Source organism: Streptomyces hiroshimensis (assembly GCF_014650335.1).
GTDB lineage: Bacteria > Actinomycetota > Actinomycetes > Streptomycetales > Streptomycetaceae > Streptomyces > Streptomyces hiroshimensis.
In genome coordinates this window covers 1-57,671 of record NZ_BMUT01000013.1, presented here as the reverse complement: position 1 = coordinate 57,671, position 57,671 = coordinate 1, and the positions used below count along the sequence as shown (strand labels likewise).

At 71.7% G+C, this 57,671-nt stretch carries 46 protein-coding genes and 2 pseudogenes (1 of these 48 running past the window's edge); 26 read left to right on the top strand and 22 right to left on the bottom strand.

Going from position 1 to position 57,671, the window contains the following annotated elements:
* The 8 genes from IE241_RS26785 to IE241_RS26750 form a co-directional block, all read right to left on the bottom strand.
* Nucleotides 1-491 carry the 5' portion of a hypothetical protein gene (locus IE241_RS26785; protein ID WP_190024411.1) on the bottom strand. 184 nt of this gene lie to the left of the window's left edge, so 491 of the gene's 675 nt are visible here — the first part of the coding sequence; the start codon lies at nucleotides 489-491; the stop codon falls past the left edge of the window.
* A 116-nt stretch (nucleotides 492-607) separates the two neighbouring features.
* Nucleotides 608-1,678, bottom strand: coding sequence for a class I SAM-dependent methyltransferase (locus IE241_RS26780; RefSeq protein ID WP_190024410.1), 1,071 nt, complete (start codon nucleotides 1,676-1,678; stop codon nucleotides 608-610).
* Between the two features lie 56 nt (nucleotides 1,679-1,734).
* Nucleotides 1,735-2,979 (bottom strand): glycosyltransferase, encoded by a 1,245-nt coding sequence (locus IE241_RS26775; RefSeq protein ID WP_190024409.1) that lies wholly within the window; start codon nucleotides 2,977-2,979, stop codon nucleotides 1,735-1,737.
* Nucleotides 2,980-2,992: 13 nt separating this feature from the next.
* On the bottom strand, nucleotides 2,993-3,352 hold the full coding sequence (locus IE241_RS26770; protein ID WP_229899855.1) for an acyl carrier protein: 360 nt from the start codon (nucleotides 3,350-3,352) through the stop codon (nucleotides 2,993-2,995).
* 8 nt (nucleotides 3,353-3,360) lie between these two features.
* Nucleotides 3,361-8,025 carry a beta-ketoacyl synthase N-terminal-like domain-containing protein gene (locus IE241_RS26765; protein WP_373300770.1) on the bottom strand — a complete coding sequence of 1,555 codons (4,665 nt, stop codon included), beginning with the start codon at nucleotides 8,023-8,025 and terminating at the stop codon, nucleotides 3,361-3,363.
* Entirely contained in the window at nucleotides 8,022-14,939 is a 6,918-nt protein-coding gene (locus IE241_RS26760) for a type I polyketide synthase (protein ID WP_229899853.1), read from the bottom strand. Before IE241_RS26760 ends, IE241_RS26765 begins: the two co-directional genes overlap by 4 nt.
* Nucleotides 14,940-15,099: 160 nt before the next feature.
* Nucleotides 15,100-16,158: a DUF5005 domain-containing protein gene (locus IE241_RS26755; protein ID WP_190024407.1), complete on the bottom strand. Its 1,059-nt coding sequence runs from the start codon at nucleotides 16,156-16,158 to the stop codon at nucleotides 15,100-15,102.
* 143 nt (nucleotides 16,159-16,301) lie between these two features.
* Nucleotides 16,302-16,823 carry a VOC family protein gene (locus IE241_RS26750; RefSeq protein ID WP_190024406.1) on the bottom strand — a complete coding sequence of 174 codons (522 nt, stop codon included), beginning with the start codon at nucleotides 16,821-16,823 and terminating at the stop codon, nucleotides 16,302-16,304.
* A 155-nt stretch (nucleotides 16,824-16,978) separates the two neighbouring features.
* Here IE241_RS26750 and htpG point away from each other — a divergent pair, with 155 nt between their 5' ends.
* Complete coding sequence (gene htpG / locus IE241_RS26745; protein ID WP_190024405.1) at nucleotides 16,979-18,889, top strand: molecular chaperone HtpG; 1,911 nt, start codon at nucleotides 16,979-16,981, stop codon at nucleotides 18,887-18,889.
* 226 nt (nucleotides 18,890-19,115) lie between these two features.
* Nucleotides 19,116-20,429: a M20 metallopeptidase family protein gene (locus IE241_RS26740; RefSeq protein ID WP_190024404.1), complete on the top strand. Its 1,314-nt coding sequence runs from the start codon at nucleotides 19,116-19,118 to the stop codon at nucleotides 20,427-20,429.
* A 29-nt stretch (nucleotides 20,430-20,458) separates the two neighbouring features.
* Here the strand turns inward: IE241_RS26740 and IE241_RS26735 are convergent, their stop codons facing one another.
* Nucleotides 20,459-21,181 (bottom strand): DJ-1/PfpI family protein, encoded by a 723-nt coding sequence (locus tag IE241_RS26735; protein WP_190024403.1) that lies wholly within the window; start codon nucleotides 21,179-21,181, stop codon nucleotides 20,459-20,461.
* A 339-nt stretch (nucleotides 21,182-21,520) separates the two neighbouring features.
* On the opposite strand from IE241_RS26735, the gene IE241_RS26730 reads away from it, so the two are divergent.
* Entirely contained in the window at nucleotides 21,521-22,567 is a 1,047-nt protein-coding gene (locus IE241_RS26730; protein WP_190024402.1) for a GlxA family transcriptional regulator, read from the top strand.
* Here the strand turns inward: IE241_RS26730 and thpR are convergent, their stop codons facing one another.
* The gene (gene thpR, locus IE241_RS26725) at nucleotides 22,568-23,161 is read right to left on the bottom strand and encodes an RNA 2',3'-cyclic phosphodiesterase (protein ID WP_190024401.1); all 594 of its coding nucleotides are present in this window, start codon (nucleotides 23,159-23,161) and stop codon (nucleotides 22,568-22,570) included.
* A gap of 265 nt (nucleotides 23,162-23,426) precedes the next feature.
* On the opposite strand from thpR, the gene IE241_RS26720 reads away from it, so the two are divergent.
* Nucleotides 23,427-24,248 carry a lipase family protein gene (locus IE241_RS26720; protein ID WP_229899851.1) on the top strand — a complete coding sequence of 274 codons (822 nt, stop codon included), beginning with the start codon at nucleotides 23,427-23,429 and terminating at the stop codon, nucleotides 24,246-24,248.
* Between the two features lie 107 nt (nucleotides 24,249-24,355).
* Entirely contained in the window at nucleotides 24,356-24,964 is a 609-nt protein-coding gene (locus IE241_RS26715; protein ID WP_190024400.1) for a CAP domain-containing protein, read from the top strand.
* A 247-nt stretch (nucleotides 24,965-25,211) separates the two neighbouring features.
* Here IE241_RS26715 and IE241_RS26710 read toward each other — a convergent pair whose 3' ends face one another.
* Nucleotides 25,212-25,748 carry an RICIN domain-containing protein gene (locus IE241_RS26710; protein WP_190024399.1) on the bottom strand — a complete coding sequence of 179 codons (537 nt, stop codon included), beginning with the start codon at nucleotides 25,746-25,748 and terminating at the stop codon, nucleotides 25,212-25,214.
* Between the two features lie 212 nt (nucleotides 25,749-25,960).
* On the opposite strand from IE241_RS26710, the gene IE241_RS26705 reads away from it, so the two are divergent.
* Entirely contained in the window at nucleotides 25,961-26,470 is a 510-nt protein-coding gene (locus IE241_RS26705; protein ID WP_190024398.1) for a DinB family protein, read from the top strand.
* Between the two features lie 168 nt (nucleotides 26,471-26,638).
* On the opposite strand, the gene IE241_RS26700 is transcribed toward IE241_RS26705, so the two are convergent.
* The 3 genes and pseudogenes from IE241_RS26700 to IE241_RS34340 all read right to left on the bottom strand — a co-directional run.
* On the bottom strand, nucleotides 26,639-27,400 hold the full coding sequence (locus IE241_RS26700; protein WP_190024397.1) for a maleylpyruvate isomerase family mycothiol-dependent enzyme: 762 nt from the start codon (nucleotides 27,398-27,400) through the stop codon (nucleotides 26,639-26,641).
* Between the two features lie 72 nt (nucleotides 27,401-27,472).
* The gene (locus IE241_RS26695) at nucleotides 27,473-28,840 is read right to left on the bottom strand and encodes an aldehyde dehydrogenase family protein (protein ID WP_268254433.1); all 1,368 of its coding nucleotides are present in this window, start codon (nucleotides 28,838-28,840) and stop codon (nucleotides 27,473-27,475) included.
* Nucleotides 28,838-29,530: pseudogene (locus IE241_RS34340) on the bottom strand (type 1 glutamine amidotransferase domain-containing protein); the annotation flags it as partial. The pseudogene IE241_RS34340 and the gene IE241_RS26695, both read right to left, overlap by 3 nt.
* A 542-nt stretch (nucleotides 29,531-30,072) precedes the next feature.
* Here IE241_RS34340 and IE241_RS26690 point away from each other — a divergent pair.
* From IE241_RS26690 to IE241_RS26680, 3 genes are all read left to right on the top strand, one after another.
* Nucleotides 30,073-30,561 carry an NUDIX domain-containing protein gene (locus tag IE241_RS26690; RefSeq protein WP_190024396.1) on the top strand — a complete coding sequence of 163 codons (489 nt, stop codon included), beginning with the start codon at nucleotides 30,073-30,075 and terminating at the stop codon, nucleotides 30,559-30,561.
* A 102-nt stretch (nucleotides 30,562-30,663) separates the two neighbouring features.
* A complete protein-coding gene (locus IE241_RS26685; RefSeq protein WP_190024395.1) occupies nucleotides 30,664-32,640 on the top strand; it encodes an ABC transporter ATP-binding protein in 1,977 nt (658 codons plus the stop codon).
* A gap of 187 nt (nucleotides 32,641-32,827) precedes the next feature.
* A complete protein-coding gene (locus tag IE241_RS26680) occupies nucleotides 32,828-34,048 on the top strand; it encodes a GNAT family N-acetyltransferase (protein ID WP_190024394.1) in 1,221 nt (406 codons plus the stop codon).
* A 74-nt stretch (nucleotides 34,049-34,122) separates the two neighbouring features.
* On the opposite strand, the gene IE241_RS26675 is transcribed toward IE241_RS26680, so the two are convergent.
* Entirely contained in the window at nucleotides 34,123-34,386 is a 264-nt protein-coding gene (locus tag IE241_RS26675) for a lasso peptide biosynthesis PqqD family chaperone (protein WP_190024393.1), read from the bottom strand.
* A gap of 38 nt (nucleotides 34,387-34,424) precedes the next feature.
* Nucleotides 34,425-36,107 (bottom strand): asparagine synthase-related protein, encoded by a 1,683-nt coding sequence (locus IE241_RS26670; protein ID WP_190024392.1) that lies wholly within the window; start codon nucleotides 36,105-36,107, stop codon nucleotides 34,425-34,427.
* A gap of 370 nt (nucleotides 36,108-36,477) precedes the next feature.
* Between IE241_RS26670 and IE241_RS35025 the strand changes: the two genes are divergently transcribed.
* The 6 genes from IE241_RS35025 to IE241_RS26640 all read left to right on the top strand — a co-directional run bounded on the left by IE241_RS35025 (nucleotide 36,478) and on the right by IE241_RS26640 (nucleotide 42,235).
* Nucleotides 36,478-36,597: a keywimysin-related RiPP gene (locus IE241_RS35025; protein WP_190024391.1), complete on the top strand. Its 120-nt coding sequence runs from the start codon at nucleotides 36,478-36,480 to the stop codon at nucleotides 36,595-36,597.
* A 461-nt stretch (nucleotides 36,598-37,058) separates the two neighbouring features.
* Entirely contained in the window at nucleotides 37,059-38,615 is a 1,557-nt protein-coding gene (locus tag IE241_RS26660; RefSeq protein ID WP_190024390.1) for an asparagine synthase-related protein, read from the top strand.
* A gap of 42 nt (nucleotides 38,616-38,657) precedes the next feature.
* Entirely contained in the window at nucleotides 38,658-39,089 is a 432-nt protein-coding gene (locus tag IE241_RS26655) for a lasso peptide biosynthesis B2 protein (RefSeq protein WP_190024389.1), read from the top strand.
* Between the two features lie 73 nt (nucleotides 39,090-39,162).
* A complete protein-coding gene (locus IE241_RS26650) occupies nucleotides 39,163-40,905 on the top strand; it encodes an ABC transporter ATP-binding protein (protein ID WP_190024388.1) in 1,743 nt (580 codons plus the stop codon).
* A 57-nt stretch (nucleotides 40,906-40,962) separates the two neighbouring features.
* The gene (gene amcB, locus IE241_RS26645; RefSeq protein WP_190024387.1) at nucleotides 40,963-42,093 is read left to right on the top strand and encodes a cyclophane-forming radical SAM peptide maturase AmcB; all 1,131 of its coding nucleotides are present in this window, start codon (nucleotides 40,963-40,965) and stop codon (nucleotides 42,091-42,093) included.
* Nucleotides 42,071-42,235, top strand: coding sequence for a hypothetical protein (locus IE241_RS26640; RefSeq protein WP_190024386.1), 165 nt, complete (start codon nucleotides 42,071-42,073; stop codon nucleotides 42,233-42,235). The genes amcB and IE241_RS26640 overlap by 23 nt, the downstream gene beginning before the upstream one ends.
* A 151-nt stretch (nucleotides 42,236-42,386) precedes the next feature.
* Here the strand turns inward: IE241_RS26640 and IE241_RS34335 are convergent, their stop codons facing one another.
* Nucleotides 42,387-42,701, bottom strand: a complete 315-nt coding sequence (locus IE241_RS34335) for a cupin domain-containing protein (protein WP_268254432.1) — start codon at nucleotides 42,699-42,701, stop codon at nucleotides 42,387-42,389.
* Nucleotides 42,702-43,105: 404 nt separating this feature from the next.
* Between IE241_RS34335 and IE241_RS26630 the strand changes: the two genes are divergently transcribed.
* Complete coding sequence (locus IE241_RS26630) at nucleotides 43,106-43,567, top strand: DUF5709 domain-containing protein (RefSeq protein WP_190024384.1); 462 nt, start codon at nucleotides 43,106-43,108, stop codon at nucleotides 43,565-43,567.
* 196 nt (nucleotides 43,568-43,763) lie between these two features.
* A complete protein-coding gene (locus IE241_RS26625; RefSeq protein ID WP_229899847.1) occupies nucleotides 43,764-45,134 on the top strand; it encodes an eCIS core domain-containing protein in 1,371 nt (456 codons plus the stop codon).
* Between the two features lie 52 nt (nucleotides 45,135-45,186).
* On the opposite strand, the gene IE241_RS26620 is transcribed toward IE241_RS26625, so the two are convergent.
* A complete protein-coding gene (locus IE241_RS26620) occupies nucleotides 45,187-46,152 on the bottom strand; it encodes an isopenicillin N synthase family dioxygenase (protein WP_190024382.1) in 966 nt (321 codons plus the stop codon).
* 260 nt (nucleotides 46,153-46,412) lie between these two features.
* Between IE241_RS26620 and IE241_RS26615 the strand changes: the two genes are divergently transcribed.
* Nucleotides 46,413-47,396: an Lrp/AsnC family transcriptional regulator gene (locus IE241_RS26615; protein WP_229899845.1), complete on the top strand. Its 984-nt coding sequence runs from the start codon at nucleotides 46,413-46,415 to the stop codon at nucleotides 47,394-47,396.
* Here IE241_RS26615 and IE241_RS35140 read toward each other — a convergent pair.
* Complete coding sequence (locus tag IE241_RS35140; protein WP_506004938.1) at nucleotides 47,300-47,542, bottom strand: SDR family oxidoreductase; 243 nt, start codon at nucleotides 47,540-47,542, stop codon at nucleotides 47,300-47,302. The genes IE241_RS26615 and IE241_RS35140 overlap by 97 nt on opposite strands.
* A 74-nt stretch (nucleotides 47,543-47,616) precedes the next feature.
* Here IE241_RS35140 and IE241_RS34330 point away from each other — a divergent pair, with 74 nt between their 5' ends.
* The 3 genes from IE241_RS34330 to IE241_RS26600 all read left to right on the top strand — a co-directional run bounded on the left by IE241_RS34330 (nucleotide 47,617) and on the right by IE241_RS26600 (nucleotide 48,750).
* Complete coding sequence (locus IE241_RS34330; protein ID WP_308433748.1) at nucleotides 47,617-47,757, top strand: hypothetical protein; 141 nt, start codon at nucleotides 47,617-47,619, stop codon at nucleotides 47,755-47,757.
* A complete protein-coding gene (locus tag IE241_RS26605) occupies nucleotides 47,747-48,172 on the top strand; it encodes a DUF3592 domain-containing protein (protein ID WP_190024381.1) in 426 nt (141 codons plus the stop codon). The genes IE241_RS34330 and IE241_RS26605 overlap by 11 nt, the downstream gene beginning before the upstream one ends.
* 266 nt (nucleotides 48,173-48,438) lie before the next feature.
* Complete coding sequence (locus tag IE241_RS26600) at nucleotides 48,439-48,750, top strand: SH3 domain-containing protein (protein WP_190024380.1); 312 nt, start codon at nucleotides 48,439-48,441, stop codon at nucleotides 48,748-48,750.
* A gap of 111 nt (nucleotides 48,751-48,861) precedes the next feature.
* On the opposite strand, the gene IE241_RS26595 is transcribed toward IE241_RS26600, so the two are convergent.
* A complete protein-coding gene (locus tag IE241_RS26595) occupies nucleotides 48,862-49,356 on the bottom strand; it encodes a cupin domain-containing protein (RefSeq protein WP_190024379.1) in 495 nt (164 codons plus the stop codon).
* 80 nt (nucleotides 49,357-49,436) lie between these two features.
* Between IE241_RS26595 and IE241_RS26590 the strand changes: the two genes are divergently transcribed.
* Nucleotides 49,437-50,288, top strand: a complete 852-nt coding sequence (locus IE241_RS26590; RefSeq protein WP_190024378.1) for a LysR family transcriptional regulator — start codon at nucleotides 49,437-49,439, stop codon at nucleotides 50,286-50,288.
* Between the two features lie 161 nt (nucleotides 50,289-50,449).
* On the opposite strand, the gene IE241_RS26585 is transcribed toward IE241_RS26590, so the two are convergent.
* A complete protein-coding gene (locus IE241_RS26585) occupies nucleotides 50,450-50,977 on the bottom strand; it encodes a ferredoxin (protein ID WP_190024377.1) in 528 nt (175 codons plus the stop codon).
* 27 nt (nucleotides 50,978-51,004) lie between these two features.
* On the opposite strand from IE241_RS26585, the gene IE241_RS26580 reads away from it, so the two are divergent.
* The 3 genes and pseudogenes from IE241_RS26580 to IE241_RS26570 all read left to right on the top strand — a co-directional run bounded on the left by IE241_RS26580 (nucleotide 51,005) and on the right by IE241_RS26570 (nucleotide 53,296).
* Nucleotides 51,005-51,574, top strand: coding sequence for a hypothetical protein (locus tag IE241_RS26580; protein ID WP_190024376.1), 570 nt, complete (start codon nucleotides 51,005-51,007; stop codon nucleotides 51,572-51,574).
* Complete coding sequence (locus IE241_RS26575) at nucleotides 51,562-52,086, top strand: hypothetical protein (RefSeq protein WP_190024375.1); 525 nt, start codon at nucleotides 51,562-51,564, stop codon at nucleotides 52,084-52,086. Before IE241_RS26580 ends, IE241_RS26575 begins: the two co-directional genes overlap by 13 nt.
* Nucleotides 52,087-52,340: 254 nt before the next feature.
* Nucleotides 52,341-53,296, top strand: a pseudogene (locus tag IE241_RS26570) (immunity 49 family protein).
* Between the two features lie 163 nt (nucleotides 53,297-53,459).
* Here the strand turns inward: IE241_RS26570 and IE241_RS26565 are convergent.
* A complete protein-coding gene (locus tag IE241_RS26565) occupies nucleotides 53,460-56,768 on the bottom strand; it encodes a cytochrome P450 (RefSeq protein ID WP_190024374.1) in 3,309 nt (1,102 codons plus the stop codon).
* 240 nt (nucleotides 56,769-57,008) lie between these two features.
* Between IE241_RS26565 and IE241_RS26560 the strand changes: the two genes are divergently transcribed.
* A complete protein-coding gene (locus IE241_RS26560; RefSeq protein WP_190024373.1) occupies nucleotides 57,009-57,632 on the top strand; it encodes a PAS domain-containing protein in 624 nt (207 codons plus the stop codon).
* Nucleotides 57,633-57,671: the final 39 nt, after the last annotated feature.

Below are 57,671 nucleotides of genomic sequence, written 5' to 3'. Positions count from 1 at the left end.
ACCGTGCTGCGCACCACCGGGCCGCTCACGACCCGCTCCGGGTGGGCCTCGCCCAGTTCCTTGACGACCTCGCTGACCATCCGCGGCTGACCGTGCCGGGAGAGGACACCGAGAACCAGCTCACCCAGCGTGGGACCGTCGCCCCTCCTGGCACGCGTCCCCGGCGCCTGGCCCGTGCCCGCGCGCCCGGCCTGTGCCGTCTGCTTCCGGCGGCCCGGGGAAGCGGCCGGCTTCTTCCCTTGACGTGCCCGTGGAACGCCTCCCGCAGCCGCGGCGCCGCCGGGCCTGCCGGATGCCCCGGCCTCCTCTCCCGAGGCTCCCTGTTCCCCGGCCAGGCTGCCCCGCATGCCGGACAGCCAGGCGTGCTCCGTCTCCAGCGTCTTGAGGCGGGCGCGGAGAACCTCCTGCTCCTTCTCGTTTTTCTCCAGGTCAGCTGCGAACTGCGCTGCATACTGAGCCTGGATGCCGGCGCCGTCCATCCTGTCGGTCATGACCGCTCCCTCACCTGGACTGGTGTATTGCTGCGGGATGTTACCCATCCCGGCGTGGTGTCAGTACCACCTGCCCCACAAGTAGACCCACCAGTCCGGGTGACGGCCGCTGATTCTCACGCCGGGCTCAGGGGGTCCCGGCGTGCCAGGAGCCGGTACGCGTCGGTCACGCGCGCACCGGACGGCAGGAGCCCGGTGAGCCGGTCGGCGGCCTTCGCCGCGAGGAGCAGGGGGATCGCGCCGACGAACATCGCCGTGCGGACCGCCTTCCGCAGCCGTGTCGGTGCGGCGGGGAACCAGGGCGCGTCGGGGGCGGGAGCGGCGTTGTGCACGCGGAGGAAGGCGGAGTACAGGAGGTTGACGGGGCCGTTGAAAGTGCAGCGCTCCTGGGCGACCACCGTGAATCCCAGGTCCTCCAGACGGCGCCGGAGGTTCGCCATGGGCATCAAATGCAGATGCTGCGGCTGGAACCAGGGCATCCACCAGCGGCCCAGGATGCGGCCGAACCGGCATTCGGGGTCGGGCACTTCGATGAAGAGGTGACCGCCGGGACGGACGACCTGGGCCGCGGCCTGCAGCTCTCGCAGCGGATGGACCGTGTGCTCCAGGTAGTGCTGCATGCTGACCACGTCGTACGCGTCCGCCAGCGTGGGAGCCAGATCCGGGAACAGGCCGCGGTGGGCGCGGTCGATCCATCCCCGCCGGACGGCCGACTCGACGCCCTCGCCCCGGTCGAGGCCGTCGAAGACCGTGTCGGGGAACCGGTCCGCGGCGGCCGCGCAGAAGTGACCGTGCCCGGTGCCGACGTCCAGCCACGTCTTCGGCCGGACGTGAGGGGCCGCGAACGCGGCGCGCTGCTCGTACGCCCTCCGGAGGCTCGCCCAGGTCTCCCCGGCGCGCTCCTCCCAGAAGCCGTCGTAGAAGTCCCGGTAGTAGAAGTCCAGACCGTCCTCGTTCAGCTGCGGATTCTGGAAGACGTGACCGCAGTCCAGGCACTGGTCGAGGGTGAAGCTGCCCGGCTTGCGCTGCAGGAGGTCCGTGGTGTGCAGGCATCGCCGGAGGCGTCCGGCATCACACCAGGGGCAGGTGGTCCGGGGCGGGTGCAGGAACCGGTCCACGCCCTGGCCGAGGGCGTCACGGTAGGAGGCCCGCTGCTCGGGAGTGGGGGGCGGTGACGAATGACGCACGTGGGAACTCCTGGGGGAGGAGGGACGGTTCGTGGACGGGTCGGCCGAAGCCACGTTCACAGGGCTCGGGCTTGTGTCCGTATCGCCGCGGTGCGGGCGGCGAGATGTTCGAGGTGTGTCGCTGCGGCGGCCGCGCCTCCCGCCGCGCGGAAGGATTCCCCCACGCGCCGGGCCGCTGCCCGGAACCGCGACTCGCCGAGGACGGCGTCGAGAGCCGCGCCGATCCGGTCGGCGGTCGCGTGCCGGAACCGGACGCGCAGCCCGGCCCCCGCCCGGACGACCTGGGAGGCGATCACGGGCTGGTCGTACCGGATGGGTGCGACGACGAGGGGCAGCCCGTGCCACAGGGCCTCGCAGACGGTGTTGTGCCCGCCGTGGCAGAGCACGGCCGAGCACCGCTCCAGCAGGGCGAGCTGGGGCACGTGCGGCAGGACGATGATCCCGTCACCGGTGTCGCGCACGGTGCCGGACGGGTCGGCGATCACCGCTTGGACCGCCTCGGACCGCTCGCGCACCGCCGCGGCGCAGGCGGGGAGGAAGCGCGCACCGGCATCGCCGCTCACCGTGCCGAGCGTGATCAGCACGGTGGGGCGCGCGTCGTCCAGGCGGTGCCAGGGGAAGTCTCCGGGGGAGGGCCGAGGGGCGAGGGACGGTCCGACCAGCCGTACCTGCGGGCCGAAGCGCCCGGCCGGACCCGCCAGGGCTTCGGTGGTGAACATCAGGACGAGCTGGTCCGAGCGGCGCGGATCGGATCGGCTGTCCCGTACGCCTGTGCGTTTCCGCAGGTCCTGGATCCGCTCGTCGGCCCATGCCTGCAGTTGCGGCGTGCCGGTGAGCGCCGTGAACTCCGCCGACGTGGTCGCCGAGGTGGCCCAGGGGATCCCCAGATGGTCGGCGACCAGGCCTCCCGCGAGGGCCTGCTGGTCGGCGACGAGCACGTCCGGCCGGAATTCCCGTACGGCCGCCCGGACTCCGGGTGCCATGGCCTCGGCGAGCGGTTCCAGACAGTCCACCCAGAGGGATCGCAGTGCCGCCGCTCCCCGCTGCTCGCCGGGCGGAGACGACGCCCCTGGAGCCGGTCCTCCTGGATCCGGTCCTCCTGGATCCGGCCTTTCCGGATCCGGCGTCCCCGGGGCCGCGCAGGGGAACACGGTCGCCCGTGGCCCCACCAGCGGCCCCACGGCGTACGGCAGGCCCGCCCAGGCGACGCGGTGGCCGCGCCGGACCAGTTCCCCCGCGACCCCGACGGTGGGGTTGACGTGTCCCGTGAACGGCGGCACGACGAACAGGAAACCGCTCATGGCCGGCCGCTCCTCACGTCCGGTGCCCCGCTGCCCCGGCCGTGTCCCCGTGGAGGCACGAGACGACGTAGTCGACGATGTCGCCGACCGTGAGGTACATGATCTGGCTGAGGTCGAGCCCTGCGAAGTACTCGGCCAGGTTCACCCGCTCCCCGTACGCCGTGGCGAGCCGGCCGCCCAGGTCCGCGAAGTCGATGCTGACCATGTCCAGGTCCTCGTGGAGCCCGGTCTCCCTGGTGATCTCCCCGTCGTGGAAGTCGTCCACGGGCTCCCCGAGAACGGCGCCGATCATTTCGAGGACCTCCTCGAGCACCACGGTCCCGTCCGCGGGACCCGTCGGCGCCGGCGTCGGCCTTGTCCGTTCGTCGTTCATGTCGTCCCTCATTCCTGGGTCTGTTCCTCGATCGCTTCCTCGGCCACGTCCTTGGCTGCCTGCCCGAGCCCTTCGTCCGCCGCGCCGGTCGTCCACGCGACGACGTAGTCCCTCGCGGTCAGGCCGGGAGGGTTGCCGATGCGCCGGCACCGCACGGACCAGGCGCCTGTCCCGGCCGCCACCACGAGCCCGTCCGGGCGGGCGCTGAGCACAGTGAAGTCACGGGGGCTGCCCCGCAGACCGGTGCCCTCCGCCTTGGCCACCGCTTCCTTCGCCGCCCAGAACCGGGTGAACCACAGAGCCTCCGGTTCGCCCGTCCCCGCGCACGCGGAGGCGAGCAACCGGCGTTCAGCCGGCCCCAGGGCGAACTCGTGGAGGTGCGCAGGCCGTTCGGTGACCTCTTCGACGTCGATGCCCGCGCCGCCCGGCCCGCAGGGGTCGTGGTGCCGCACCAGGGCCACCCCGGTCTCGGCGCAGTGGGCGAGCGACACATCCAGTGGGGGCAGGGTCCGGCCGTGCACTCCGGTGACGTACGGTCTGCCCTGTTCGTCGTTGCCCACGTGGATCTCGGCGGGGAAGACCGGCCCTTCGCCCCGCTCCCACAGCCGCTGCCGTACCGCGTCCTTGACCGCGATCCGGCCGAGCAGCCACTGTCCCCGGCCGCGCGGCGGCTGCCGCTCGTAGGCGTGCCGTTCGGCGCGGCCCAGATGGTTGCGCATGACCAGGTCGCGGGAGGCGTTGTCGTGCCACCACGCGTGGAGCAGGCTCCATCCGCCGGATTGCGGGCGGGAGAGGGTGTGACGTCCGGGGAAGCGCTCCACCTTGCGGGTCTCGGGCAGGTTGTCGAAGCGCCGGTCCTGCCAGCCGGTGAGCTCGGCCCACACCCGGCCGCCCGTGACGAGCTGTGCGTCGGCTTCGAGCATGGTGTCCGTCAGCGAGACGATCCTGACGAGGCATTCCACCGGGGTGCCGGGTGCGGGCAGGGGGCCGGAGAAGCGGATGTGCCGGATGCCCACGGGGAGTACGGCGACCCGCTCGGCCCGGCTCGCCATGATCCAGTAGCCGATGAGCTGACCGACGTTGTCCAGCAGCGCGCCCGGCGTGGCAGAGGCGGATATCACCCCGCGCACGTGCTGTTCACCGATGGCTGTGATCTCGGTGAGGCCCTGGAACGACGGGCCGTGGAACATCCAGCGCTCGTCGTAGATCTGGGCCGCCGTGTGCTCGGGGGTGCGTTCGGCTGCCGGATCCGGGCGCGGTGCACCCTTGCCGGCCTGCGCGTACCGCGGCGCGAGCTCGACGGTCGCCCGTGCGCTCCGGCCGAAGGAGACGTCGAACCTGCCGGCGTCGTCCGGTGACGGGGTCCCCGTGATGCGTACGTCGACGGGCTCGGCGGCGGCCACCCACTGATCGAAGCGCACGTGGTGCACGGCGACCGCCCGCATGCCCGGGACGGCCCGTTCCGCCGCATGCATGAGGTGGTGGACGATGGTGGTGCCCGGGACGACGGGTCTCCTGTCGTCCAGATCGGGCCAGCCCGGCCGCTGGTGGATGAAGCAGTGGTCGAGCAGGTACGGCATCGCTTCTACGGAGACGGGCAGCACTGTCTGCCATCCGCGGCCTGGCGTGCCGGCGTCGCCTGGCGAGGCGGCATCGCCCGGTGTGGCGGCGCCGACGGATGCGGTGGCGTCGCCCGGCGAAGCGGCATCACCCGGTGCGGCGGCGTCGATCAGTGCCGCGGCGGTGGCAGCCGTCTCCCGGATGAGCGCCGCGAGCTCGGCGGCGGGAGGGAAGCGCCCGGCGGCCTCCTCCAGCGCGGTGACGCACCGGCCGACGGGATCGGCCCCGGGCCCACCGGAACTCGTTGCAGGGGTGCGGGCGAGCGCGAGGTCGCGGCGCAGCTCCGCCAGGTCCTGCCCGCTCAGCGAGACGAGCGTGCTGCCCAGGGCGAGCCGGGTCGGCGTCCGGGCGGTGACACCGGCCTGGCGCATTCCCGTGTGGACCGTGGCGGCACCGGGCGCGGGCGGCGGCAGGGTGGGGTCGATGCCGGCGCCGTGGGTCCACAGGGCCAGGGCCACGCGGCGGAGCTGGGCGAGTCCGTCCCTGCGGGGCGAGTCGGCGGCTACGGCGACGTGGTCCCTGCCCTCCAGCGTGGCGGAGACGAGCGAGGTGAGCTGTCCGGTGCCGACCTGGACGAACGCGCGGAACCCCGCGTCGTGCAGGGCCTCGGCGAGCGACCGGAAGCGCACCGGCTCCAGCAGGTGCCGGACGAACAGTTTCCGTACCTCCGCCGGGTCCGTGGGGTACGGAGAGGCGGTCGTCGCCGACCAGAGCGGGACACTCGGGGGTACCAGCTCCAGACGCTCCGCCTCCGCGGTGATCGGCTCCAGCCACGGGGCCAGCATGGGAGTGTGGAAGCCCGACTGGAACGGCAGGACGCGCCCGAACACCCCCTCGGCGCGCAGCGACCGGACGACCTCTTCGACCTGGGGGCGGGGGCCGCAGATCATGCACTGCCCGGGGGCGTTGTCGTGGGAGAGGACGACGCGGCCGTCTCCCCGCGCCGCCAGCGCGGCCTGCGCCCGCCGGGCCGAGGCGCCCAGCACCGCGAAGGCGAGACCGGGCAAGCGCAGCCGGTCGGGGTCGAAGGCGGCCAGGAGCCGGTCGACAGCCTCCCGCGCGTACATGCCGGCCATCGCCATGGCGCTCCATTCGCCGACGCTGTGGCCGGCGACGGCGTCTGGGACGATGCCCATCCGCCGCAGCGCGCCGTCGAGGAGGCGGCCGAGGGCGAACACCTCGACCGCATGGCGCCCGAGATCGCCCACGGGCGCCGGTGCTCCGGGCGGGCGGCCGGCGATGGGCGGCAGGCCGAAGTGCTCGGCGATCCCGTCCGCCCGGGGCGCGAACTCGGCCTCCAGGCCGGGGAAGACGAACGCGATCCTGCCCGTGGTGCCGGGGCCCAGGAGCGGGGCGGGCGCGTACCAGATGTCGTTGCGGCCGCGCCAGGGACGTCCCCCGGCCACCACGCGCGCGGCCAGCGCCCGCCGCTCGGGGGTCGGGGCAACGATGCCGAGCCGGACCCGGCCGGTGCCCCGGGGAGCTGCCGCCGCGTGGTCCTCCAGGGCCAGCAGCTCCGCGAGTTCCCGCGGGGTGTCCGCGGCCAGGGCCAGGACGCGCTCCGGCTCGCTCACGCCGGTCGCGGGCCTGAGGTGCCGCTGATTCCGCTGGTTCCGCGCACCGGTGGCGGGCGGCGGCTGTTCGAGGACGACGTGGGCGTTGATGCCGCCGAAGCCGAAGGCGTTGACGGCGGCGCGGCGTACGGCCGGGCCGGGCCCGCTCTCCCACGGCTCCGCCGTGCCCGTGACGCGGAAGCGCGTGCCGGCCAGCGCCGGATGCGGATCGTCGCAGTGCAGCGTGGGCGGCAGCACTCCGTGGTGGATCGCGAGGGCCGCCTTGACCAGCCCGGCCGCTCCGGCGGCCGGCATGGTGTGGCCGATCATCGACTTCACCGACCCGAGCACCGCGCGGTCGCCGCCCGCGGCAGGGCCGAACACCTCGGCCAGGGTGGCGAGTTCGGCGGCGTCCCCGGCCGGGGTCGCGGTGCCGTGGGCTTCGAGGAGTCCGAGGCAGTGCGGTGCGCGCGGGTCGAGGCCGGCGGCGCGCCACGCCTGCCGCACGGCCCGTACCTGACCGCCCGGGTCGGGGCTGAGGAGCCCCGAGGAACGGCCGTCGCCGGACACCCCGGTGCCGCGGACGACCGCATAGACGCGGTCGCCGTCCCGCTGGGCGTCCGCGAGGCGCTTGAGGACCACGACGGCCGACCCCTCGCCGATCAGGAGGCCGTCGGCGTTCCGGTGGAAGGGCCGGATGCGCTGGCTCGGCGAGAGGGCGCGCAGCTGGCTGAAGACGCTCCACAGAGTGATGTCGTGGCAGTGGTGGACCCCGCCGGCCAGCATCACGTCGCAGCGCCCGGTGGCGAGCTCGGCGACCGCCCGGTCGACCGCCACCAGGGACGAGGCGCAGGCGGCGTCGATCGTGTAGGCCGGGCCGCGCAGGTCGAGCCGGCCCGCCGTCCGTGACGCGACGAGGTTGGGCACGAGGCCGGCCGCCGCATCCGGGCTGTCGGCGCCCAGACTGCGGGTGAACGCGGCCCGGACGCGCTCGAGCTGACCGGGTTCCAGATCGGGTAGCAGCTCCCCGAGGGTACGCACCAGCTGGTGGGCGAACCCCACGCGCTGGGTCAGGCGGGCGAGCCCGGCCCCCATGTAGTTGCCGCGGCCCAGCACCACGCCCACCCGGTCCCGGTCGGGCAGCCGCTCCTCGCCGCCCGCGTCGGCCACGGCAGCCGCCGCCACGTGCAGCGCGAGCAGCTGATCGGGCTCGGTGCCGGGCACGGCAGCGGGCATGATGCCGAACCGGGCGGTGTCCACCACGGCGAACTCGTCCACGAATCCGCCCCGCCGGCAGTAGATGCGGTCGGCCCCGCGGGCACCGGCCGGGTCGTAGTAGCCGGCGTCCCACCGCTCCGCAGGGACGTCGGTGATCGCGTCCGTGCCGGCCGTCAGGTTCCGCCAGTACGCCTCCAGACCGGGCGATCCGGGCAGCAGCACGGCCATCCCGATGACGGCGACCGGCGGTACGGGGGTGACGGGTGTGTGCGTCACGGTCACCGGCCCGGGGCGGTGTAGACGACGGCACCGGACCGGACGCCGCCCCAGGCGAGTTCGTCCAGCAGGGCGCGCGCACCCTCGCGGGGGTCGATGAGGCCGATTCCGCGTCGGGCGTACGCGCGGCCGAGCTCCGGGGTGACCATCCCCGGGTGGGCTCCGGTGGGGGCCCACGGCCCCCAGTGGACGGTCAGGGCCCGGCCTCCCGTGCGGGCCGCCCACTGGGCGCCCAGCTCCTCCAGTGCGTCGTTGGCCGCCGCGTAGTCCGCCTGGCCCCGGCTGCCGAGCGCCGCGGCGACGCTTCCGAAGAGCACGACGAAGGCGGGAAGGGCCGGCAGTCCTTCGAGCGCGCCGAGCAGCGTGGCGGCGCCGTCCGCCTTGGTGGCGAACACCCGCTGGAAGGACTCGGCGGACTTCTGCGCGATCAGCCCGTCCTCGATCACGCCCGCCCCGTGGACGACGCCGTCGAGGCGACCGTACTCGGCATGGATCTCCTTGACCGCCCGGCACACGGCCTCCGGTTCCCGCACGTCCACCGGCCGGTACCGCACGCGGGCGGCGACACCCTTCAGCTCGTCCATCGTGGCGGTGATCTCGCGCTGTGCCAGGATGCGCGCGCTCTCCTTGCGGATCTGTGACGGCGTCAGGCCGCCCCGGGCCGCGAGCACACCGCACAGCGCCGTGCCGTCGCCCGCTGCGGCGATGGCGGGCTCCTCGTCCGGGCCGGGCCAGGGCGTACGGCCCAGCAGTTCGATCCGGCAGCGGGTGGCGGTCGCCAGGGCGACGGCGAACCGTGCCGTGATGCCGCGGGCCCCGCCGACCAGGACGACCACCGAGTCGCGGTCCAGTCCGGCGGCGGCCGCGGCCTCGTAGTCGCTCTCCTGCCCCGCAGGGGCGTCCTCAGGGCGGACGATCGGGGCCTCCTGCAGCTCCAGGCCCTGCCGGCCGGCACCGGTCCGCAGCACGACCGGGGCGTCCCGGTCGTCGGAGAGGATCTCCGCGGCGAGGGCGTCGGCCACAGCGGACGCGGGCAGGCAGGGGGACAGTTCCACGAGCCGGGCCGCGGCCTGCGGATACTCCCGGGCCACGGCGCGGAACAGCCCGCGCAGGCCGGCCGTGCGGGCGTCGTGCCGCGCGGCGGCCCGGACGGCCAGGAGCCAGTGCGGGTCGCACCGCAGGGCGGCCTGGACGACAGGAAAGGCGCCGGGGAGCACCGGCAGGTCCGAGCCGGTCAGCGGGCCGAGGAGCACCACGCCGTCCACAGGGCCGTCCTGCTCGCTCAGCAGGTGATCGGTCGGCAGGGTCATGGTCTGCGCCCCGTGCCGCTCCAGCCGGGCTGCCAGTGCGGTGGCCACGTCGGCGTCGCCGTCGGCTTCGCCGCCACCGCCGAGCAGCGCGAAGCGTCGCCCGGCGAGGCGGGAGGACGGCGCGGCGACAGGAACGCCGTCGAGCGGGACGGGCCCGAGCCGGAACCGCCTCGGGACTCCGCCGGAGGCCGGCACCGGCACCGGCCGCCCGGGGTGCGCGTCCGGTGGGGCCCCGGCGGCGATCTTCCTGACCAGCCATGCCGCGGTGGCTGCCGCGGTACGGGCCTTGCCGAGCTCTTCCAGCTCCTCGTCACCGAGGGCCGCCGCACCGTTGTCGGTGCCGAGACCCGCGCGCTGGGCGAACTCGCCCGCGATCTCGGCCCGCTTGATGGAGTCGATGCCGAGATCGGCGTCGAGATCCAGGCCCGGGTCGATCATGTCGAGCGGATATCCGGTGCGCCTGCTGATGACCTCCGACACCAGCTTCAGCGCCTCCGCCTCGGTCAGGGCCGCGGGCGGCGTGGCGGGGGCGGGCGCCACCGCCTCCGGTGCCGGACGCGCGGGAGCCTCGGCCGGAAGCACGGAAGCCCGGGCCGGACGCAGGGAAGCCCGGGCCGGGAGCGTTACGGGCTCCTGCGGCCCGGCTCCGAAGTACCCCAGCAGCACATCGCGCTGGGCGGCGATCATGTCCCTGCTCGTGCGCAGGAAGTCGGAGATCAGCTCGTCCTTGTCCGTTCGTGGACCACCCTCGTGGTGCGGGGCCGTCACCGCCGGGGCAGCGATGCGCTGGGCCGGTGCCGGCCCGCCGGGCACGGGTTCACCGTCCCGCGTGCGAACCAGGTGCCCGTCGACGGTCCAGCCCGGCCGCTCCTGCGGCAAGGGTTCGGCGTCGACGGCGTCACGGCCGCGGAACATCCAGGCGGTGAGCACCGGCAGCCCGGCGACTGCGAGCGCGGCCAGGGAGTCGAGGAATCCGGGCAGCTCGCGGCCGTCCTCCCCGAGGCTTCCCGCGCAGGCGACGGCCCGGTGCGGCCGGCCGGCGAGGATCGACCCGACGAGGCCGGTGAGCACGGTGCCGGGCCCCGCCTCGACGAAGACCCGGGCCCCCGCCGCGTACATGGCCTCGATCTGCTCCGTGAAGCGCACCGGCGCACCGAGCTGCCCGGCCAGTTCCACACGCAGCACGTCCGCCGAACTGCCGTGCTCGGCGGCCGTCCGGTTGGACCAGACGGGGAACTCCGCCTCGCCCAGGGCCTCGCGCTCCAGCGCCTCGGCGAACCGGCCCTCGGCCGCCGACACGAGCGGGCTGTGGAAGGCACAGGCCACCGGGATACGGGTCGCGGAGCGGCCTGCGGCACGTACGGCCTCCACCGCCGCGTCGACCGCCTCCACCGGCCCGGAGACGACGGTCTGGGAGGGGCCGTTGTAGTTGGCCACGACGACCCGGCCGGACAGCCCCGCGTCCGCGAGAGCACGTTCGACGTCGGAGGGTCCCGCGGCGACCGCCGCCATGCCGCCCGGCCCGTCCGCGTGCGCTCCGGCGGCCGTGTGGATCGCGTTCGCCCGCTCGGCGCTCAGGCGCAGCAGGGTACGGGCGTCCATGACGCCTGCCGCGCAGAGCGCCACGAGCTCCCCGTAGCTGTGCCCGGCCGCCATGTCGGGCCGGATGCCGGCCGTTTCGAGGAGGGTGTACGCGGTGAGGCCGACGATTCCGAGCGCCGGTTGTGCCGCTCGGGTGTCGGTGAGGCGGGCCCGGCGCTCCGCTCGCCGCGCGTCGTCGAACGCGGCCGGGGGGTGGAGGAGGGCGGCATGGTCAGGGCCGAGGTGGAGGTGGCGCTGGAGCTCCGGGAAGGTGACGAAGAGGTCCGCGAGCATGCCGGGGCGCTGGCTGCCCTGGCCGGGGAAGAGGAAGGCGACCTTGCCGGGGTCCGTTCCCGTCTCCGTCCCCCTCCTCTCCGGTTCCGCGACGTGGATGCCAGGTGCGGTGCCGCCCCCGGCTGCCGGGCCGCCGTCGGCCTCCAGGGCGCTGCGCAGCTTGCGCGCGAGGTCGCCGAGGTCGGCGGCGACCAGGGCGATGCGGACCGGCTCCCGGCCGGCGTCGGCCGTGCGGGAGGCCGTCAGGGCCAGGTCACGCAGGCGCCGCGGCCGTCCGGCGGCGTCGTTGGCCTCGGCCAGTTCCAGCATCTTCCCTACCGCGCGCAGGGCGGAGGGCAGGTCGGCGCCGCGGAAGAGGAAGAGCTCGGCGGGCCAGGCGTCCAGGCCGTGCCGCGGGGGCATGCCCGCCTCGTGGGCGGCGAGCACCGCGTGGAAGTTGGTGCCGCCGAAGCCGAAGGCGCTGAGCCCCGCGACCCGCTCGGCGGCCGGGGCCGCCCACGGCCGGGCCCGGGTGTGGAAGACGAAGGGGCTCTCGCCCTCCCGCCAGGAGGGGCCGGGCCGCTCCAGCTGCGCGGTCGGCGGTGTGACGCCCGTGTACAGCGCCAGGGCGGTCTTGACGAGACCGGCCAGGCCCGCGGCGCATTTAGTGTGCCCGATCTGTGCTTTGACGGACCCGAGGGCACAGCTTTCCGGCCGTGCCCCGGCCGCGGTGAACACCTCGTCGAGGGCGGCCATCTCCGTACGGTCGCCGACGACGGTGCCCGTTCCGTGGGCCTCGACCAGCCCGACGTCGGCGGGCGAGACGCCCGCGCTCGCGTAGGCCCGCTCCAGGGCGGCGCGCTGGCCCTGCGGACACGGCGCGGTGAGGCTGCGCGACCTGCCGTCGCTGGAGCTGCCCATCCCCTTGATCACGGCGTAGACGCGGTCGCCGTCCCGTTCGGCGTCGGCCAGCCGCTTGAGCACCACGCAGGCCACACCCTCGCCGAGGACGGTCCCGTCGGCCGCGGCGTCGAACGGGCGGCACCGCCCTGTCGGAGAGAGCGCCTGGACGGAAGTGAAGAGGGCGTAGTCGGCGATGCCGTTGTGCAGGTCCGCGCCCCCGCACAGGACGAGGTCGCTGCTGCCGGTGACCAGTTCCTTGCAGGCGGAGTCGAGCGCGGCGAGCGACGAGGCGCACGCCGCGTCCACGGTGTAGTTCGCGCCGCCCAGATCGAAGCGGTGGGCGATGCGTCCGGAGACGACGTTGGCCAGGATGCCGGGGAAGGAGTCCTCGGTGGGCGTGGGCAGTTGTTCCGCCAGGCCGGGCGGCACCGAGCCGAAGTAGGAGGGCAGGACCGCGCGCAGGGTGTAGGCGTGGGACAGCTCGCCTCCGGACTCGGCGCCGAAGACCACGGAGGCGCGGGAGCGGTCGAAGGGCCTGCCGCCCCGGCCGCCGTCGCCGTATCCGGCGTCGTCCAGAGCCCGGCGCGCGGCCTCCAGCGCGAGCAGCTGCACCGGATCGGTGCTGCCCAGGGTGGTGGGCGGAATACCGTAGCGCAGCGGGTCGAAGGGGATGCGCGGCAGGAATCCGCCCCACTTGGAGACGGTGGCCGCGCCGTGGTGGAGGGCGGGGTCCCAGCGGTCGGCCGGCACCTCGGTGACGGCGTCGGCGCCGCTGAGCACGTTGGCCCAGAAAGCGGCCATGTCGGGTGCGCCCGGGAACATGCAGGCCATGCCGACGACGGCGATGTCCAGCGGCCGGGAGACGGCCGCCTTGGACGCCTGCCCGGCCGGGCCCTCCTCCGGCACGCGGCGCAGCTCCTCGGCGCGCCGCTCCAGGAAGTCCGCGGCCCCGTCGGTCACGGCGCGGTGCAGGGCTGCGACGGTGGTGACGCGGGAGCGCAGCGCCGCGACGTCCCCGGCCATGAACAGGCCCTCGTGGAACTGCCGGTCCTCGCCCACCGGCACCGGTTCTCCGCCGGGGCCGCGTTCGACGCCCCGGCTGGCCAGCCGCAGCCGTCCGACATTGTGCCGCTCAAGGGTCTCCCAGCGCTGCCGCGCCGGTACGCCCTGCGCCTGGAGCCGCTCCTTGAGCGCGCCGAAGCCCTCCGTGACGGGGGTCGTGAGGCACCGGGTGGCGTGGCCCGGCGCCGTCTCCAGCAGGGTCGTGCGGTGCGCGGCCAGCATCTGCCGCTGGAAGAGCGGCTGTACGGCGCCGCAGGCGACGGCCTCTTCCGTGAACAGGTAGGCCGTTCCCATCAGCAGGCCCACCGCGACGCCGCGCCGGATCAGCGGGGCGGCCAGGGCGGCGACCATGGCGGCGGACCGCTCGTCGTGGATGCCGCCCGCGAAGAACACCTCTATGCGGCCTTCCCGGGCACCGGCCGCTTCGCGGGCGTCCCGGCCCCCTTGCCCGGCCAGGAAGTCCGCGAGCACCGCAATCTGCGCTTCCCACAGCGGGAAGCTGTTCCGCGGACCCACATGACCGCCGCACTCCGCGCCCTCGAAGACGAACCTGCGGGCCCCGGCCCGCAGGAACCGCCGCAGCAGGCCGGGCGAGGGGACGTGCAGGAACGTGGCGATCCCGGCCTCTTCGAGGGCGGCGGCCTGGGCGGGCCGTCCGCCCGCGATGACGGCGTGGCTCGGGCGTACCTCCCGGATGACGTCGAGCTGGGCGCCCCGGATCCCTTCCGGGGCGAAGCCGAGCACGCCCACGCCCCAGGGCCGCCCGGCGAGGGCCGCCGCGGTGTCGCGCAGCACGGCGCGCGCCCGGTCCGGCGGCGCCAGGGCGAGCGCGATGAAGGGGAGCCCGCCCTCCGCGGCCACGGCGGCGGCGAACGCGGGCCGGTCGCTGACCCTGGTCATCGGGCCCTGCGCGACGGGCAGCCGGACGCCCAGCGCCTCGGCCGACGCCGAACCGGGACGCAGCGCCGAGGCGGCCGTGCCGTCGTGGAAGCCGTCCTCGACCGCCTCCGTCAGGGCCCGGACGGTCCGGGCCACCGTCTGCCAGCGGTCGGCGAAGACGGAGGCCAGGAAGCCGTCCTGACCCACCGGCAGGCGCCCGGCGCGCGGATCGCGGCGCAACAGCTCCCGGTGACCGTCGACGACGGTGGTCTCCGAACCGTCCATGGCGCGGATGTCGGCCGCCGCCCGCCCGCCGAGGCCGGACTCCGCCAGCAGCGCGAGCTGGCTGTCCAGGACGACTCCGGCCGCCCCGCCCGCGACGGCCGCCGCGGCGGTCCGCGGCCCGATGCCACCGCAGGCCCACACGGGGACGGTCACTCCCGGCTCGCCGAGCACCTGCTGCAGGAGCACGAACGTGCCGACGGGGCCGACCCGGCCGCCGCTCTCACCGCCTCGCGCTATGACGCCGTGCGCTCCGGCCCGCACGGCCGCCAGGGCCTCCTCAACGGTGGTGACCTCGACCAGCACCCGGTACGCGCCGGCCGTCTCACGGACCGGCCAGTCCGCCCCCACGCCGAGCACCACCGTGTGCGGGGCGGTCCCGTCCCCGGCCGGCCCCGGGGCGAGATCGTCGGGTGCGAGCCGGCACCCGGCGGCGACCCGTACGCCGTACCGCCGGCCCGCGGTCCAGCGGCGCACCTGTTCCAGCTCCTCACGGGCCCGCCGGCACCCCGTGCCGAGGTCGAGCACGCCGAGGCCTCCGGCACGGGTGAACGCCGCGACGAGCCTGGCGTCGGGGGCGCCGAAGGGGCTGATCCCGATGAGCACGTCACGGAAGGACGCATCGGACACGGAGACACTCCTCTGCAAGGGGAGACCCGGCATTCCATGACAGCCCCTCTGAGATGTCTGCGACAGAGCGCACACAGGGGGCGCACGCGCACAGGAGGGAGCACGCGTAAGCAGGTCTTGACCCCGGGCCCGGGTGGTCTTGACCCCGAACCCCGGTGGTTCAGCGCGGCGAGACGGTCAGGCGCAGGAATCGGGGCCGGTAGATGCCGGTCCGGCGGATGACATCGGCCGGGGCGAGGCTGTTGACGTTGTAGGAGACCACGATGTCGCCGCGGCCGCGTTCGAGTTCCGGATGCTCGTGCGGGTTGTAGGCGATGACATTCGGGTTGCGGTACGTGCCCTTCGGCCCGGCCTCCGGCGCCGTGTACACCGTCCGGGGCCGGGTGAAGGGGCCGCCGGGGGAGCGGGACCAGGCGATCTGCGTCTCGGCGCTGAACGGCACATCCGCACGCTGGGTCACCAGCGCGTACCAGGATCCGTGCCGCACCACGCTGAGCTCGTCCGAGGTGAACAGCGCGCCTCCGGGACCGGACAGCCGGGCGGCGTCCGCCTCACGACCGGACCACAGGCCGCGCGCCGTCCGGTACTGCCAGGGACGTCGCAGATCGCGGCCGGTGACCCGGGCGAGCCGCAGACGGCTGCGGCCCTCGGGGGTGCGCTCGGTTCCGTAGATGTACGTGTACCTGCCTTGAGATTCCAGCCAGGCACCCCACGCGATGCGGGCGGAGGACGGCAGCGGGGTGACGGACGCCGGCCGGCTGTAGACGCCGGCGCGGAACCTGGCCAGCACGTTGCCTCGCCAGGCGATGTCCAGCGGACCGCTGCCTGTTCGCGTATAGCGGGCGTAGACGACGCTCACGCCGTGACCGTCGCGGATGCCCGCGCGTGCCCAGTACCAGGACGCACGGTCGGAGCCGGTCACCGGAGGCGCGGGCTGGCCGGTCCGGTCCCGGCCGGTCACCGTGCGCGGGCCGTGCGCGGTCCACAGCACGAAGCTGTTGTGCAGGAAGGGGGTCGTCCCGCCCTCGCCCACCGTGGGGGAGCGTGAGCCGTCGGGCCGTACCGTGCCGAGGAACGTGTCGGAGAACACCCACAGTTCACCGCCCGGGGCCGGCACGGAGTACGTGCTGTCCCCGCCGGTCCAGTGGCGCGGTGAACGGCCGTGGTCGGCGTACGTCCCGAAGGCCGCATCGAGGGTGCGGGCGGGGCGTACCTCCACGACGCGTGGGGGTCCGGCGGCCGGGGCGGACCCCGGGAGCGGGAAGGCGCAGAGCGCGGAGAGTACGGAGAGCAGAGCGGCCGCGGCGTATCTCTCTACGGCTTTTGGCAGGCGCATGGTCCTCCGGCCCGGGCCCTGTCTCTTCAGCCCCGGTAGGCGTCCTCCAGCCCCTGAATGTCGATCTTGCGCATGTTCATCATGGCCTGCATGACGCGGTTCGCCGCGGCCCGGTCCGGGTCGGCCAGCAGTTCGATGAGCCGGCGCGGGGTGATCTGCCAGGACAGGCCGAACTTGTCCTTGAGCCACCCGCAGGGGCCCTCCTCGCCGCCCTCGCCCAGCCGGGCCCAGAGCCGGTCGACCTCCTCCTGGTCCGCGCAGTCGACGCTGAACGAGACGGCCTCGGTGAAGGTGAACTGCGGTCCGCCGTTGAGCGCGACGAAGCGCCGGCCCGCGAGCTCGAACTCGACGGTCATGACGGACCCCGGCTCACCCGGGCCCGCCTCGCCGTAGTGCTGCACCGCGACGACGCGTGAGTCGTCGAAGACCGATACGTAGTGGGCGACGGCCTCCTCGGCCCGGCCGTCGTACCAGAGGAAGGGCTTGATCTTGTCAGTGATGCGCACAGGGACGAGTAGACCCGACTCCGGGCCGGAATGCCCGTCCATCGGGCGCGCATGGCGTGTTGTGCGGGGGACCGGCAAGGGGGGCCTCCGGTGCGGATCCAGCCACCGTTCCCGCAATCCCGGCCGCTGTCCTGACGTGGTGTTTTACAGTGGCCTCGATCAGTTCTGGTGATAGGACCTGTGAGGTATTCGCGAACATGGCGACTGAAACGTTTGAGTTTCAGGTGGAGGCCCGTCAGCTGCTGCAGCTGATGATCCACTCGGTCTACTCGAACAAGGACGTCTTCCTGCGGGAGCTCGTCTCCAACGCCTCCGACGCGCTGGACAAGCTGCGCTTGGAGAAGCTCTGGGACGACTCGCTCGACGCCGACGTGTCCGACCTGCACATCGAGATCGACATCGACAGCGACACCCGTACCCTCACCGTGCGGGACAACGGCATCGGGATGTCGTACGACGAGGTCGGGCGGCTCATCGGCACGATCGCCAACTCGGGCACCGCCACGTTCCTCCAGGAGCTGCAGGAGGCCAAGGACGCGGCCGGGGCGGAGGGCCTCATCGGCCAGTTCGGCGTCGGGTTCTACGCCGGCTTCATGGTGGCGGACGAGGTCACCCTGACGACCCGGCGCGCCGGCGAGAGCCGGGGCACCCGCTGGACGTCGCGCGGCGAGGGCACGTACACGCTGGAGACGGCCGACGACGCCCCGCAGGGCACCTCGGTCACCCTCCACCTCAAGCCGGCCGACCCGGAGAACCAGCTTCACGACTACACCTCCCCGTGGAAGATCAGGGAGATCGTCAAGCGGTACTCGGACTTCATCACCTGGCCCGTCCGGATGATGCCCGAGGGCTCTGCAAGCGCCGGCGAGAGCGACGGGACACCCGAACCCGAGACGCTCAACTCCATGAAGGCGCTGTGGGCCCGCCCGCGCGACGAGGTGTCCGACGACGAGTACCACGAGCTGTACAAGCACATCGGCCACGACTGGCGCGAGCCCCTGGAGACGATCCGGCTCCAGGCGGAGGGCACCTTCGAGTACCAGGCCCTGCTCTTCCTCCCCGCCCACGCACCCCACGACCTGTTCGCGCGGGACTCCAAGCGCGGCGTGCAGCTGTACGTCAGGCGCGTGTTCATCATGGACGACTGCGAGGCGCTGCTGCCGCCGTACCTCCGCTTCGTCAAGGGCGTCGTCGACGCCGCGGACCTCCCGCTCAACGTGTCCCGCGAGATCCTCCAGCAGGACCGCCACATCGAGATGATGCGGCGACGGCTGACGAAGAAGGTCCTGTCCACGGTCAAGGAAATGATGACCAAGGACCAGGACCGCTACGCCACGTTCTGGCGGGAGTTCGGTACGGCCCTGAAGGAGGGGCTGGTCACCGACCCGGAGAACCGCGACGCCATCCTCACCGTCGCGTCGTTCGCAAGCACCCACCACGACACCGAGCCGACCACGCTCAAGCAGTACGTGGAACGGATGGACGACGCGCAGGCCGACATCTACTACCTGACCGGCGAGTCCCGGCAGAGCATCGAGAACTCCCCGCACATGGAGGCGTTCCGGGACCGGGGCATCGAGGTGCTGCTGCTCACCGACCCCGTCGACGAGGTGTGGGCCGACGCCGTCGGCGAGTACGAGGGCAAGAAGCTCAAGTCCGTCGCCAAGGGCCGGATCGACCTCGACGCCAAGGACGAGGACGCCCCCGGCGGCGAGCGGGAGAAGCAGACCGAGGAGTACGCCGGGCTGCTCGGCTGGATGAAGGAGCAACTGGGCGAGGACATCAAGGAGGTGCGCCTGTCCTCCCGCCTCACGGTCTCCCCGGCCTGCGTCGTCTCCGACGCGCACGACCTGACCCCGGCTCTGGAGAACATGTACCGCGCGATGGGACAGGAAGTGCCCCGCGCCAAGCGGATCCTGGAGCTCAACCCCGGTCACCGGCTGGTGAAGGGCCTCAACCAGGCGTACAAGGAGCGCGAGGACCGCACGGGCCTCGCCGAGACCGCCGAGCTGCTGCACGGCCTGGCCGTGCTCGCCGAGGGCGGTCAGCCGAAGGAGCCGGCCCGTTTCGTCAAGCTGATGGCGGACCGTCTGGAGCGCAGCCTGTAGCCCGGCTCCGCCCGGCGCCTGCGGCCCGCCCCAAGGAATCGGGCAGGCCGCAGGCGGCCGGGCCTGACCGGCCGGCCGGGTCGGGGCGCCGGGCCGTCGCTCGCCGCGGTTGTCGTGGAGACGCTCTGTCGGCGATTGTCCGCATGTGGTCTCATGGCGTCGGCGACCGCTGCCGCATCCTGCCGGCGCCCTCGCGGAGGACGAACCGCTTGTTGTGGAGGCGCGCGTGCTGATCGACGGAACCGGGCCCGTCCGGCCGGAGTCCGGCCTTCTGGCCGAGGCGCGGAAGCTGCTGCCCGATGTCGTGGCATTGCGGCGCCGGATCCACCGCACCCCGGAAGTGGGCGCGCACCTGCCCCGTACCCAGCAGGCGATCCTGGAGGCCCTCGAAGGCCTGGGCCTGACGGTGACGCTCGGCAGGCAGCTGAGCTCGGTGGTGGCGGTGCTCGACAGCGGGCGGCCCGGGCGGACTCTGCTGCTGCGCGCGGACATGGACGCCCTGCCGCAGCAGGAGAACACCGGTCTCGACTTCGCCTCCCAGGTACCCGGCGTCATGCACGCGTGCGGGCACGACGCGCACACCGCCATGCTCGTCGGTGCCGCGCGGCTGCTCAGCGCCCGCAGGGACCGGCTGGCGGGGCGGGTGGTCTTCATGTTCCAGCCCGCGGAGGAGACCGGCGGCGGGGCCCTGCCCATGATCGAGGAGGGGTTGCTCACCCCGGCCGACGGCACGGCGGTCGATGCGGCGTTCGCCCTGCACGTCAACGCCCGCAACGAGACGTGCACCGTCCACGTCCGGCCGGGCACGCAGTACGCCGCCGCCGACGTAGTGCGGATCGTGGTCAGGGGCCGGAGCGGGCACGCGGCGGCCCCCCACCGGGTGCTCGATCCGGTCCCGGTCGCCTGCGAGATCGTCCAGGCCCTCCAGACCATGATCACCCGGACCGTCGGCATCGTCGAGCCCGCGGTCCTTACGATCACCACGATCCGGGCGGGCAGCGCGTTCAACATCATCCCGGAGACCGCGGAGCTGTCCGGGACGTACCGCACGCTCTCCGAGGCGAGCCGCCGCACGGTGCGCGAGGGCATCACGCGCGTGGCCGAGGGGGTGGCCGCCGCCCATGGCATGACCGCCGAAGTAGAACTCCCCGAGGGATACCCCACGGTGCAGAACGACCCCGTGTTCACCGCGCTGGTGCGCCGTGCGGCGGCTGCCGCGCTCGGCCCCTCCCACGTGCACGAGCTCCCCCACGCCACGATGGGCGGCGAGGACTTCTCGTACGTCCTGCAGCGTGTGCCCGGCGCGATGGTGTTCCTGGGAGCCTGCCCGCCCGGCGGCGTGCCGGGGGCGGTTCCGGACAACCACTCCGACCGCGTGATCCACGACGAGGGTGCGTTGGCCGCCGGCGTCGCCCTGCACTGCGCGGTCGCCGAGGACTTTCTGCGCGCCGGCGGAAACGAGGGCGAGGAGGAAAGCAGCGAACGCGGCGCGGCCATTGGCGTGGCATGCAGGGACGACAGAGACCGAAGGCCTGGATGACGCCGCTTACCTGCCCCGGAGGCGCGTGGTCACAGACCGGCCGGCACGGGCCCGTCGGGCCGCCAGACGGTGCCGCGGCGCTCGTGGGCGAACAACTCCTCGACGGCATGGGCGATCCGGGGGCCGACCTCGCGCTCCAGCAGGTACAGGCTCAGGTCGAGCCCGGAGGTGACGCTCGCACCGGTGACGAGGTCGCCGTCGTCCACGACACGCGCGTGGACCGCGTGGGCGCCGGTGGCGGCGAGCGTGTCCATGCCCGTGTGATGGGTGGTCGCATAGCGGCCCTCCAGCAGTCCGGCCATCGCCAGGAGGAGGGAGCCGCCGCAGACCGTGGCGACCGTCACGTCCGTACGGTCCATTGCCTCCTTCAGCAGCCCGGGGAGGGCGGTGGTGAGGGCGCGGTCCAGCAACACGGAGATGAATTCGTCCTGCGGCGCACCCGTTTGCGCGCCGTCGCCGGGGAGTTCGTCGCCGGGGATTTCACCGGATGCTTCGTCGGACTCCCCGGGCTCGCCGAGGCGGCCGGAGGCGCCGGGGACGAGGACCAGGTCCGCCCGCGCGAGGTCCAGCGCGGCCGTGGCCCGCAGAGGCATGCCCCCGGTGCCGCTCACCACCTCGCGCGGCCCTTCGGCGGACACCAGCTCCACGCTCACCGCTCCGCCTGACGCCGCGCCCCCGGCGTACAGGACTTCGTAGGGGGCGATGACGTCGAGCGGATCGCAGCCGTCGAACAAGACGATCTGTGCGTGCATGGAATGTCCTTCGGATGGGTTTCGGAAGCGGATCCGGAAGCGGATCCGGAAGCGGATCCGGAAGCGGATCCGGAAGCGGATCCGGAAGCGGATCCGGAAGCGGATCCGGATGGAGGTCCGGGTGGGTTTACAGCCGGTCTGTCCCGGCCCCGGCCCCGACGATATGCAAGCGCCGACACGCATCCCAGTGGCGTGAGTGCCACCTTTCCACGGAAAATTGCCAGCCGCTGTGGAGCACGCTGCTGCGCGCTGCAGAAGGCTGATGAACAGGCATAAGCAGGCCATGAGAAGGCCTCCGGGACCCGCCGCGCCCGCACGGTGGCCACGTATGTTCCTGCCATGCACACCGTCGCCGTACTCGCGCTGGACCAGGTCATCCCGTTCGACCTGTCCACCCCCATCGAGGTCTTCGCCCGCACTCGCCTGCCGGACGGACGCGCCGGCTACCAGGTCCGGGTCTGCGCCACGCGGCCGGAGACCGACGCCGGAGTCTTCGCGCTACGCGCCCCGTGGGACCTGGAAGGGCTCCGCGGGGCCGACACCGTCGTCGTGCCCGGCACCGCCGATCCCGCGGCGCCCCTCCCCGACGACGTCCGCGAGGCACTGCGCGCAGCGGCGCAGGCCGGCACCCGCATCGCCTCCATCTGCACGGGCACGTTCCCTCTCGCCGCAACCGGCCTGCTCAACGGCCTGCGTGTCACCACCCACTGGATCGCGGCCGACCTGCTGGCCGCCACCTACCCCGAGCTCAGGGTCGACCCGGACGTGCTGTACGTCGACAACGGGCAGTTCCTCACCTCGGCCGGGGCCGCAGCCGGGCTGGACCTGTGCCTGCATATGATCCGCCGCGACTACGGGTCGGCCGTCGCCGCCGACGCCGCGCGGCTGTCCGTGATGCCCCTGGAGCGCGAAGGCGGGCAGGCGCAGTTCATCGTCCACGACCACGCGCCCGCCCCTCGGGGCTCCACGCTGGAACCCCTGCTCATCTGGCTCCAGGACAACCTCGCCCGCCACCTTGCGCTCGACGACATCGCCACCCACGCCGGCTTGAGCACCAGGACACTGATCCGCCGGTTCCGCGAGCACACCGGCACCACCCCGCTCCAGTGGCTCCACCGCGCCCGCATCCGCCGGGCCCAGCACCTCCTGGAAACCACGCAGCACTCGGTCGAACGCATCGGCGCCCAGGTCGGCTTCGGATCCCCGACCGCCTTCCGCGACCGCTTCAAACGAACGACCGGCGTCAGCCCCCACACCTACCGGCGATCCTTCGGCCGACGCCCGCCTGAGGCCGGCTCTGCCCAGACCCCGCTACCGGCTCTGCTGCGTCCGGGGTCCGGAAGGGATCGTCGTCGGGCCGGCGGAGAAGATCAGCTGACGGCCTGATCAGGAGGCCCGCCGGGTGCCCAGGGGCCAGGCCGCCACGGTCTCGTACCGGGGACGTTCACCCCCGCCCCGGGCCCCGCTCCCGCCCCCGGCCAGATGGCTGCGCATCAGTTCCAGGTGCTCGACGCGCCACCGGCGGCCCCGGAACCCGGCCAGTTCCTCCGCGTACGGCCGGAGGCTCACGTGCCCGGCGACGCGGGCGAGAGTGAGGTGGGGGTGGAAAGGCCGGGCGCCGTCCATGCGCACCCCGGCCTGCCGAACCGCGCCGGCAGTGGAGCGGGCCAGTCCGGCCAGAGTCTCCAGCGATCCGGTCGCCCCGACCCACAGGATCCGGTCGCCGAACCGGCCGCCGCCGGCGAACCGCAGCTCGTGCGCCGGATGCCGGTGGGCGGCGCGGGCCAGGCCCTCGCCCAGCTCGGGCAGCAGGGCCTCGTCGACCTCACCGAGGAAGGCGAGGGTGAAGTGCCACGTGGCGGGATCGGTCCAGCGCAGCCGACCGCGGCGCTCGGGAAGGGCGGCGCGCAGCTGCGCCACTTCGGCCGCCAGCTCGTCGACGGCGGCCTGAGGAGGGATCACTGCGGCGAAGAGTCGCATGAAGTGAGTGTGACGCGACCGGATGGGCTTCCGGGCGTTCCCGGGACTCCGAACCGGACATCCGCCTCGGTCGGCAGACACCCTCTCCGGGGCCGGGACGCATCCGCTGCCACACCTTCACACGCCATCCGCGCTACGTGACCGAAACGCACCATGCTCACTCCTTCAAGTGAATCAAGTGCGGGAGTTCTTTGACGCGTAGGCCTTACGGTAACGGCTGTGATGCGACGTCTCTGTGTCACCGGCCCGTGAAAGGGAGTCTCCCGTGTCCGTGCCCACCGCGATGGACCACAAGGCCCGTACCTACAGCCTGGCGCACGCCTACTGGCTGGCCCAGGCGGCCGACCTCTCCTACAAGGACCGGGCGACCATCGAGAACCAGGCGCGGAACTGGGGATTCGACCGGGTGCGGCACCACGAGACGCGCTTCACGCCGCCCTTTCCGCTGGAGGACACCCAGGCCTTCACGATGGCCAGCGACGACATGATCATTACGGCCTTCCGGGGCACGGAACCCGCGCAGATCCGCGACTGGCTCTCCGACGCCACGACCCCGCCCTGGCCGGGCCCGGCGAAGACGGGCTACGTCCACTACGGCTTCGGCCAGGCTCTGGAATCCATCTTCCCGGGCGTGAAGGACACCCTCCGCGAGTACCGGACGAACGGTCAGACCGTGTGGTTCACCGGCCATAGCCTGGGCGGTGCACTCGCCATGCTCGCCGGCGCACGGCTGTACCTGGAGGACCCGAAGCTGTTGGCCGACGGTATCTACACCTACGGCCAGCCCCGTACGTGCGACCGGATGCTGGTAGCTGCGTGCAACAAGGGCTTCAAGCAGCGCCTCTTCCGGTTCGTGAACAACAACGACATCGTGCCGCAACTGCCACCCGAGCCCGCGTACACCCACGCCGAGACCCTGCGGTACATCGATTCCGTCGGCAAGGTCCACGAGACCATGTCGCTCTTCGGCGGCCTCGCCGACCGGGCGAAGGGCCTGACAGCGGATGCGTTCGCGCCCGCGAGCGACGGCGTGCGCGATCACTCGATCCGCAAGTACATCGCCGCATTGGAGAAGAACCTGACCTGACCGGTTCGTGGCGATGCCTTCGACGGGGTGACCAGTTCGCCGGACAGCGTCCGGAGGGATCCGGGATCCGGGCGAAACCCCGTACCAGGGCACGCGTTGTGACAGGCATGACCACACCGAGCAACAGGCACGGCGCGCGACGCTTCGGTGTCACCGCGCATGCTCTGACCGCTGCCCTGTCCGCCGCCGTTCTGTTCGCCGCCGTGCCGCCTGTGCACGCAGCCCCGTCCGGGCCCCCGCCGCCCGGGCCGGTGGCCGGGCAGAGCAGCGTGTCCGGGGCCGCGCGACAGGTGTATTACCCGAACGTGGACCGGATCGTGTGCGAGGTGAACAAGGAACGGGCCAACCGGCGGCTGACCCCCATGCTGATCTCGGACCCGGTCTCCGAGACGGCGCGCCGTCACGCCCGGGACATGGCCCGGACGGGTCGGCTCACCCAGGTCGGGAGCGACGGAAGGGACCTGCGTGCCCGGCTGAGTGACGCGAACGTGTACTCGTCCCACATCCTCGAGTACCTGTTCCACGGCTACGACCACGACGGCTACTTCGCGGACATGGCCACGGACCCGGACCCGCGCAACGACTTCTACAAGGCACTGATGAGCCCGGACACGGTGGCGATCGGCATGGGCTACGAGAACCGGTACTGGGACGTGGTCCTCGTCGGCAAGCACCGGAGGCTGGTCACCCGCCCGCCGTCGTGCGGGAGCGCATGACCACGGCGCCCGGATGTCACTCGCCGGCCCGGGCGGCGATCCCGTTCCCTCCTCGTCCCCTCCCATAGGGCCCGATGCACCGCCGTCGAAACCGCAGCTGTCCACCCCCTCCAGGGGTACGACGCGGCCCACTGGCTGAATCCCGAAATTCCGCCGGTGGGCCGCAGGGTCTGTGCCAGCCCGTCAGCGCCAGGCCGTGAGAACGGCCGGCGGAGATCGCCGTGGCCCGGCCTTCACGGCTCGCTCCTCAGGTCGTGTGCCACAGCTGGTTGTTGCCCTGGTTGCAGTCCCACATGAGGACGGAGGCCCCGATCCACCAGTTGCCGTTGGCGATGGTCAGGCATCGGTTGTAGACGGGATTGCGCAGGCGGGCGCCGTCCCAGACCCACTGCTGGGGGGCGCCGCCATAGCAGTCCCACATGTTCAGGGCGGCGCCGTTGTCCGCGTTTCCCGCGACCACGTCGAGGCACTTGCCGTTGAGGTCGCTGCGGATCGTCAGCCCGTCCCAGTACCACCGCTCGTTCGAGCCGCCGTGACAGTCCCACATGCCCACCAGCGCCCCGATCCCGGGGTTGCCCGCTCTGATCTCCAGGCATCTGTTGTTCATGTTCGAAGCGATCATGAAGCCGACCTTGACCTTCGCTTTGGCCGTCGTCTTGACGTTCGCCTTGGCGTTCGTCTCGGCCTGCGCGGTGGTCGGCGCCGTGGCCGATGTCGCGAAGAGGCCGGCCAGCCCCAGTCCTGCCGCCGCCAGCATCGTTCCCAGCCGTTGTGACGTCCTCACAGGTGCCTCCAGGCAGATGCGCGCGTGTTCGTCGCCGCAGACGCTATGAGGCAGGAGGCGCTGCCGGTGAGACCAGAACGCGCCGCCTCCCGCGGCATCCACCACGGCTGTCCACGACGCCGGTCGGGCCGGGCCCCCGCCCTCACCGCTGACCGTCCACCGAGGAGAACTCCGATGCGCCGACGCATCGCCCGGGGGTATCGTCCGCGAGCATGACACTTCCCCGCACCCGCCCTCCCCTCACCGCGGACGAGCGGACCCAGCTGCTCGGCTGGCTCGACATGCAGCGCGCGATCGTCCGGTGGAAGTGCGAGGGGCTCTCCGAGGCCGACGCCCACCTGTCCGTACTGCCGGCCTCGCCCTTGATGACGATGGCGGGAATCGTCTCGCACCTGCGCTGGGTCGAACACTTGTGGTTCGAAGTGCTCTTTCTCGGCCGCCCCGCCGAGGGGCCGCAGTTCGAGGGGCCGGACGACGCCGACATGATCGTGGACGGCATCCCGCTCGCGCAGCTCTTGAGCGAGTACGAGCAGCAGTGTGCGGTGTCGAACGAGATCGTGGCGGCCCATTCACTCGACGAGACCGGCCGGCACCCGGACTACCGCTCAGCCGGCGCGAGCCTGCGGTGGATGCTGATCCACATGGTCGAGGAGACCGCCCGGCACGCGGGCCACATGGACGCCGTCCGGGAACTGATCGACGGCCGCAAGGGCTACTACTGACCGGGGACGGGAGGCAGGAATGAGCATCATGGTGCGGCCCTTGGACCGTTTCGGCGAGGTGGCCGCCGTTTCGGCGAGGCGGCCGCATTCGGCCCCGCGAGCGGCGGGCTCGGCCCGCGCACACGGGCCGGCTTCCCGCCCTCGGTCGGGCGACATCGTACGAGGGCGTCAGAAGGCCGAGTGAGTGAACCAGTGGGCGAGCAGGTCCTGGTCGCCGAGCAGCTGGAAGGCGTCGCTGTTGCGGTCCAGGCGGCCGTAGAGGAGCAGGAGCAGGTCCGCGGCCGTTCCCCGGACCGTGGCGTCCGCCGTGTGGGGCGGGGCGCCGTCGGCCACGAGCCCGAAGCCGTCGGGGCGCAGGCGGATCAGCCAGTCGTCGTCGCCGTCCGTACAGCTGAAGCGAATGGTCCGGTCAGGGCCGCGCAGTTCGGCGGTCCCGGGCGCGAAGAAGGAAGCGAACGGCAGATTGGTGAGGAACTCGTCGATGCCGTCCGACGCCAGGGCACGGTCGATGTGCGGCGCGAGCCCGAGGGCGAGCTCGGCGTCGGCCCGGTGCACAAGCGTCTCGAAGAGCATGCGGCGGACCCAGAACCGGGCGTGCTGGTCGAGTCCCCAGGCCCACATCGGCGCGTCCGGATCCGTGGCGGCGAACACCCGGGCGGCCTCCGCGGCACCCGTGGTCAGCCAGTCCGGATAGGCGTCGGGCTGCTCCGGCAGGCGCAGGTCCACCTCGCGACTGGTCGGCGGCTGCTGGATGCGCCGGCTCAGCAGGACGCTGAACCAGCGGTGCACGCTGCCGGTGTGGCGTGTCAGGTCGGCCAGGGTCCAGCCGGGGCAGGACGGCACCGGGGTGGCGGGGTCTGCTCCCTTCACCGTGGCGACGAATCCGGCGGTCTCGGCCACGACCGCCGTGGCGTGCTGGGCTGGGTTCATGTCTGATGTCCTTCTGGTAGGGGCGCCCCGGATACCTCGTATACCCGGAGCGGTGGGAGCGGGGGAGTGGTCTCAGGCCAGTGGCTTGTCGAGTACGGCCTTGGTGTGACTGAAGGTGTCGATGGAGTACTCGCCGTGGTAGCGGCCCATACCGCTCTCGCCCACACCGCCGAACGGCAGGTCGGGTACGGCCAGGTGGGAAACGGGCAGGCCGAAGGCCAGGGCGCCGGAGGAGGTCTCGTCGGTCAGCCGCTGCTTGGTCCGCGGCGAGTCGGTGAAGGCGTACAAGGCGAGCGGCTTGTCGCGCCCGTTGACGAAGGCGATCGCCGCGTCCAGGTCGGGCACGCCGATCACCGGCAGGATCGGCCCGAAGATCTCTTCCCGCATCACCGGTGCCTCCGGTGAGACGTCCGCGAGCACGGTCGGGGCGAGGTAGCGGTTCGCCCGATCGTGCACTCCGCCGGTGACGATGCGGCCCTCGCCCAGAAGCCCGGTCAGCCGGTCGAAGTGCCGTTCATTGACGATCCGCCCGTACTCCTCGTCGGCCGACGGATCCTGGCCGTACTGCGCTCGGACGGCTGCGACCAGGTGGTCTTCGAGCGCGGTGGCGGTGTCGCCGATGGCGAGGACGTAGTCGGGCGCGACGCACGTCTGACCGGCGTTGAGGAACTTGCCGCGGACGATCCGCTGAGCAGTGGTCTCCAGGTCGACGCCGGGCTCGACCAGCACGGGGCTCTTGCCGCCCAGCTCCAGGGTCACGGGAGTCAGATTCCGGGCGGCCGCGGCCATCACGATGCGTCCGACCGTGCCGTTGCCGGTGTAGAAGATGTGGTCGAACCGCTCTTCCAGCAGCGCGGTGGTCTCCGCGACGGCGCCCTCCACGACCGCGACGGCCCGCGGGTCGAGATAGCGCGGCAGCAGCCGGGCCAGGGCTGCCGACGTCGCCGGTGCCAGCTCGCTGGGCTTGACCACGACCGCATTGCCCGCGGCCAGAGCACCCACCAGCGGGGCCAGTGCGAGTTGCAGCGGATAGTTCCACGGCGCGATGACGAGGACGACACCGAGCGGGTCGCGGACCACCCGCGCTTCGGCCGGCTGAAAGACCTCCGGTACGGCGGCCGGCCGGGGAGTCAGCCACTCCGCCAGGTGCGCGACGGTGTGGTCCAGCTCGTTGAGGGTGAAGCCGATCTCGGTGCGGTACGCCTCCTTCGGGCCTTTGCCCAGGTCGGTACGGAGGGCGGCCAGGAGTACGTCGGCCTGTTCCGTGAGCAGCGCGCGCAGTGCGTGCAGCTGGCCGAGCCGCCAGGCGAGCGGCTTGGTACGGCCGGTGGTGAACCCGGCCCGCAGCCGGGCGACCGTGGTGGCCGGATCCGCGGCGGGTCCGGCCTCTCCTCCTGTGTCCCGGCCGGCGTTCCCACCGGTGCTCCCTCCGGTGGCCAGCGTGGCGACCAGAGCGTGGGCGAGCTCTGCCGAGGAGGCCGGGTTCTGGCCCGTGTAGAGGTTGCGGTCGATGACGGTGTGCGGGGTGAAGGGCGCCGCGGCCGCGAAGTCGGCGCCGAGCTCGTCGAGGCGGTCCTCGAGCAGCCAGCAGGCCCGGTCGGCGAAGCCGGCGGCGGCCTCCTCGGCGTTGCTGAACGCGGTCATCCTGTACCCCTCGAACGGCCAGCTGCCGTCCTTGCGGCGAGCGGCGAGCAATGCGGCGGGCGCATGGCAGAGCACAGCGAGCGGCTTGCCCGAGTCGAGCGTGCGGGTGAGGATCCGGCCGGAGGCGGAGTCGAGGGCCAGGTCCTCCATCGGGCCGTGCCCGCCGGGGTAGAAGACCAGGTCGTAGTCGTCCGGGTCGACGTCTTCCAACGCCGCCGGGGTGCCGAGGTCGGCCTTCATGGTGTCGAGGTAGGCGGCGAGGCGGTCGGCCCGCTCCTGGCTGCCGTTGGCGTCGGCGCTCAGGCTGACGGGGTCGACCGGGGCGGCGACGCCGCCGGGCGTCGCGATGGTGATCCGGTAGCCCGCTTCACGGAAGATCCGGTGGGGTTCGGCGAGCTCTTCCGCCCAGAATCCGGTCGGGTGCAGGGTGCCGTCGGCCAGTGTCCAGTGACCGGCGCCGGTGACGACGAGGAGTGCGGAAGTCATGACGGGGACTCCAGAGGACAGAGAGCAGAATTTAATGGCGTAGATGATTCATGCACTTAAGTAATGCGATGAAGGTAAACCTCAATGGTTGACGTTGTCAACCGATCTGCCGTCCGGCTGAACGGGGACCGCGTAACGGAGGTCGCGTCCGGCACCGGCTCCCGCGACGGCCGGCTGTAGCGGAGGACAGTCCGGTGTCGTCGGCGACGGTGGGGGGCAGCGGAGCGATACGGGTCAGGCCCACCCGCAGATCGACCGCGACCAGGCGCGGGTCCCTGTTCCACGTGCTGGAGCTGCCCGCAGTGCAACTGCGTGCTCCGCAAGAAGGCCGTGACTATTGGAAGACCATCCCGGTTGGACACTGGGTGCCTTCGACCGGGCGCTCTTTACCCAAGGGAGGGAGAACCGTGGCGGTGCCGGTCGGCAACAGCTGTCGTGGCCGTGCGCACCGTGTTCGGGAACCCGGCGAACTCATCCACAGCGGCGGACTGTTGCAGGAACTCTACCAACTCCGCCAAGACCGATGACCGGAGGACCACACCTTGAACGACGTCTACATCAGGAACGCCACCAGCGGCTTGGTCGTCCGCGACGGCCATGTCCTGCTCGGGCGCGGGGACTGGCCGCAGCCCGGTACGTACTGGTTGCCCGGCGGTGGTCAGGAACCGGGGGAGACCCTGGCCGCGTGCGCCGAGCGAGAGGTGCTGGAGGAGACCGGCGTGCGTGTCACGGCCGGACCGATGCTGCTGCTGCGCGAGTACATTCCCGCCAACCACTCCGGGGACCGGGTGCCACCGGGCAGTAACAGCCACCGGGTTGATGCCCTGTTCTGGTGCCACATCGTCGAGGAGCCGGACGTGCTCGGCGGGACGGTGCCCGATGACGGGCAGACCGGTGTCGAATGGGTTCCCCTGGACAAGGTGGGCGCGCTGCGCTTCATCCCGGCGTACGTGAGGGACCGCCTTGTGCATCTGGTCGCTCTGGGCGAGGCCGGTGGTCCGGGTGGCTACTACGCGGGAGACGTCCCATGACCCCTGCCGCGCCGGGGTGGGAGAGGCACTCCCGCAGCACCGTGTACGCGTAGTCGCGACCCCTCGAGACGTACTGATCCACTCCACCATCCCGGAGGCGTGATGAAGTGGTTCCGCAGACCGGTCACCCGCCACCCTGTGTCGAAGAGCGAGGAACTGCTGTTCAGCGGCACCCTGCGCCACGACAAAGCCTGGGCCCAGTATCAGGACCCGCTGCTGCGCATGAGCTTTTGGACCATGGCGAAGCAGTTCCCCGCCATGCTCGCCATGATCACTCGTATCGCCTGGCGCGAAGACCCCTGCGCCCTCGCGGTCCTCCTCGGCGCGCAACTCGTCTCCGGAGTCATGACCGCGTTCCTGCTCGTCTCCATCAACGGCGTGCTGGTCGCCTTGTTCTCCAGCGGCCCGACCGCGGACAAGCTGTGGGAAGCGCTGCCCGCGCTCCTGACCGGCGGCGCGGCGTCCAGCGGTGCGGTGCTCCTGGGCTGCCTGATCGTGAAGGTCGAGGCGCGCCTGTATCCGAAGATCGAGCTGGCCTGCAGGAACACGTACTACGAGATGATGACGCGGGTCGAGATGTCCGCCATGGAGGACAAGGACATCCACCGCAGACTTTCCATGGGCTACCTCGGTACCGACAGCGTCCGCCGGATGCTCGACAGTTCCGTGTGGGTCGTCAGCGGCATGATGAGCCTGACGGCCGCCGCCGTCGTCCTCGCCTCGTTGCACCCGCTCCTCGTCGGCGCGCTCGCGCTGATCGCGGCTCCTCGCTGGTGGGGCGCGGTCGTCGTGATGCGGCGGGCGTACGCCTCGCGGCACGCATGGATCGATCACACCCGGGCCGTCGACGTCCTGACCTACCCGATCACCCGGGCCGACGCGACGCCGGAACTGCGCGTGCACGGCGCCGGGCGCGTCCTGGTCAACGCCTCCCAGGACATGGGCGCAACGGCGGCGAAGGAGAAGGAGCGCCTGGGCAGCGCCGAGGCCGTCACCGAGATCATCGCGGCGACCATGTCCGGCACCGCCCGTGTGCTCGCCTACGCGCTGCTGTGGTGGTTGCTCGTGGCCGGGGGCATGCCACTGGCCGCCGCCGGTACGGCCGTCTTCGCCATCCGCAACGCCACCGGCTACCTCAATACGGTCGTCAACCAGATGAACCACATGTTCGAGGAGTCGCTGTACCTGACCGACATGAACGAGTCGATCAAGCTCGGCAGACAGCACGCGATCCCCGCCGGAGGCACCCCGGTGACAGGGACAGGGGTCGAGGTGCTCCTGGAGGACGTCACCTTCCGGTACCCGGGCGCGGACAAGAACGCCCTTGAAGAGGTGTCCCTGACGGTCGCGCCGGGCAAGGTGGTGGCCCTGGTGGGGGAGAACGGCTCCGGCAAGACCACGCTGGCCGCGCTCGTGGCCGGCCTGTACCTGCCGACCGGCGGTACGGTCTCGTACAACGGGGTGGAGATCCGCGAGGCGGACCGGGAGACGGTCTTCGACAGGGTCGCGCTGCTGTCCCAGAACGTCCAGGCATGGCCGATGACGGTGAAAGCCAACGTTCACATCGGCGACGGTGCCAAGCCGCTCGTCCACGAGAACGTCGAGTCGGCGGCCGAGCGCGCCGATGTCCGCACCGTCGTCGAGGAGTTGCCCCACGGGTGGGATTCCATCGCGCTGAAGGGGTTCGAGCGCGGGGTCAAGCTCTCGGGCGGGCAATGGCAGCGGGTCGGGGTCGCACGGGCCGTCTACCGGGGGCGGGAGCTGAACATCGTGGACGAGCCGACGGCCGCCCTCGACCCGCGCGCCGAGATCGACATGTTCGCGTCGCTGCACGAACTCACGGCCGACGGCGTCACCTCCGTCCTGCTCATCACCCACCGGCTCGCCGCCACCGCCACCGCAGACGTGATCTACGTCCTCAACGGCGGACGGCTCGTCGAGGCCGGCACCCACCAGGAACTCATGGCCCTCGAAGACGGCCACTACCGGGGACTCTACGAACTCCAGGCGTCCCAGTACGCGACAACCACCGAAACGAAGGTGCCCACGCAGCGGGAGGTGCCCACGCAGCGAACGTAGACAGGGCGCGCCCGGCGCCTGCCGATGGCTGGGCGTGGTGCTGCGGCGGCGGGACGCGTGAGTCGTGGGGGCGCGCGCGGGGAGCGGGCCCGCCCGCGCCGGTTCGCGGCACTGCCCGGTGGGCAGCCACCTGGGGCGGGGTGGTGCGCGGCGCTGCAGGTGCCGGTCGCGGGAGACGGAGGGACACATGGGCGCAGAGGTGTGCGACGGTTCCGGACTGCGGGTCCTCGCTCTCGAACCGGGGCGCTGGGATTCCTTCTGCGAGACCCTGACGTGGCACACCGGCGCGCCCGCCAAACCGCGCGCGGCATGGGCGCCGATGCGGGAAGTGGTGGATTACGACCGGTCGATGCTCGCGTACGACGGCGAAGAGGTCGTGGGGACCATGGCGGCGTTCCCTCTCCGGGTGACGACGCCGGGCGGGGCGTCGGTCGCCGCGACCGGACTGACGATGGCCACCGTGCGGCCGACGCACCGGCGGCGCGGGCTGCTGAAGACGATGCTGCGGAGGCAGGCGGACGAGGCGTACGCGCAGGGCGAGCCTCTCGTCCTGCACACGGTGACCGACCCGGGTGTCTACCGGACGATCGGTACCGGGTGCGCCACCCGGCAGATGTCGGTGGTCATCGACACCGCCCGGCCGGGCCTCTCCGTTCCCGAGTCCGCCGACGCGGTGGTGCTGCGCCTCGTCGACCCGGAGTCCGCGCTGGAGCGATGCGAGGCGGTGTACGCACGGAAAGTGCCCGGGAGGCCGGGGATGCTGTCACGGCAGCCAGGGTGGGGACGGCTCCTCATCGGGTCGCCCGGGGCCGGTGCGCCCGTGCTGTACTGCGTGACGTCCGAACAGGAGGGGGAGTTCACCGGCTACGCGAGGTACTCGGTCGACGCCGACGTCGTGGAGGTCCTGGACGTCGAGGCGCTCGACTCCGCCTCGTACGCGGCCCTGTGGCGGTTCCTGGCCGAACTTCACCTGACGTCACGGGTTTCGGCGTGCAATCGACCGCTGGACGATCCCCTGCTGCACCTGGCGCCGGACACGCGGCAGTGCAAGGCGACCGTGAGCGACTCGCTCTATGTGCGCCTGATCGACGTGGGCAAGGCCCTGCAGGCACGGACGTACACCCATCCGCTGGATGTCGTCCTGGACGTCGTGGACGCGTTCTGTCCGTGGAACGCCGGGCGCTGGCGCCTGAGCGGTGACGCCAAGGGCGCGTCCTGCACCCGGACCTCGGATCCCGCCGAACTGAGCCTCTCCTCCGCCGAGTTGGCCGGTGCCTATCTCGGCGGTGTCGGCCTGCGGGCGCTCGCCGGCGCGGGAAAGGTGCGCGAGCTGCGCAGGGGGGCGTTGGCCGAGGCGTCGGCGGCCTTCCGCGGCGACCTCGCCCCGTGGCTGCCCTTCGGCTTCTGACCGCGCGCCTCGGAGCGGGCGGTCCGGCGCCCGCCCCCCGGCGGGTCCGGTCGTCCTCAGTTGCGCTAGTCGCGTTAGCCGCGTTCGAGGACCAGCCCCGCCGAGCGGAGCGCCGACAGCAGCTCGTCGGCGTCGGCTCGCGCCGTGCCCACGTCGACGGCGTGCTCCTGGACCAGGGCCGCCGCGGCCGCGTCGAGGTCACCGGAGTCCAGCAGCACTTGCAGCACGGTCACCCCTGTGGGATTGAGGTTCCAGTAGGCGCCCTTGGCCTCGTCCAGCAGCACCATTCCGTATTCGGTCCTTGTCCAGGTGATGTGGCCGGCAAGTGTGAAGGGCATGGTCCACTTCCTCCTGCGTCCGTCGTGCGAATGGGGGGCTACGCCGGCCGGGCGAGCGAGCGCAGCCACGCCTCGCAGCCGAGCGTCGTGCTGTAGAGCATGTGATTGACGTGCGGCGGCACGGGGCGCAGCAGCGCGTCCCGCAGCGCCCCGGCGTCGATCAGCCCCCGGTCGGCGAGGAGTGATCCGTCGGCCAGGGCCAGGAGTTCGTGCCGGTGTACGGCCATCCCCTGCGGCACCGGGAGACCGGTGGACTGGGTGCGCCCGAGGAGCGCGGAGGCGGGCACGACGCCACGCATGGCTTCCGCGATGAGCGCCTTGTGCCGGCCGGTCGCGCCCCGCTCACCCACGTCGACCGCGAGGGCGGACGCGAGGACGGAGTCGTCGAGGTAGGGGGCGGCCAGCCGGGTGCCGCCTCCGCGCGCAAGCTGCTGGTACTGGCGGGTGACGGTCGCGGCCTGATGGACGGCGTCCAGGGTCACGTGAACCCATCGCGTCCGGCCCAGCGGCCGGGCCGCGCGGGACGCGGTGCGCAGCGCGTCCGCGATGGCGGTCGCGGCGTCACGGGTCAGCCAGGGCGGGAGGTGGACCGGCCCTCCCCAGCCGAGGACGGTGTCGGCGAGCCGACCGATGTCGTTCGCGTGCGAGGCAAGCCATTGGGGGTAGGAGCGGCGGTCGAGCAGTGCGCGTAACGCCTTCGTGCGGGAGGTGCCCGACCGGGCGGCGATCAGATGGGCCAGGCGCAGGGAGGTGTGTGGCTTCTCGCCGGCCAGCGCGTGCGCCCACTGGGGCGCGAGGCCGAGGACCTCGTCTCCGCCGAGACCGGTCAGGTGCACCTCCGCACCGCGCCGCAGCCCGAGGTCGAACAGCCGTAGGAACCGCGCCCTTTCCCAGATGCGGAAGGCGGGTTCGTCCAGCGGCCCGGCCGTGGCGAGGACCGCCTCGTACGGCAGCGGGGCCTCGTCGGAGGGGAGCAGGACGTGGTCGACGTCGCGACCGGCCCGGCGCAGGGCGTCGACCGTGCGGACGGCGCACGGTGCGTCGTCGTCCATGACGTCGGGGCCGGCCAGGGTCAGCGCCGACACGCGGGCGCCGTGGCGCGCCGCCAGTGCGCACAGAGAGGAAGAGTCGACACCGCTGAGGTCCGCGGCGACGGCCGGGCGGCGGCCGGCCAGGCGGGTCCGCACGGACTCGGACAGCGCCCCGGCGAACCGCCTGCCGCCCGCCGGGAGCGACAGGTCCTGCTCGGGGGGCCGCCACCAGCGGCTGACGCGGTGCCGCCCTGTGCCGTCCAGGAAGAGGGCGTGGCCGGGTTCGACCGAGCGGACCCCGTGCCACATCGGCTGCCAGGACAGCGGCCACGGCAGGGCCCCGAGGGGCAGTTGCCAGATGAGACGTTCGTTGTCGGCCCGTTCCCCCGTCAGCGCGGCGAGCACGATCGCCCGGTCGCCCGCCACGGTCGTACCGTCGAGGCAGGCGTGGAACACGCGCCTCAGGCCGGAGGCGGTGCCCTGGACCCGCACGTCGCCGTCGATCGAAGCGATGAGGTGGAAGCTTCCCGGCACGGTGCCGGGCAACCGGTCCAGATCGCCGGTGGACGACGCGCCGCGCGCGAGCCGCCCGAGCCGCCGGCCGTCGACCGCGTGCTCCCCGATCAGAGCCAGCCGCCCCGTGCGCCCGACGTCGGCGGCGACGCATTCGCCGTCGGCCCACCGTCCCAATAGCCAGGGCCGACCGGAACGGTGGGGAATTTGCCGGAGGCCCGGCAAGTCACGCAGAAGTGCGCCGGTGCCATGGATTGCGCTTTCGTCGTCCGGCAGGGCCAGGAACCACGAGGCGTTCTCACCGAGATCCGGAAATGCAACGCCCCCGGCCCCACTCGCAGATGACCGTCGTGTCATACCACTCCCCAGGGTAACTCCCGTACATTGTCTACCCTTTCGAGCCCCGGCCAACCTTCGGGCATCAGTACGACTGCGGGAGAATCCGTTTAACGATGTTGCGAATTGGCGAGCCATGCAAGGCCGGATACTGGCACACCGATCCGCAGAAACGGTGCGCCAGTAAGAAGTTAAGGGAGGCGAAACAACGATGAAGCGCCATTACGAGAAGCCGACACTCGTCGCCGCGGGAACGTTCCGGAAGGTGACCGGCAAGGGCAACGCGACTCAGGGCGACTGGGCATCGTCGCGTTCGAAGGCATCGTCCTAGAAGGCGTGACCGAGACCGCCCCATTCGGCGCACCCGGGGCGGAGGGGCGGGATGAATGAAGTCCCGCTACGCCGGGCGGGCGGTGGGCCGGCGGCGCTGCCGCTCCCCGGTCAAGAGGAATGGGCGACGCAGCGCGCTCCTATAACGCCCATACGTGCAGTGCCACCCGTGAGCAGTATTCGAGTGGGGGTTGACATCCTGTGCGCACTCCGCCGAGCCCGCCTTGGTTCGTCGCCTTTCCGGACACACCCGACGCGGCCCCCGTCGTGAATGCGCTACGACCGCCGGCGGTCCATGTTCTGCGTCATGCATCAGGCCGTGTGTGGATTCTGGGTGACTGGCCCGAGGAGGAATTGGCAACTGGCGCAGCGGGGGGAGTGCGACTCGCGGTACTGGGCCGGCACGGCGCCGGGAACGGACGACTCCACCGGCACGCACGGGATATCCGCACGATCGCCGATGTGGACTCCGTCGCAAGAACCGTCGACGGCAGTGCGCACGTGATGGCCTCGGTGTGCGGTCACGTACGGATCCAGGGAACGGTGACGGGACTGCGTCGCGTCTTCTCCGCGCGCCTGCGGCATTGCACCGTGGCCGGCGACCGCCCCGACGTGCTCGCGCACCTGGCGGACGCGGACCTCGACGACGAGGTCCTGGCCTGCCACTTGCTCGCTCCGCCGATGCCCAGCCTGGTCATGAGCCGCTCACTGTGGCGGGGCGTCCACGGCCTGCCCACCAGGGACTGTCTCCTGCTCGACACGAAGGGGCGCGCCGAGACCCGGCGGTGGTGGCGGCCCCCGCCACCGGAGCTGCCCCTGTCGCAGGGCGCCGGGCCCTTCGGCGAGGCGCTGAACCGCGCCGTGGGCGTACGGGCCGCCGCGGCCCGCAACGTCAGCAGCGACCTCGGCGGCTTCGACTCCACGACCTTGTGCTGCCTGGCCGCTCGCCACGGCCCCGTGGTGGCCTGCACCGGCGGGGCCGACGACCCGGCCGCCGACGACCTGCCCTGGGCCCGCCGCACCGCCGCCACCGTCCCCGGCATCACCCACCTGGAGCTGCCCCTCGACCAGCTGCCCGACGCCTATGCGGGTGCGCTGGACTCCGACGAGCCGCCGGACGCCCCGTGCCCGACCCACGTCGACCGTGCCCGCTTCGCGGCGATCTGGCAGGCCGTCGCCCGGGAACACGAACCGGGCGTCCACTTCACCGGCTGCGGCGGCGACGAGATCGCCGGCGGCACCGAGAACCACGTGTACGACATGCTCCGCGCACCGCGCTCCAGCTGGCGGACCCTCCGGGGTTTCAAGGCCGAAGCGCGCTGGTCACTGCGCTCGATGCTGGCCATGCGGCGCGACAGGCGGCCGTACGGGCGCTGGCTGGCCGAGGAACTGGGCGGCGGCCTGCATCTGCCGGGGACACCCGACGCCCTGCCCCAGCCCTGGGGGTACCCGGTGCGCATGCCCCCCTGGGCCACCCCGGACGCCATCGACTTCGTGCGTGCCGCGCTCCGCCGGCTCGCCGAGGAGAACGACCCGTGGTCCCGCTACCGCGGACAGCACTGCGACCTGGACATGATGTTCGCGACCGCGCAGGAAGTGCGGCACCACATGCGCATCGCAGGACGCCTGGGCTTCGCCCTCGCCGCCCCCTATTACGACGACCGCGTGGTCGAGGCCGGGCTGGCCGTCCGGGCAGAGGAGCGGGTCACGCTCTGGACGTACAAACCCCTCCTCCCCGCCGCCGTGAAGGGCCTCGTCCCCGACAGCGTCTTCGCCAGGACCACCAAGGCCGAGGGCAGCCACGCCCAGTACACCGGCTGGCTCGCCCACCGGGAGCGGCTGCTCGCACTCTGCGAGGACTCCCGGCTGGCCGCACGCGGGCTGATCGACGCCCGACGGCTGCGCGAGGCGCTCGGCCGGCCCCTCTCCGCCTTCGCCGACAGCCACATCTTCGAGCCGACCATCGCCTGCGAGACATGGCTGCGCACGACACCCGGAACCACGGAACGCCGCCCCTGACCACCGGCACCTCCCCACCGGCAGGAAACACGGAGGCAAGCTGTGAGCATCCCCAGGGCCCTCCCTCACGACCCTTCGTCCGTACCACCGCGCCGAAGGGTCACCGTCCACCTGGCCGTCGCCGCCGCGCGCCTGCTGGCACTGCTGCCCCCTCGCCGCATCCGGACGGCACTCACCTGGCTGCGCCGGGGTGCGCGCCCCGCCACCTACCGCGAGGCCGGAGAGGCGCGACAGGCGGTCGTCGCCACCAGCCTGGCGGCCGCAGGCGCCCGCAGTTGCGTGGTCCGCTCGCTGGCCGTCGTCCTGCTGTGCCGCGGCCGCGGCCACTGGGCCACCTGGTGCGTCGGCCCCCGCGCCCTTCCCCCCTTCTCGGCCCACGCCTGGGTCGAGGCGCAAGGGAAACCGGTCGGAGAGCCCTACCCTCCCGGGTACTTCCTCCACCTCATCACCGTCGGGCCCGGGGGCACCGCGTGACGGCACACCGTGAACCCATGCACCGTGAGCCCATACACCGTGAAGCCATCACCAAAGTGGCGGAGCGCGAGCGATGAGCGCCCGCAGGATGCTGGCCCTGACGCGGGAACACCGTGGCTCGATCGCCCTCTCGGCCGGACTGTCCCTCGCCGGATCGGCCCTCGTCCTGGCACAGCCGCTGGTGGTCCGGCAAGTGATCGACGCAGCCCACGCCCACGCCGTGCAATGGACCACGGTCGGGGGCCTGGCCGGCCTGTTCGCCGGGCAGGCACTCCTGCGGACGGTGACCGGCTACACCCTCGGCCGCACCGGCGAAGCCGTCGTCTTCGGCATCCGCGCCGCGCTGATCGGACACCTGCTGCGACTCCCCGTCCCCGTCTACCGGCGACACCGCGTCGGCGACCTCATCTCCCGCGCCGGGGCCGACACCTCCGCCCTCCACACCGCGGTCGTCGCGGGCTGCTCCGACGCCGTCACCGGAAGCCTCGGCCTGGTCGGCACGGTGGTGCTGATGGCCTGGCTGGACACGTCCCTCTTCCTGGTGGTCATGTGCGTGACCGCGGTCAGCGCGGCAGTGGTGCTGCCCGTGCTGCCCCGGCTGCGCAAGGCATCGGGGGAGGGGCAGCGCGCACTCGGCGCGATGGCCTCCGACCTCGAGCGCGCGCTGAGCGCCATCCGTACCGTACGGGCGAGCCGGGCCGAATCGCGGGAGACCGACCGCATCGTCGGACAGGCACGGCTGGCCCGCGAGGCGGGCCTGCGCATGATCAGACTCCAGGCGGTGGTGGTCCCGGTCAGTGAACTCGCAGTCCAGGCGGCCCTCCTGGCCACCGTCATCGTCGGTGGCATACGGGTCGCCGACGGCACGGCGTCGATCGCCGAACTCGTGGCCTTCCTGCTCTACTTGAGCTATCTGACCGTGCCCGTCGTCGCGCTGCTCAACGCCGCCACCACACTGCAGCAAGCGGCAGGCGCCACGGCCCGGCTCGCCGAAGTCCTCGGACTGCCCACCGAGACCTCACCGAACGCGCCGGTTCCCCTTCCCGCGAGCACCGCCGGACGGCGGCCGCCACCACCCGCCACGACGGGCGTAACGCCTGTCATGGGCACAACGCCCACGACAGGCACAGCGGTCCCCACGGCCGCCACCACCCTGGAATTCCACGACGTCTGGTTCGGTTACGACCCGCAGCGGCCCGTGCTGCGCGGCGCCTCGTTCCACCTTCCCCGCCAGGGTCCGTCCGCCCTCCTGGGCCACTCGGGCGCCGGCAAGTCCACCGTCGTCGACCTCATCGAACGCTTCCACGACCCCGACCGGGGCCGGATCCTCCTCCACGGCACCGACATCCGCCACGTACCGCTGGCGGAGCACCGCTCCCGCATCGGCCTGGTGGAACAGGAGTGCCCGATCCTCTACGGCACCCTCAGGGACAACCTCGCCTATGCGGCACCCCGCACGGACGACGAGCACCTCCTGCGCGTCCTGCAGGAAACCGGCCTCGGCGCGTTCGTCCGCGGCCTGCCCGAGGGACTGGACACCCCGATCGGCGAGCACGGCTGCACCCTCTCCGGCGGCGAGCGTCAGCGCATCGCCATCGCCCGCGCCCTCCTGTCCCGGCCCTCCCTCATCCTGCTGGACGAACCGACCGCGCACCTCGACGCCGCCGGCGAGGCGGCACTCCTGCGCACCGTCCACCGGATCTCCCGGCACTGCGCCCTCCTGGTGATCGCCCATCGGCGCTCCACGGTCCAGGGCATCGGACGGCGACTCGTCCTCAAGGACGGCACAGTCTCGACGCACACGGGAGGCCATTGACGGCTGGGGACTCAAGTCCAACGCCCTTGTTCGACAGGAACAGGAAGGTGACGAGGCATGGAACACCCGGCAGGCTCTGATCCGGTGCGGCTGGCCGAGACAGCGCCGACGGTGCTGATGCAGCCGATGACCCTGTGCAATCTGGACTGCCGCTACTGCTATCTGCCGGAGCGGGCCCTGGCGAAACGCATGCGGTTGGAGGTGGCCGACGCGGTCCACGACACCGTCCGCCAGTGGTCACGCCGGCATCCGGTCGCCGTCGTATGGCACGGCGGCGAACCACTGGCCACCGGGCTCTCCCACTTCCGCGCGCTGCTGGAACGGTTCGGGCCCGGTGAGGACCATCCCATCGTCCACGCCGTACAGACCAACGCCACACTCATCGATCAGGCGTGGTGCGAACTCTTCGCCTCCCGGCCTGTGTACGTGAGCGTGAGCATCGACGGCCCCGGCCCGGCCAACGCCGCCCGCGTCGACCACGCCGGCCGGGCGAGCACGGACAAGGCATTGCGCGGTATCGAGCGACTGCGGCAGCACGGGCTGCGCTTCAGCCTCATCTCCGTGGTGACGGATCCGAGCCCGCAGGCCGCGGCCGACCTGTACGGATTCGCCTGCGAACTGGGCTGTGACCTGCTCGGCGTCAACCTTGCCGAACGCAAGGGCGTGAACGAGGCCTCTGGGCACGAGACGGGCCCCTCGGTGATCGCGTTCTGGCAGGAACTGGCCGCTCGCTGGCAGGCCGACCCCCGCATCCGCGTCCGCGAGCTCGAAGACGCCTACAGCTACGTCCGCGCCGAACTGACCGGCACCGCTGCCCGGCGTGCCGCCCTCCCGATCCCTCTCCTGCCCATGGTCACCTTCGACGGCGAGGTCGTCCCCGTCAGCCCGGACCTGGCCGGGTTCTCCTCGCCGCGCCACGGGCCCTTCACGGTCGGCAACGTCCTCCACACACCACTGGCCGGGCTCATGGCCGAAGCCGGCGGCGTCCCATGGGTCGCCGAGACGCTCGACGGCATCGCCAACTGCCGTGCCGTGTGCGAGTACTTCGCCTACTGCCGTGGCGGCCAGGCATCCAACAAGTACTTCGAGACCGGATGCCTGGATGCCACTGAAACCGCATATTGCCGCACCAGCAGGATCAACCTCATGGAAGGGATTCTTCGTCATGCAGAACACGCTCACTCCTGAGACGCCCGCCTACCGCCCCGCCCCGCTCACCGAGCGGATCGAAACCCACCGCGAGGCCCTGACCGTCCCCGCCGAGCAGGTCCGCGAGCGCGTGGGTATCGCCAGCCTGGACATCTTCTGTCACTTCCTGGGCATCTGCTGATCGCCCTGTGAGCAGACGGGCCGGATGCCCGGCTGCAGCACCGAAGCCGGCAGCGGGCGCGCCTCGCCGCTGCCGGCTTCCGCGCGATGACCGCGCGGTCACGGCCGCGCGACGCACCACGCCATGACGCTGAGAGGAAGTCCTCGCCGCTTCAGTGCGGCCGATCGCACTTGTCGAGATCGGTCTCCGCCGGCGGCTTTCCCTCCGGGGTCATGTAGGTGGCCCACAGCACCAGGGGATCGGATCCCTCGTTGCGCCCCTCGTGGACGTATCCCCTGCCTTCGGTGATGGAGTCGCCTGTACGGTACACATGGACGCCGCCGGGGTAGACGGGTGCGTAGTGCGTGAGCGTTCCGGACTTCACCACGCCGACCAGCTGGCCGTGGTGGCAGTGTTTTCCCGTGGTACCGCCCGGAGGGATGGTGATTTCACGGAAGAGGACCTGTAGGGGTCCGGAGACCGACACCTTCACCGGACCGGTCTGTGTTCCCTGCGCCACCTCATTGATGACCGGTGCCGGACCGGCGGCATCCGAGGGGAGGCAGAACCCGGCCGTTGCCACCAATGCCCCTGCAGCGGCCGCTGTTCGCAGCCCACGAGAGAGTCCCACGGCTCAACCCCACTTCACTTCAGTGCTGTGACGTTCCCGATTCTGGCAAGGAGTGAGGACGCGTGTGAGCGATTCCGCCCCGGGCCGGTTGTGAGCCCGCTTCCGGGCGGTAGGCACGTACCTCCGGCGTCCGCGAAGACCGGAAGCGGGGGACCGTGGCCACCCGCTTTCGGCGCCCTCGGGGAGCGCGAAGCAGCCGTACAGGGGAGAGTGGAGGTAGGCCGTCGCCGCGGAACCGTGCGGGAGGAGGCTGCCTCACTATGTCCGATGACGTGATGGGTGACGAGGTCTACCAGCCTGCCCGGTCCGACCGCCGGGACAACCCTGGCGACCTGGACCTGGAGAATGCGCTCGACGGCGATCTCTACGACCAGATGCTGGATGCGGGCTACTCGCCCCCGGAGAGGCCGCTCGGCGTGGGGCACCACGGCACGACGGCCCGCGAGCAACGCGAGCGCGAAAGCCTGGATCAGCGGCTTGCCGAGGAGGTCCCCGACATCACGGTGCCGGACGGGGACGGCATCGGCGATCTGCCCGGTGGAGAGGGCGAGCCCATCGACGAGGAGGCCGGCGCCGAGCGCGCCGGGCGCCTGACCGCCACCATCGACGCCATGCCCCCTCGGCGCAACGACGTCTACGCCCGGGACGTGGGAATCGACGGCGGGGCGGCCTCCGCGGAGGAGGCGGCGATGCACATCGTGCCTGATGAGCCCGTGACCTGACCGGGGCCGGCCCGTCGGCAGGCGTTCGCCGCCACCTGCACCTGCGCCTACACCTGCCTGCCTGCCCGGCGATGCGTCGGCGACGCGGCAATGGCAGAGCTGGAGCTGCTGTATGGAGTATGACGCTCGGACGTGTATGCGCTTGCGCCATGAGTCTTCACATGCCGTGACCCCCCATATCCGGCGGCCACCCGCCGTGACCAAGCTGCTGGATCACCGGTATGGGCATACGATGGACAAAGATGTCCGGGGCGCCATGGGGGCCTCATTTGGTTGCGATTTCAGCCATGTGAGGGTGCACTCCGATCAGGAAGCCGCGGCGTCGGCACATGCCGTTCAGGCCCATGCGTACACGTACGGTACGGATATCGTCTTCGGCGCGGGCCGATATGCGCCGAGCACGCCGGGCGGGCGCAGGCTGCTCGCACACGAGCTGGGCCACGTCGTAGAGCAAACCTGTGGGCGGGCCGGGGCCGCACCGGTGGTCCAGGCCGAAAACGACCGGCAGGCGCTGATGGGCCGTCTGCAGACGGTACGTGCGCGTCTGGCGCAGCTTCGTGCACTGGAACGGATGTCCACGGAGAGATTCGTCGATTCGGCCGAACGTGCCCGGCAGCGTGATGCGGTTGCCCGCGGTATGGAACGGGACCGGTCGACGTCGCGTTCGGAGCGCGCGGCCCCCGAGTTGTGGGGCGGTACGGTCGCGGGGCGCAGAATGCGCCGCGCGGCGACGGTGGCTCGAAGCGGCGACACGGTGACGTTGACCGTCAACATCCAGATCGCTTATGCGGGCATGGCGGATCAGGATGCCCAGAAGCGCGCGAAGAATGACATCCCGCGGATCGAGTCCGCGATCAGTGACGCGTGGCAGGTGGATATCACGCGCGGCGAATATGCCGGCATGAAGTTCCGTCTGCTGCCTCGGCTGACGTACCTGCGCAACGATTTGCCGAACCCCACGGAGTCGTTCGTGATCCGGGTGCGCACGCCGGACAGTGAACCGTCGAGCGGTACTGCGGTCACCGGCGTGATCAGCCTCGCGCCGGCCCATCTCGAAGGTTCGAGGGTCACTGTAGTAGCCCATGAACTCGCTCACTTGTTCGGATTTGTGGACACCTACCTTGAGGCGACCGCAACCAGTTCGGCCGGCAAGAAGGTGGAGCAGTTCACCGTAGGCCGGTCCGACACGGCGAACCGGCCCGATCTGCTCGGCATGATCGACCCCGACTTCCTGCAGCGCAAGCTCCGAAAGGGCGCCGTAAGCAAGCAGGACGTCGAGCGTCAGACCCGCCCGGCTCATGTCTGGGAAGAGGATGCGAGCATCGTCCTTCGAGTCTTCGGCGTCGCGCCGCCGAAACCGCAACGGCCGGCACCGGACAGCGAGGATTTCGACCCGGCGCAGGAGCTCGATCGCGAACGTCGGGAAGGCGAATCGCGTCTCGCCCCGATCAGGGAGGGGCGCCGCCGGGCCGAGGAATCGATGCAGTGGTTGAGCGCTGTGGAGGAGATCATGCAACTGGAACGCGAGGAAGGTGACCTGGTCAGGCGGCTCGGCGCCACACCCTGACGGCCGGGCCGGGCCCAGCCAGGGCGTGTGTGGTGTCCGCCGTGCGGTGCCGTCACCTCAGGGCGATCTCGGCGACCTTGGACCGGACGTAGGCGCGGGCCGTGACCGGAGAGTGGGCCACTCGGCCGATGGGGGCGGGGAGCGACTCGACGACGGTGTGCGGATCGCAGTCGAAGAAGTAGACCAGAGACAGCAGGTCCTCGGACCGGGCGTCGGCGGGCGGGGCCAGCACACGGTGGCGGCCGGAGCGCCAGCGGTCGCCGGTCCAGCGGGCCATCAGGTCACCGATGTTGACGGTGAGCGCCTCGGGGTCGTAAGGGGCGTCCTGCCAGCCGCTGTCCTCCGTGTGGATCTGCAGGCCACCCTTTCCGGGCTGCCGGTCGAGGACGGTGATGGTGCCGAAGTCGGTGTGCGGACCGACACGGAACTGGCCCGGCCGCGGCGCTCCCGTGGTGTTGATGGCGGGATACCAGTTGAGGGTCAGGGTCCAGTCGGGGCGGGTGGTGTGGCGGGTGAAGAAGTCGAGTGTCCGGCGCAGGGCCGCCGCCAGAAGTTCCAGCAGTTCGTCGGCGAGCGCTCGCATGGACCGTACGTACTGCGTAAGGAGGGGGCGAAGGGCCGGGGGCCGGGACGGCCAGGAGTCCGGGAGCATTTCGGGCTCGGGGCGCCCGGCCGTGGCGTCGTACGGGCCAGGGGCCGCCGACCAGGTTTCCACCAGGTCGGGTGGTGTCATCACGCCTTCCGCCCGGCCGGTGGCCACCGCTCCCGGACCGCTCCAGCCGTACTGGCCGGTCTTCGCCAGGAACGGCAGCTTGGCGTCGGCCGGCTGATGGAAGAAGGTGCGGGCCGCGGTACGGATTGCGGCGGGCAGGTCCGGGTGGACGCCATGACCGGTGACGAGCAGGAAGCCCGCCCGTTCGAGCGCCTGGTCGACGGTCACGGCGAGACGGTCGCGGTCCTGGCGGTCACCGGTCCGCCACAGTGAGAGGTCGATCGTGGGAATGGTGGAAGTGCTCATGCTGCTCTTCTCCTCCTTGTCCTTCCGCGTCCGGGGAGGTGGAGCGGTCCGGCCATGGTTGTTCGAGGAGCGGGCGCCACCCCAGCCATCCGCCGGGAATCGGGAGGAACAGGCGCCTCTGGCCGACGAGACGGGAGAATCCGGCGAGCGGGGCAGGCAGGGCACGCAGGCAGCTGCGGGCGCAGCCGGCACCGGTCGCCTATTCTCGGACCTTGCCGCGGAGAGCCACGAGACGGCGCGAACACACGGGAGGCCAAGGGGTGGTGGGGGGACCGGGCACCTTCGACGCTCTGGAACTGGGGCTGTTACAAGCCCTCCAGCTCGACGGACGGGCGGCCCTGAGCCGCATCGCGCGTCGGCTGGGCGCCTCGGAACGCACGGTGGGCCGCCGCTACAGCCGACTGCGCACGCTGGGCCTGCGCGTCGTCGGCCAGCCCGTCCCGGCGCGGCTGGGGATGACCCGTTGGCTGCTGCGCATCCACTGCGCTCCCGACTCCGTGGGCTCCGTCGCCCAAGCCCTGGCCCGCCGGCCCGACACCAGCTGGATCTCGCTGGCCTCCGGTGGCACCGAGCTGTACTGCGCCCTCACCACCTCCACGCCGCACGAGCGGGACGCCCTGCTCCTGGAGAAGCTACCCCGCACCCCGAGCGTGGTGGGCGTCGGCGCCCACTGCCTGCTACGCCTCTTCACCGGTATCACCAGCACGTGGTACGCCAGCGGGATCCCGTTCGGCCCGGCCCAAAGGGACGAGGACGGTGTCCCGGTGCCGGCCTCGGAGCGCCCCGGACATCCCGGGCCCTTGACCTTGGATGCCACCGACCGCGCTCTCCTCACCGAGCTGGCCAGGGACGGCCGGGCCGGCCTGCCCGAGCTCGCGACCGCCACCGGTCGCTCGCCCTCCAGCGTCCAACGCCACCTCGAACGCCTCAGGACCCAGGGCGCACTGGGCTTCTCCGTGGACTTCTCACCCCGGCACCTGGGCTACGACCTGATGACCCACCTCTGGCTGCGGGTGGCTCCCGGCGAAGTCTCCGCCGCCGGCCGCGCCCTGGCCACCCACCCCGAAACAGCCTTCGCGGCCGCCACCACCGGTCCGCACAACCTCGTGGCCACCGGAGTCTTCCGCGGTGCCCACGACCTCCACCACTACCTCGACCACCGCATAGGCTCGCTCCCCGGCATCCAGGCCGTCGAGACGGCCCCCATCCTCCGCGAGGTCAAACGGCTCACCGCCGGCACTTGACCGGTACCTGCCCGGAAGACCGGCAGTGCGGCGCCGATGCCGTGCAGCACACCTTTGATGTTGGTGTCGACCATCTGGTCCCACTCCTCGACGCGCAGATCGTCGAGGGGCGAGATGGTTCCGGATCCGGCATTGCTGACCAGCACGTCGAGCCGGCCGAATCACTCCTTGGCCAGAGTGACCAGAGCATCCAGGTCGTTCCGTCGGGTCACGTCGGTACATCGCCAGGCTGCGAACACTGGCCTCCCACCACCACGGCGACGCCCGCTATGACGCGCTGCTCGACGAGCTGAAGGCGGGCAGCCCGGAGCGAGCGCAACCCCCATCCCAGCGCACACGTCACATCACGCATGGAACGTGAATGGCTCTTCTCCCTCATCCCCTTGACGATCGGGGTGGTATTTCTCGGTTTCGGCGTGTACGGCCTCCGCCGCGCCCGCGCGCTCCGCCGCACAGGTGTCACCGCCAAGGCCCGGATCGTCCGCCACGAGGTCAGGAGGGACGACGACGGCGCCACGTACAAGCATCCGGTCGCGGCCTGGACGGCCCAGGACGGGCGCACGTGCGAGTACTCATCCAGGTTCGGCCGCGGAGCGGTCGGAAACAACTTCGGCGTGGGGGCGTACGTCATGGTCCGGTACGACCCGCAAGCCCCGCACCGGTTTGAGATCGAGGGCTGGGACATGAAGGCGATCGACCTGCTGTTCACCGTGCTGGGGTCGATATTCACAGCGGGCACGATGACGGTGGTGCTCGTCCGGCTGCTCACCCTCTGACTGCTGTCGGCTGTCGGCTGTCTTACGCGACATCGCGTCTTGTGCATGGGCGACGAGGCGCGGGGTAGGTGCGCCGCCGAGGGACCTAGAAGCCGCTTCGAGGGGCCTCCCTTCCGCTCCTCCGATGGCCCACTGTCACCAACCGGTCATGGACATGTCTTGGAACCGTTTCAGGGCCCTTTTCAAGATCATTCCGCTGGTAGGTTCCCGTCTCGCCGGGTCCAAGATCATCGGCACTCGGTCTGACCATCATCGAGGAGTAATAAGTGAGTTCTGCAATTCGGGGGAAGAGCGCGGGCAAGCGTGGCGCTGTCGTGGCGGGCCTGCTGTTCGCCGCCACGCTCGGCGGCGCGGCTCTGGCGGCGCCGGCGTACGCCGACGACGTCTACGGCCACTGCACGGGCGAGGGCGTCCGCATCCGCGCCGCCGCGAGCACGTCCAGCTCGGTCGTCGGCCTCTGCTACAGCGACCACCGCCTGGCGCACCGTGACGTCTCGGGCGACGGTCAGTGGGACAAGGTCTACGACGTGAACACCGGCGTGTCCGGCTGGATCTCGCACGGTTACTGGAGCTGGTAAACGGCGGCCGGGGGTCGCGGGGGGTCCCTACCCCGCGGCCCCCGGGCCTTTCTCTGACCGGGCGGCGTTATCCCGTCCCCTCGTCTTTTCCTCGTCCTTTCCTCCGGCCCTTCAGATGAAGTCGGTGGCAGGCTCGGTCGCGTAACGGCTCATCACTTGGATGTTCGCCTGGGGGGTCAATGCCCGGCCGCCGGCGATCATGTCCTGCAGGTCTCGGAAGTACTGCACGTACAGGTCCGGAGTGAAAGTGCTGAGCATGACGGCCGGTTCGTCGGTCATGTTGGCGAAGGTGTGCGGGGCTCCGGGCGGGACCACCACGAGCGTGCCCGCGCTCGCGTCGTAGCACTTCTCCCCGACCGTGAACCGCACCGTGCCGGAGATGATGTAGAAGCCCTCGTCATGCTGGGCGTGGCGGTGTTGCGGCGGCCCGGGCGTGTGCGGCGCGAGGACGGATTCGGTGAACCCGAGGCGGTGCCCGGTGTTGCTGCCGTCTTCAAGAACGCGCATGCGCGTGGTGCCCAGGAGGATCGTCTCACCGTCGCCCGGACCGACCACCGACACGGCGGGATCGGCGATCGGCTCACTGGCTTTCAGCTCGTCAGTCATGCGTCGATTCCACTGCCGGGGCACTTCGACTGTCCAAGACCCGTTCCCTGACATCGATACCGTACGGGTATCGTTGCACTATGGAGCTGCGCACGCTGCGCTATTTCGTCGCGGTCGCCGAGGAACTCCACTTCGGCCGGGCCGCCGCCAGGCTGCACATGAGTCAGCCGCCACTGAGCCGGGCGATCAAGCGCTTGGAGACGGAGGCCGGCGCGGCGCTGTTCGAGCGATCGTCCGCCGGTGTCACGCTGACTCCGGTGGGGGCGGTGCTGCTTGACGAAGCGCGCGCCTTGCTCGACCAGGCCGACCGGGTACGCGTCCGCGTGGCCGCGGCGGCCGGAACGGCAGCCATCAGCGTCGGCGTCCTGGGGGACAGCACCGATCCGGCCGTAACCCGGCTGGCCGTCACCTACCACCGGCGGCACCCACGCATTGAAGTCCGCATCCGCGAGACCGACCTGACCGATCCCACCTGCGGGCTGCGCGCCGGCCTGGTCGACATCGCCCTGACCCGCGGACCGTTCGACGAGACCGGCCTGACCGTTCACGAGCTGCGAGCCGACCCGGTGGGGGCCCTGCTGCGCGCCGACGATCCGCTGGCCCGCCACGACCATCTGAAGCCGGCCGACCTGGCCGACCGCCACTGGTTCACCTTCCCGGAGGGAACCGACCCCATCTGGCAGTCCTACTGGAACGGCGGGGAACCCCGCGAGGGGCAGGTGGTGCGCTCCGTCCAGGAATGCCGACAAGCCGTTCTGTGGAACGGGACGGTCGGCATGACACCCCTGGCCCACCAGCCGGCACCGGGGCTCACCGTGGTGCCACTGATCGACATGCCGCCGAGCCGTGTGGTGGCGGCATGGAAAGAGGGCGACACGAATCCGCTGATCCGCTCGTTCGTCCAGATCGCAATCGCCGCCTACCGGGACTGAGCGCCTGGTCGGCGGTAGGACGGCACGAACAGCTCAGCAGCCGGACCGTGGCATGCAGCCCCCGGTCGAACACCTCGGAGGCCTCCTGCGCATCAGCCCGATCACCCACGCCTCCGAAATTCGCCGTGGAACGGTGGCCGTGTTGCGCTACATGCTCGTGGTCACAGCTCGGGCAACTGGTCCTCGGGTGTGGGGGACTTTCGCTCCTCCAGCCAGTAGAGGTAGATCCGCAGGTCGGTTGCCAGGCCGCTGGCGATGTAGGACTCGAAGCTGCGGACGGCAGTGGCTACGTTCTGGCCTGTTGCGGCATCGCTCTCATCCCATTGGCTCCGCTGGTCGGACAAGTACTGCACGACCTGGCCGCGGTTACGCCACCACTCCCGGACCGTTTCCGGTGTCCATCGGGAGTCACCGTCACAGCCGTACCCGAGGAACGGGTCGTTGTGTGCTGCCTCGACCAGCCGGGCGGTGTCCGCGGGAGTTCTGGGCTGGCGATAGACATACTCGGTGAGGTACTTGCCTCCGTAGAGAACGTGACCGGGTGCTGAAAGCCGTCCGGTCCAGCACGTGTCGGTCTCCCCGCCGTAGAAGGGCCCGGGGATGTTGAGCCACAGCCGGTCTTCCCAACGGCCTCGGAAGGCCTCACGGTCTTTGCCGAGGATGGTCAGGGGATCGAAGTAAAGCGTCACCTGCCGAGGTTAGGGCATTCGTCCGGAATGAGCGACCGGCCATCGACTGGGCCTGGAGGTGGGCCGGAGGCGGTTCAGTCCGGAAGGCGTGAATGCGAGTTCTCGAATTCTCACCTGCTCTGGAAGGGCACCGGCATCCTCACCGATGAGGCGGGGGCGGGGGAGGACCGGGGAGTTCTGGCCGGCCAGGAGGAGGCCGACGGCGTCCTGCACGAGCTCAAGGGACGCCCGGGCATCACCGAGCTCGGCGAGAGCGGCCCGCACTCACCTCGCCCGTTCGGCTCCTTCCGCTACTTCATCACCGGGGACGACCCGGAGGACCCGTGGGGACTGTGGCGCCTCGACGCAGACGGCCGGTGGCAGCACTTCTCGGCCCTGGAGTGGGGCTGGTTCCCCGGATTCTGGGGCGACGACTTCACCGTCGGGGGACGGCGGCGGCCACCCCGGGTCGGTGCTGCCTTCAGGCGGCTACGTACGGGCGCCGCCCGTCGGCTTGCGCCGGACCGGCACGATCCGGAGTCCGTCGGCCTCGGCTCCGGACCCGGCAGGGATGACCGCCGGTCCCGATGGCTAGGGTGCAGCGCATGCGATCTCTGATCACTTCTCTCCACGAAGACGATGACACTGCCGATTTCCTGGCCTGGCCCGGCGACTTCGACCCCGGCCGCGGCGACCATGTCGAGGAGGTCCACCTCGAGTCGGGCGCGACGTTGGAGGGTTTCGCAGGAGATGGTGCCGGAGGCACGTACTTCTTCTGCGGCGACGGCGGCGAGGAACGCCCGATCCTCTACGCAGACTCCGAGGGCGGCGCGGCTTTGGTCGCGATCGGGCTGACGGAGCTCCTGCAGCTCCTGCTGGTCGCGCCCTGGTGGCGTGACAGCCGGGCGTTCACTGCAGCGGAGAGCGCCGAGCTGGCCGCCGACTACCTGGAGGACATGCCCGACCTGCCGGCTCGGCGGGACCGTGCGGCCGCTGCGCTCAACCTTGCCCTTCCCACCGAGGCCGATGTCCTGGCCCGCCTCCGCGAGGTCGCCACCGAGGCAGGCAAGGACTTCGTCCTGATCTTCACGCCGGAGAATGAGCCTTACAACCTGCTCATCAAAGCCTGAGCTGAGCGTCATGCACGACGGGTGCATCTTCCTGCCGGAACTCTGCACGGCCTGGCTCACGCCCCGGCCACCGGAGACGGCGCCCGCCCTTGAACGGCGACGAGCGCCTCCACGCACGCCCTGTCTACGTCTCGGCGTCTCGGCGACTCGGTGTCTCGGTGTCTTGGCGACCAAGTCTGCAAGGCACAGCGGCACTGTCAGTGGCGGCTGGCATCATCGGCTGTCAGCCGGAAGATCAAGGAAGGGCAGCAGCCGTGCACGAAGTGACGCCTCATGCGGTCAGCGAACAGCAGATCGTCCAAGCGATGGAGGATATCTACATGCGGACATTCCACCGCTACCAGGGGCTCCGCTACGACGGTCTGTCCCTGAAGGGCCTTCAGGCGATGCAGGACGAACTCCTCGACTACGTCGCCGCCTGTGCTCTCACGGACCCTGCGCTAGACGAGCTGTCGCGCACGGCGCTGCTGACTGCGGCGGAGTGCTCCCTGGGGATCACGGATGTCAGCTGTTTCCCCAACGGTGACCAGGAGATCCGCCTCCCGCTCATCGACGAGAGGCTCAGCAGCGAGGAGGTCACCTTCGGCGACGACGTCGTCGAGGAGGCGCCCACAGCCCGCACATGGTGGAACACCTTCGCGATATGCCTGGTCAGCGGCCTGATCTGGGACTGGCAGCGAGTGACTGGACTGGTCCTGCGGGAGGACTTCGCACCCGCGATCCGCGACGGGGTGCCGTACTCGAAGCTGACGTCGACGTCGGATCGGCGGACCTCGCTGCGATGGACGCGCTGTGCGGCTACCTCACCCAGGCGCGCGGGCACCTTCCTCGGGACTGGCCGACCGTGCCCCTTCGCCGGCCGGACGCCGACGAGCGCGCCGTGGCGGCCCGCAAGCTGGATGCGGTCGGCCCCCTGACACCGGACCAGCGCCTTCTTCGTGTACTCCTCGACGACGATCAGCACGCCTTCGAGCAGGCCCTCATCGCCCGGCTCACCGAGCACCGGGAGAGCCTGGGATCCGATCCCGCCCCCAGGACTCTGCTGCCGCTCGGCATCCTGGCCGTGGCCGCCCTTGCGGTCCAAGCACACGGGTGGGAGCTGGACGTCCGGTCCGGCTACCTGCCGCACGGCCTCCTGGGTTCCCCGCGGGCGCTGCGGGAAGCGGCGGACGCCGGCGAGAACGGCCTGGGTGGCTGGGCCGCCAAGTAGCCGGTCCGGACGCAGTGCTCGAAGGCCTCGGTGGTGGCCGGGGCCGATGCGCCGGCCCCGGCCGTCCTGCTGGTGTCCCGCGACCTGCTCCGGAGGCCCGGTCGCTCCGGAGGCCGCCACCGGGCGCCGGCGCGGCCACTCCGGCAGCCGTGCCGCGGGCCTGTCAGCTGCTTGTGTAGACGTCCTCGACGTAGCGGCCCTCGGCGACCGCGGCCCGCCACCACTCCTGTGCAGCGGCAGCGTCGCCGCCCGTATGCCGTGCATGGAGCCGCTGGAAGGCGTCCCGCACGCCGGGGGCCATCCGGCTGCCGTCGCCGCAGACGTACACCTTCGCTCCGGCCTGCAGCAGCCGCCACACCTCCGCACCCTCCGCTTCGAGGCGATGCTGGACGAACATCCGTCCCTCCTCGGGCGCCTTGGAGAAGACGGGACGCATGGAGACTGCTCCGGCTTCTTCGGCGGCCTCCAGTTCGGCGCGGTGGAGGTAGTCCACGTCCGGGTGGTCGCAGCCGAAGTAGCACAGTGCGGGCGCGAGCGGCGTGCCCTGGCGGGCCAGTGCCAGGCGGTCGGCGACGGCACCCCGGAATGGGGCCAGGCCCGTACCGGCGGCGACCATGATGACGGGGGTCTGCGCGTCGTGGCGGATGCGGAAGGCGTCCCGGCACGGCTGGACGCGCGCGTACACGGTGTCGCCGCTCCGCACACGGTGCAGATACGACGAGCCGGTGCCTTCGAAGATGCCGCTGCCGGAGCGTGCGGGGGCGCGGAGCTGCGAGACCATCAGATCCGCGTGACCCGGGCCGGTGGCGGGGGAGGAGGAGATGGAGTAGTGGCGGGTACGCATCGGGGGCAGCAGGTCGAGCAGCAGCGGCCAGCCGATTCGGCCGCGCAGCGCCGGGTATCGCTCGGCGAGGTCGAGTAGCCGGTAGCGGGGGGCTCGGGCGCCTGAAGGCTGCTCAGGGCCGGTGGCCGTGGCCAGCTGCCGCAGGGCCGCCTGCTCGGGCGGGCAGGGATTGAGGCCGGCGAGCCGGGCGACCTGCTCGGTGGTGAGCGGGTGCTGCAGTTCCACGTGGTGGGTGAGCAGCTCGCGGACGGTGACCGGGCGATCCAGGTGCAGACCGGAACGGCTGGAAGGGCTGGTAGGGCTGGAAGGGCCGATGCGCCGGGCGCGGATGCTGAGCACCGCGTCGGAGGCGAGGCCGAGAGCGGTGATGGCGCGTTCGACCAGGGCGGGGTCGTTTGCGGGCATGACGGCCAGGTGGTCGGCGGTACGGTAGGCGACGCCCTCGGGCAGCGCGAGGCGCACGAACTTCTTGGACCGGCCGAGGGGGTGGGCCGGGTCGGCGAGGTCCCCCGTCGCGGTCACGGCCATCGGGACCAGGCCGTGGCGGGAGGCCTGCGCGTCCAGGGGATCGCCGGTGATCTCGGCGGCGTCGTAGACATGGACGTCGTAGGCGTGCCCGGGCGAGGCCTCGCGGGAGTTCTCGGGCCCCACGTGGGAATCCTCGGGCCCCATGACGGCGGCGCCCGGGTCTCCGTACGCCGCGAGCAGGACGCGGCGCAGTGCGGCGGTGAAGCGCGCGAACGATCCGGCGAGGTCGCCCGAGGCGTCGGCTGCGTGCCGTTCCAGGAGCCTGGTCGCACCGAGTCCGGCCAGGCGGTCGTCGATGGCGGTGGGCACGTGCTGATAGGTGGCTGCCCAGTTGCGGTCGCCGACGCCAAGAACGGCGTAGGGCACGGCGTCTGCGGCCCCGGGTTCCGCGTCGGCCAGCCAGGAGGTGAAGGCTCTGGCGTCGTCGGTCGGCTGTCCGTTGTAGGAGGCTGCCACGATGACGAGGGGAGCGTCTGCGGGCAGGGCTCCCACGATCTTGTCGAGGGGTACGGCCTCCGTGGCGAAGCCGAGGTCGCCGAATGTGCCGGCGAGGTCCTCCGCGAACTCGCGGCAGGTGCCGAAGTTGGAGCCGTACGCGACGGTCAGCGCGGTGCCCGCCGCGGCCCTGGAGGGCAGGGCGCCGGCCTCCGGCTGCTCCTCGGCCCGGTCCGTGCGCACGGCGCCGCCGGCGAGCCCGCCGAGGGCTTCGCGGACCCGGTCCCGGTCCTCGGCGGTGCGGTGCGCCAGGGCCAGGGTGAAGCCGTCGGGCTTGAGGGTGAGGGTCTCCTTGACGTCGAGGGCGTAGCCGGTGTGGTCGAGGAAGCGGTAGCGGTGGATGAGCAGGGCCAGCAGCATGGTGGCCTCGTGCATGGCGAACTGCCGCCCGATGCAGGCGCGTTCCCCGGTGCCGAAGGGCTTGTACGCGTTCGCGGGACGGGCGGCCTCGGCGGCGGGCGCGAAGCGGTCCGGGTCGAACTCCTCCACGTTGTCGCCCCACACCGGGTCGCGGTGCAGCATCGGGGTGAGCACGGTCAGCCGCCGCCCGGCCGGGACCGGGTACCTGCCGCCGATGACGGTGTCGGCCACGGGCGCGCGCTCGAAGGCCGCTGCGGTCGGCCAGAGCCGCAGGGTCTCGCTGAGGACCTGCCGTACGTAGCGCAGCCGGCCGATGTCCTCGAACGCCGGCTGCGGATCCGCATCGTCGCCCCACAGCGCGTCGACCTCGGCCTGCGCCAGACGCAGGGCGACCGGGTTCTTCATCAAGTGGTAGAGGGCGAACGAGAGGGTGCCGGACGTGGTCTCGTGGCCCGCGATCAGGAAAGTGATGACCTGGTTGCGGACGTTGGCCTCGTCGAGGGGTTCGCCGTCGCCGTGGTGAGGTGAGTTCAGCATCAGCCCCAGCAGGTCGTCGGCGGCGCCGCTCTCCCCGGCGGCCCGCCGCCCGGCTATCACCTCGTCGACGACCTGAGCGAGATAGGCCGTGTCCGCACGGAAGGCCCGGTCCTCCTCCGTGGTGTCCTCGCCCGGGGTCCTCCCCAGAGCGGCCTGGCTGTGGCTGAGTGCCCGTACGAGCGCCTGTACGAAGGGATGAGGCTCGGCGCGGTCGAAGGACTGGAAGTCGTAGCCGAAGCCCGCGAGGCCGATGGTGTCGAGCGTCATCCGGGTCATGTCCGCCGACACGTCCACGGGCTTGTCCTGGGCGAGATACGCGTCCCAGGCGGTGATCATCCGCCGCGCGGCTTTGAGCATGACCGGGTGGTACGTGCGCATCGAGCCCATGGCGAAGGCAGGCAACAGGATGTCGTGCGCCTTGGCCCAGTTGGGCTCGTCGTTGTATGCAGTGAACAGGCCGTCGGCTGCGACCTCGCGGACGTTCTCCAGCGCGGGACCGATCACCTTGGCGAACCGTGTCTCGTCCGAGAGCTCGTCGACGAGTTCGTACGAGGAGATCAGCACCGTCTCGCGGCTGTGGAATCGGCGCCGGAAGGCGGGGCCGAACTCGCGGGCGAAGGCCATGGCCTGTTGGACGGGCCTGTCGGTCAGACCCGTATCCGACACGTCGACGACGGGCAGGTCACGCATGGGCTCCATTGGATCCATGGGCTCTCTCCTCTGGCGGTGATAGTCCGGCCTCCGGTGGGCGATGGTCCCGACCGGTGCGTCCACGATTCCGCCGCACGCGGGCCGGCCGGCCGCCGGAACTACGATTTCTTGTAGCGTCTTGGTCGTGCTGTGGCGTGTGCGCTGCGGCCCAACTGTGCTAGGCGGCGCGTCTGCCGGTGGTCCGGCAAGGGCGATGGACGAGCAGGGAACTGACGGCAACTGACAGCAGAGGAGCGCATGACCGTGACCGTGACCGTGACCGCGTACGACCCGGAGTCGGACCCGGCGGTGTGGCGCACCCGATTCCTCAACCTGCTCGACCGCACGCCGGTCCCGACCGCGGTCAGCACCGCCGACGGCGTGATCACCGGTGCGAACCCGGCCCTGGCGGCACTGTGGAACCTCACCCCGGGCCGCCTGACGGGCCGCCACCTGCTCGACCTGTTCACCCCCGCCGAACCCCGCAGGCTGAGCAAGTTCGAGAGCGCCATGCGCGGGGGACGACGCTCGCGGTACCCCTTCCGCGTCCGCTGGACCGCTGCCGGATCGTCCTACGAGGGGGAACTGACCGTCGAGCCGGTGAGCGACCCGGCGGGCGAGCCCCCGCCGCTGCTGGCCATCCTCCGCGCGGACGAGCCGCGCCCCGCCGCGGACGGCCGGGAACAGGCCGCCGGCCCGGTCGCGATCACCGCGCTGGAGTCCCGCATCCTCGCCCTGGTCGCCGAGGGCCGCACCACGGCCGTGGTCGCCCGCACCGTCGCGCTCAGCGACGACGGAGTCAACTACCACCTCGCCCGTCTGTGCCGCCGCCTGGACGCCTCCAACCGCACCGCTCTAGGCACTGTTTCTCGGATCTCCTGACCTGAGTGGGGTGTTGGGGTCAGGCTGGCTGTATGGGCC

Bases quoted from the DNA above. Each gene is read 5' to 3' on its own strand.
- amcB (WP_190024387.1), top strand. From the start codon at position 40,963: ATGGAACACCCGGCAGGCTCTGATCCGGTGCGGCTGGCCGAGACAGCG.
- IE241_RS26590 (WP_190024378.1), top strand. From the start codon at position 49,437: ATGGAGCTGCGCACGCTGCGCTATTTCGTCGCGGTCGCCGAGGAACTC.
- IE241_RS26735 (WP_190024403.1), bottom strand. From the start codon at position 21,181: ATGCACGCACAGATCGTCTTGTTCGACGGCTGCGATCCGCTCGACGTC.
- IE241_RS26675 (WP_190024393.1), bottom strand. From the start codon at position 34,386: ATGCCCTTCACACTTGCCGGCCACATCACCTGGACAAGGACCGAATAC.
- IE241_RS26605 (WP_190024381.1), top strand. From the start codon at position 47,747: ATGGAACGTGAATGGCTCTTCTCCCTCATCCCCTTGACGATCGGGGTG.
- IE241_RS26580 (WP_190024376.1), top strand. From the start codon at position 51,005: ATGAGCGACCGGCCATCGACTGGGCCTGGAGGTGGGCCGGAGGCGGTT.
- IE241_RS26700 (WP_190024397.1), bottom strand. From the start codon at position 27,400: ATGAACCCAGCCCAGCACGCCACGGCGGTCGTGGCCGAGACCGCCGGA.
- IE241_RS26680 (WP_190024394.1), top strand. From the start codon at position 32,828: ATGGGCGCAGAGGTGTGCGACGGTTCCGGACTGCGGGTCCTCGCTCTC.
- IE241_RS26575 (WP_190024375.1), top strand. From the start codon at position 51,562: ATGCGATCTCTGATCACTTCTCTCCACGAAGACGATGACACTGCCGAT.
- IE241_RS26770 (WP_229899855.1), bottom strand. From the start codon at position 3,352: ATGAACGACGAACGGACAAGGCCGACGCCGGCGCCGACGGGTCCCGCG.
- IE241_RS26685 (WP_190024395.1), top strand. From the start codon at position 30,664: ATGAAGTGGTTCCGCAGACCGGTCACCCGCCACCCTGTGTCGAAGAGC.
- IE241_RS26630 (WP_190024384.1), top strand. From the start codon at position 43,106: ATGTCCGATGACGTGATGGGTGACGAGGTCTACCAGCCTGCCCGGTCC.
- IE241_RS26775 (WP_190024409.1), bottom strand. From the start codon at position 2,979: ATGAGCGGTTTCCTGTTCGTCGTGCCGCCGTTCACGGGACACGTCAAC.
- IE241_RS26705 (WP_190024398.1), top strand. From the start codon at position 25,961: ATGACACTTCCCCGCACCCGCCCTCCCCTCACCGCGGACGAGCGGACC.
- thpR (WP_190024401.1), bottom strand. From the start codon at position 23,161: ATGCGACTCTTCGCCGCAGTGATCCCTCCTCAGGCCGCCGTCGACGAG.
- IE241_RS26650 (WP_190024388.1), top strand. From the start codon at position 39,163: ATGAGCGCCCGCAGGATGCTGGCCCTGACGCGGGAACACCGTGGCTCG.
- IE241_RS26560 (WP_190024373.1), top strand. From the start codon at position 57,009: ATGACCGTGACCGTGACCGTGACCGCGTACGACCCGGAGTCGGACCCG.
- htpG (WP_190024405.1), top strand. From the start codon at position 16,979: ATGGCGACTGAAACGTTTGAGTTTCAGGTGGAGGCCCGTCAGCTGCTG.
- IE241_RS26620 (WP_190024382.1), bottom strand. From the start codon at position 46,152: ATGAGCACTTCCACCATTCCCACGATCGACCTCTCACTGTGGCGGACC.
- IE241_RS26730 (WP_190024402.1), top strand. From the start codon at position 21,521: ATGCACACCGTCGCCGTACTCGCGCTGGACCAGGTCATCCCGTTCGAC.
- IE241_RS26565 (WP_190024374.1), bottom strand. From the start codon at position 56,768: ATGGATCCAATGGAGCCCATGCGTGACCTGCCCGTCGTCGACGTGTCG.
- IE241_RS26715 (WP_190024400.1), top strand. From the start codon at position 24,356: ATGACCACACCGAGCAACAGGCACGGCGCGCGACGCTTCGGTGTCACC.
- IE241_RS26640 (WP_190024386.1), top strand. From the start codon at position 42,071: ATGCAGAACACGCTCACTCCTGAGACGCCCGCCTACCGCCCCGCCCCG.
- IE241_RS26595 (WP_190024379.1), bottom strand. From the start codon at position 49,356: ATGACTGACGAGCTGAAAGCCAGTGAGCCGATCGCCGATCCCGCCGTG.
- IE241_RS35025 (WP_190024391.1), top strand. From the start codon at position 36,478: ATGAAGCGCCATTACGAGAAGCCGACACTCGTCGCCGCGGGAACGTTC.
- IE241_RS26750 (WP_190024406.1), bottom strand. From the start codon at position 16,823: ATGGACGGGCATTCCGGCCCGGAGTCGGGTCTACTCGTCCCTGTGCGC.